The organism is Enterococcus sp. C65 (assembly GCF_040887165.1).
GTDB lineage: Bacteria > Bacillota > Bacilli > Lactobacillales > Enterococcaceae > Enterococcus_B > Enterococcus_B hirae.
On sequence record NZ_JBFOFG010000002.1, the window covers coordinates 1 to 57,671 of the forward strand.

A 57,671-nucleotide genomic window follows, 5' to 3' on the forward strand; every position below is an offset into this window, starting at 1 on the left:
TTAAAAGTTTTTTTGACTTCGTTTTTCAGAAGTGTTTCAGCAACTCATTTATCATAACTCGTCGTTTGTTATTTGTCAACAACTTTTTTTGAAGTTTTTTTCGATAGAAGCAAGCTTCGTAAGCTGTCGTTTTTTTACGACTCAGTTATCTTATCATGGTGTGATCCCTCTGTCAACAGTTTATTTTAACTATTTTCACTAGCGATCTTTGCTCTTTCGAACAAATAATAATATACCAACAGCAAAAATAAAAGTCAATAAGAAAAAAGCTGTTTTATCAACATTTTTAGCGTAATCGATCGTTCTAATCCTATAAGTGAGAAACGTTCGCTTTTAACATGTTTTTCATTAATGATAGCCTTCTCAGCATTGCGATTGTTCAGTTTTCTATTAATGAGCCACTTCACTTAGCTCTTACCTTCTAAAATTTTCCTTAACAAAGTGTTGCTTTTATCTATTTAGACATTTTTTTGCTAGAATGAATAGTAAATAGTATCATTCTAACTCTGGAGGAACAATCTATGAAAATATTAATTGCTGATGATGATAAAGAAATTGTTGAATTACTAAGTATTTATGTTCACAATGAAGGATACGAAGCTGTTAAGGCTTATGATGGGAAAGAAGCATTATCAAAGATTCGAACGATACCTGATATTGAGTTATTGATTTTGGATATTATGATGCCTGAAATGGATGGCATGCAGGTCGTTAAAGAATTACGAAAGGAATCGCAAATCCCGATTATCATGTTGACAGCAAAAACAACCGATATGGATAAAATTAAAGGGCTTGTTGCTGGTGCTGATGATTATGTTACAAAACCATTTAATCCTTTAGAAGTTATGGCACGCGTAAAATCTTTGCTTCGTCGAACAAAAATGCAAATCACACCGGATCAACCGGATATATTAGAAGTAAACTCTTTGATTATTAACAAAGATTCCCATGAAGTAAAAACAATTGATGGGAAAGAGATTCAGCTCACAGCATTAGAATTTGGGATTCTATACTTATTAGCAAGTCATCCTAATCGTGTGTTCAGTGCAGATGAAATCTTTGAGCGTGTATGGAAACAAGAAAGTATTGTTTCCGCAAAAACTGTTATGGTCCATGTTAGTCATTTGAGAGATAAGATCGAAGAAGCAACTGGTGGAGAAAAAGTCATTCAAACCGTTTGGGGAGTGGGCTATAAAATTGATGCAAGATAAAAAAAGAGGAACAGAAAAACGGCGACGAATCAATCTAACTTCTAAGGAAATCAGTGAGTTATTAGCAGAAGGTATTATCACCGTGATTCTCCTTCTACTATTAAATGTTGCGATTTTGGTTGTCCTTACTTCAATAATTAGTAGTTCCCCTTCATTGACTAATGCGATTTGGGATTCAAAAAATATTTTTGCTCAACGATTGAATAGTGATTTATTTTGGAACGGCCGAAATTTTCTGATTCCCCTTTTCTTTCTTTTAGATATCGGCGTATTATACTGGCGGTTGATCCGTCGCTACCGACAAATGCAACTACGTCATATTATTAGCGAGCTTCACTATATCGCTAATGGTAATTATGACCATCGGATCCCTTTTGAATTAACAGGTGATCTTAGTCGTGTAGTAACAAGCATTAATGGTTTAGTCGATAGTACAGTAGCTGCGATCGAAGATGAACGGAAAATTGAAAAATCAAAAGATGAATTGATTACTAATGTGAGTCACGATATCCGTACCCCTTTAACCTCTATTATTGGTTACTTAGGATTAATCGAAGATGGCCAGTATCAAACAAAAGAGGATCTTTTGAAGTATACCCATACAGCTTATATCAAAGCAAAACAAATGAAATTACTAGTGGATGATCTTTTTGAGTATACTAAAGTCAGACAACCAGCTGTTCCGGTCAATTTTTCGGCTTTTGATCTGATCCAGCTAATTGAACAACTAGCTGCTGATTTTGAATTAGAAGCATCAAAAAAGCATATCCAAATCCTTGTATCATCACAGGTTCCATCATTAACTATGGATGGGGACACCGAAAAACTAGTTCGTGTCTTTAATAATTTACTGACGAATGCTTTAAAATACGGCAAAGGCGCTACAAAAATTGTCATTGAAGTCGAAAAAGTTGGCTCAGAAGTCGTTGCGACAGTAAAAAACAATGGAGCTATGATTCCTCGAGAATCAATTGATAATCTTTTTGACCGCTTTTACCGAGTAGAAGAGTCTCGTTCACAAGAAACCGGTGGGACAGGTTTAGGTTTAGCCATTGCTCAAAGTATCGTTGCTTTACATGGTGGTTATATTTATGCTAAATCTGATAAACACTGGACTTCATTCATCATGCATCTTCCAATAAAAAGAAATGAAAAATTACCAATCAAAAGTCAGGAACATATTGACGAAAATTAAAATATCCGATATTCTTATTACAATCATTTCTATATATCATATCTATATAGCACAGAACCCAGTACATTTTATTTTTTTCAAGAGAGCTGATGGATGGTGTAAATCAGCAAAAAATAAGTTGGAAGTTCCAGTTCTTTGATGTGTACCTTTCGAAATAAGAAAGGTCGGTAAAACAGCCGTTATCTGTTAACAAGAGCAGCATATTTATATGTTGAACTCGGGTGGTACCGCGAATGTTAGACCGATTCGTCCCAAGATAATTGAGGGATGGATTGGTCTTTTTTTTATTATATTTAAGGAGGAATTGCAATGTTAGATGTAAAAATGATGCGTCAAAATTTTGATTATGTCCAAGAAAAATTAATGACTCGTGGGGTCAAAAAAGAAACCTTAGCTGAATTTATGGAATTAGATGAAAGTCGTCGAAAATTACTTGTTAAAACGGAAGAATTAAAAAAATATCGTAATGATGTTTCAGCAGAAATTGCACAATTAAAACGGAACAAAGAAGATGCAACAGCTAAAATCAATGAAATGAAAGAAGTTGGGGGCAACATTAAAGCCCTTGATGAAGAAGTAGCGCAAGTAGATGAAAAGTTACATCAAATTGCGACTACCTTACCAAATTTACCAGATGATTCTGTACCTGTTGGAAAAGACGAAGAGGACAACGTGGAAGTTCGTCGTTGGAACACGCCTCGTAATTTTTCATTTGAACCGAAACCACATTGGGAAATCGCTGAAAACTTAGGTATCTTAGACTTTGAAAGAGGGGCAAAAGTTTCTGGAAGTCGTTTTGTTTACTATAAAGGATTAGGCGCTCGCTTAGAACGTGCCGTTTATAACTTTATGCTAGATCAACACATCTATGAACATGACTATACAGAAATGATTACTCCTTATATCGTAAATAGTCGGGCTATGTTCGGAACTGGGCAATTTCCTAAGTTTAAAGAAGATGTTTTCCAATTAGAAGATACAGATTTGACATTGATCCCAACAGCGGAAGTTCCATTAACAAACTATTACAACGATGAGATCTTAGATGGGCAAGATTTGCCGATTTATTTCACTGCTCTCAGTCCCGCATTTCGTTCGGAAGCAGGGAGTGCCGGCCGTGATACCCGAGGATTGATTCGTTTACACCAATTTAATAAAGTAGAAATGGTCAAATTCTCTGATGCAGAACATTCTTATGATGAGCTAGAAAAAATGACAGCCGATGCTGAAGATATTCTACAAAAATTACATTTACCTTACCGTGTAGTAGCATTATCTACTGGAGATATGGGCTTCTCTGCTGCCAAAACATATGACTTAGAAGTATGGATCCCTGCACAAGAAACATATCGTGAAATCAGCTCATGTTCAAACTGTGAAGATTTCCAAGCACGACGCGCAATGATCCGTTACCGTGATGAAGACGGAAAAATCCACTATGCTCATACACTGAATGGTTCAGGACTTGCAGTCGGCCGAACTGTCGCAGCGATCCTTGAAAACTACCAAAATGAAGATGGATCAGTGACTGTTCCAGAAGTATTAGTTCCTTACATGGGAAATTTAAAAGTGATAAAGTAGACCACCTTGTCTTATTTATATAAAGAGGTCATGAAATAAGCGGTCAGCTCCTCGCTTATTGTTGAGGAGTTGCTTCTTGAACGCCGTTTATTCGTTTTTAGAGATACTAGAAGAGCCTGAGACAAGTTTTGTCCCAGGCTCACTAATCTTAATATGTTTATTTTCTTTTTAAAAAGGACTATTGCCCCACTCTCTTCTTGTTCAGAAGTTCTGTAATTTACCGGCTTTTTTATAATTTTCTTATAATTATAGAGGTATTATGCCCACCAAAGCCAAAACCATTTGAAAGAATAATATTTGCTTGATGATGAATTTTATTATTGGGAATATAATTCAAATCACAATCTTCATCGGGTTCTGTCAGGTTAATAGTTGGTGGTAAAATATTATACTCCATCGCTTTCAAGCTAATCACTGCTTCAATGCCTCCTGCTGCACCTAATAGATGTCCTGTTGAGGACTTTGTAGAGCTAATCAATAATTGTTCAGCATGCTTTCCAAAAACCTTTTTGATTGCTCGACTTTCACTAATATCTCCAACTTTAGTACCTGTTGCATGCGCATTTATATAATCAATTTCATTCGCACTAATTTTCCCCATTTCAAGTGCTTTTTGGATGGCACGACTGGCTCCTTCTGAATGAGGTGTAGTCATATGATAAGCATCTGAAGTCATCCCGTATCCGATAATTTCACCTAAAATTTTCGCTCCGCGTGATCTTGCATGTTCGAATTCTTCTAAAAAAACGATCCCAGCTCCTTCTGACATGACAAAGCCATCCCTATTTTTGTCAAAAGGTTTCGAAGCTAAATTCGGTTGCTCATTCCTCGTAGATAAAGCTTGCATTTGGTTGTACCCAGCAAAAGCAATAGGTACAATCGAAGCTTCTGCTCCACCTGCAAGTATTGCTTCACTTAGCCCATATTTAATTCTAAGAAATGCTTCTCCTATCGCTTGATTTCCCGAAGCACAAGCTGAAATAGGACACAAAGTCACATCTTTAAATCCAGTCTTAATTGATACGAAACCTCCCGCTATATTGCCTATTGACTTAGGAACTACTAAAGGAGAAACACGATTACTTCCTTTCTTTTCCATAATGTTTTGATTTTCAATTAAAGAGTGAATACCACCTATTCCTGTACCAATCATAACGCCACATTTTTCCAAATCAAAATCCTTATGATCAAAACTCGCTTCAGATAGCGCTTGCATAGAACTGATTACTGAAAAATGAGTGAAACGATCTGTTCTCTTGATCTCTTTTTGATTAAGATACTGGTCAATCGCATAATCAGAAATAACTCCACCAATCCTTGTTTCTAAATTACTAAATTCCTCTGCTTCTATCTTTTTTATCCCCGAAATACCATTACTCACATTTGTCCATAACTCTTCTGCATTTTTTCCAGAAGAAGAGATAGTTCCCCTTCCAGTTATAACTACTCTTTTTATCATCTTATAAACTCCTTACTATCATAAAATAACAAAATATAAATATAACTCAGATATATTCTAACATATTAAAAAATCTTAACTATATAGTAATTTAACTAAAAAAAACAAAAATTTGTTATTAAAACATAATTTTTTTAATAAATTTATCGTAAAAAATGCTTATTAGCTCCTTAACCGCTCAACTTCACAGGGGTTTAAATTTATACAACAGCAGCTTAGTGGTCACTCTTATTTGGATATTGAGCAAAAACAACATAGTCAGACGAAAAAAAGTCATCAATCTTAAAATTTAGAAAAACAAATTTTAAGATTGACGACTTTTTTACTTTAAAAACAATGCTCTAAGTATTCTACTTATTTCGAATATTCACTTGACTCCTAAAGCGGAATATGTTGAGTCTTTTTCCCTTAATTGATTAAGATTCTACTGAATAGTTAGGTGCTTCTTTTGTGATTTGGACATCATGTGGATGGGATTCTTTCAACCCATTGCCACTCATTTGGATGAATTGTGCTTCGTCACGCAATTGTTTCAAGTTGCCTGCCCCAACATAACCCATACCAGATTTTAATCCACCGATCATTTGGAAGATAATATCCGCAACGCTTCCTTTGTAGGCCACACGTCCTTCGATTCCTTCTGGTACTAATTTATTCGCTTCATTGACGCTACCTTGGAAATAACGATCTTTTGAACCTTTTTCCATTGCGCCCAATGAACCCATACCACGATAAGTTTTAAAACGTCGGCCTTGGAAAATCTCAAATTCACCTGGAGATTCATCTGTACCTGCCAACATACTACCTAACATGACGGCATGCCCTCCAGCAGCTAATGCTTTGACGATATCACCTGAATATTTGATTCCGCCATCAGCAATAATTGCTTTGCCATATTGTCGTGCGACAGAAGCAGCATCATAAATTGCTGTTAATTGTGGTACACCTACACCGGCAACCACACGTGTTGTACAAATTGATCCTGGTCCGATACCGACTTTTACGACATCCACACCCGCATCATATAATGCTTTTGTTGCTTCCGCTGTCGCTACGTTACCGGCAATCAAAGTAGCATCTTTAAAGGTAGAACGAATTTCTTGGATTTTACGAATCACTCCAGCGCTATGACCATGTGCTGTATCAATAACGATCGCATCTGCTCCTGCTTCCAACAAGGCACCTGCACGCTCAAATGTATCACTTGTTACACCAACAGCAGCAGCTACAAGTAGACGTCCATGTTCATCTTTGGCAGCGTTGGGAAATTCAATCACTTTTTCAATATCTTTGATTGTGATCAATCCACTTAAACAACCATCGTTGTCAACGATAGGTAATTTTTCAATTTTATGTTTTTGCAATATTTTTTCTGCGTCTTTTAGAGAAGTACCGACTGGGGCTGTTACTAAGTTTTCTTTGGTCATCACATCATTGATTTCCATATGATAATCAGTTACAAAGCGCATGTCACGGTTCGTAATAATACCAACAAGTTTTCTGTTTTCTAAAGTCTCAACGATCGGTACACCGCTAATTCGATATTTGCTCATCAATTCTTCTGCATCTGCTACAAGATGTTGCGGTGTTAAGAAAAATGGATCAATGATCACACCACTTTCAGAACGTTTGACTTTGCGCACTTCGTCTGCTTGTTGACTAATTGTCATATTTTTATGAATAACACCTAATCCACCTTGTCTAGCCATCGCAATAGCCATCTTACTATCAGTTACAGTGTCCATACTTGCACTGATGATCGGGATATTCAACTTAATATTTTTTGCTAATTGTACACTCATATCCACTTCGTTTGGTAACACGTGACTTTCTGCTGGTATCAGTAAGACATCATCGAAAGTAAACCCTTTTTTCGTGAACTTTGTTTCCCAGTTGGACATTTTTAGTACCACTCCTCTAGTTTTTAGTTTATCTATTAAAATAATCGATTTTTTCTATTAAGTCAACCGTCTTCCCATAATCCGGACTGTTTCTAAGAATATCCTTATTATAAGCGCTTCCATTACAAGTCATATATGGTTAATAACGAGAAACTCTTTTAAGAGAAGCTACTGATTAAATTTACCAAGTTTCTCAAATCTTTGTTCTTTCTGTTTTAACCATTTCTCCATAAAAAATGAGAGACCACTATTCAAAACAAACAACTGTTTCAAATAATGATCCCTCATCATTGATATACATCGAATCGTACTTTAACGAATTATCTTCTAGGTACAGATAAACTTCCAACGATTCCATATTTTTTCTTCATGTAATAACGCAAAGCTAGTGCAGCAGCCCCAATAATGATGATAACTACTGGATCTAACAACGGATTCAGTACTGGAGGAAGAAGTGTGGTAGCGGAAAAGGCAACCACCCAGACCAATGTAGTTCCAGTTAAGATCAACAATGTTTTACCCATACCTGGCTTTTTACTACGATCTGCTCCCGGATACTCATATTGATAAATGTATTTATACATCAGGTAAAATACCCAACCACCAACAGCTGATCCAAAGACCAAAGTTGTGATTCCATAAGCTGGCGTTGTTCCACGTGAAAACAATCCGGTAATAGCAATCATGATACTCAACAAACCTAATAACAGGAATGTATTGTCTAGCCACATCAATAGTGGTTTAGAATTTACCTTTGCTTCAACTGGTTTGTTGATAATTGCTTCAGTTCTTTCAGAGACAGTTCCAAATAATTGTCTGGCTGTTTTTCCACCTTTTTGTTCAGACACTAAGGTTGGAAGGATGTCATGAAGTGCTTTTACCTTTTCCTCTTCGGATAGATTAGCTGCTTCTAAAGATTTTTTTAAGTCAAAAATATATTGTTGGTTTCTTTTAGTTAATTTTTCTTCTAATTGATTGTTTTCTTTTACAATTTCACGTAATTGTTCTGATTCCATGATCTAAATAGTCCTCCTTAGCCGCTACTTTAACGGTTGTCACAAAAGACATTCTAACATACTATACGTATCGTTTGATAGCCCTTTTATACATTAAAACGGAATAACATAACGTCGCCATCTTGGACTACATAGTCTTTACCTTCTAGACGAACACGGCCAGCTTCTTTGGCAGCATGCATATTTCCATAATGATCTAGATCTTCAAAAGAAACAGTTTCCGCACGGATAAATCCACGCTCAAAGTCTGAATGGATAATCCCAGCTGCTTGAGGTGCTTTGATGCCTTTTTTAAATGTCCAAGCCCGAACTTCTTGTTCTCCTGCTGTAAAGTACGTAGCTAATCCTAGCAAATCATAAGCTGCACGAATTAATTGATCTAATCCAGACTCTTCAATTCCTAAAGCTTCTAAGAATTCTGCTTTATCTTCTTCGTCTAGTTCAGCAATTTCTTCCTCTGCACGTGCGCTGACTACGATAACTTCTGCATTTTCTTCGGCAGCAAAATTACGTACAGCTTGAACGTAGTGATTCGTATCGCTATCTGCTACTTCATCTTCTGCAACGTTTGCTACATATAAGATTGGTTTGGTAGTCAATAAAAACAATGATTTAACGATTTTTTGTTCTTCGTCTGTAAATTCGATAGAGCGAGCTGAACGTCCTTCTTCCAGGACTGGCTTGATTTTATCTAAAACAGCCAATTCAGCAACTGCATCTTTGTCTTTCGTTTTTGCGATTTTTGCTACTCGAGTATAGCGTTTAGTGATCGATTCCAGATCTGCCAATACTAATTCTAGATTGATCGTATCAATATCCGCTAATGGGTCAACTCGTCCTTCAACATGTGTGATGTTGTCATCATCGAAACAACGGACCACATGACAAATCGCATCAACTTGGCGGATATGACTTAGAAATTGATTTCCCAAGCCTTCCCCTTTACTTGCACCTTTAACGATTCCTGCAATATCCGTAAATTCAAATGTTGTTGGCACGGTTTTTTTAGGATGAACAAGTTCAGTTAAGCGTTGTAAACGCCAATCGGGAACTTCTACCATTCCTACATTCGGATCAATGGTTGCAAAAGGATAGTTTGCTGCTTCTGCTCCAGCTTTGGTGATTGCGTTAAATAAAGTTGATTTACCAACATTGGGTAATCCAACAATTCCAGCAGTTAATGCCATAGATTTATTCACTCTTTCTCTGCATTTTTTTCAAGTACTTTTTTTAATTTTTTCTCAAATTCTCGACGAGTCATCATAACGATGTGCCCGCAATTGACGCATTTGATTTTGATGTCCGCTCCCATGCGGATGATTTCCCAACGGTTAGTCTGACAAGCATGAGGTTTTTTCATTTCAACAATATCATGTAAGTCGTACATAAAAGTCCCCTCCTTTAGTCATTTCTCTTAAGAACGGTTCCCACGTCTTTTTTGATATTCATATAGTGATCGTAAAAATTAAGGTTGATTGGTCTGAATTGAACGCTTCTTTCCTATTACTTATTCTTCATCGAATTGAATATTAAGGATATCAAGGATTCTTGTCAAATCATTTTGCGAAAGGTACTCAATTTCAATCTTTCCTTTACCGTCTTTTTCTTGGATAGCAACACTTGTACCAAACTTATCCATCAAGCGGTCTTCACTTTCACGTATATAATAAGGCTTTTCTTTTGCTAATCGAGGGATTTTCTTTTTTTCTTTCCCATCGTTTTGATTTAATTGCGAAACAATTTGTTCCAACTGACGAACCGTTAGATTCTCCATAACTGCTCGATTCGCTAATTTTAGAATCAAACTTTTGTTTTTTAGACCTAATAAGGTACGAGCTTGTCCCATCGATAATCGTTGATCTTGGACCATTTCCTTCACTAAATCAGGTAACGTTAACAGACGGAGATAGTTTGCGATATATGGACGACTTTTACCTAAACGTTTCGCCACTTCTGCTTGCGTAAGTTTAAGATTTTTCATCAGCATATCATAGGCTTCAGCTTCTTCTAATGGATTCAAGTCTTCACGTTGCAAGTTTTCCAAAACAGCGACTTGCATCATTGCTTCTTCATCAAAGTCACGAACAATTGCAGGGATGGTCGCTTTTTCTGCTAACTTAGAAGCTCGGAAACGACGTTCACCAGCAATGATTTCATATCCTTTTACTGCCGAACGACGGACGATAATCGGTTGAAACACGCCTGATTGCTCAATGGAGTTTGCCAATTCTTGAAGCGAGACTTCTTCAAATGTTTTACGTGGTTGATAAGGGTTAGGGCGTAATTCGTTTAGTGGTAATTGTACAACTGTTTCATCTTCAACATCCACAGTTTCTAAATTCTCTAAATCTTGAAATAACGCATCGATCCCTCGTCCTAATCCTTTACTTTTCTTCACGGTTAACCACTTCCTTTGCCAATGCTTGGTAAACTTCAGCTCCTCTAGAACGTGGATCATAATCAATGATCGGCATTCCATGACTTGGTGCTTCTGAAAGACGAATATTTCTTGGAATAATCGTTTCATAGACCTTCTCACGGAAATACTTTCGGACTTCTTCCACGACTTCATTTCCTAAGTTCGTACGTGCATCATACATTGTAAGTAAGACGCCTTCAATCTCCAATTCTGGATTGAAATGCTTTTGAACTAAACGAACTGTATTGAGTAATTGACTCAATCCTTCTAATGCATAATATTCACATTGCACTGGGATCAGAATAGAATCGCTAGCTGTAAATGAATTAATAGTCAAATGACCTAATGAAGGTGGGCAATCAATCAGAATATAATCATATTGATCGTTCACTTCGGCTAAAGAACCTTTCAAGCGAGACTCTCTGGCCATCATTGAAGTTAATTCGATTTCTGCTCCTGCTAATTGAAGAGTGGCAGGCACAATACTCAAATTTTCATGTTCGGTAACAAGAGTTGCTTCGGCAATCGGTAGCTCATTGACTAAGACATCATAAATATCTTGAGTAACATCTGGTTTTCGAATACCGACACCACTTGTGGCATTGCCTTGTGCATCCATATCCACTAACAAGACTCTTTTACCAAGACTAGCTAAGCAAGCACCTAAGTTAACAGTGGTCGTCGTTTTACCTACGCCACCTTTTTGGTTTGCAACAGATATTATTTGTGCCATCTCTTCTCCTCCTACTTGATTGGTTGCTTATTTGGCATACCAGGTTTTCTTGGGTATTTTTTCGGGGTGACTTTCTTCTTTTGGATTACCAAAATATGTCGCTTGTCAGATATTTTCGGTAATTCTATCGCATCTTCTTTGATAAACTTTCCCCCTAAGATTGCGATCGCATGCTTGGCTTCTATTAGTTCTTCTTCGCTTTTTGCAGCTTTCAGTGCATAAAAGTATCCTTCTTGTTTCACTAGAGGCAAACATAGTTCTGCTAAAACATTCAATCTTGCTACAGCGCGAGCAGTCACTAAGTCAAATGAAGCTCGGAATTGAGGATTTTGACCAAATGTCTCGGCACGATCGTGATGAAGTGCCGCTGTGATACCAAGTTCTTTTGTTAATTCCGTTAAGAAATTGATTCGTTTATTCAGTGAATCAACGATCGTGATCTGTAAGTTAGGAAACGCAATTTTCAGTGGGATACTCGGAAAACCTGCGCCTGAACCTACGTCGCAAAGTGAAAGAGGCTGAGAAAAGTCCACCTCAAAAGCTAACGTTAATGAATCATAGAAATGCTTCAAATAAACGTCATTTTTTTCCGTGATGGCTGTTAAATTCATTTTTTCGTTCCACTCAACTAACCACTGATAGTAACGTTCAAATTGACTCATTTGTTGATCAGATAAATGGATGTCTTTATCTGCCAATGCTTGACGAAATTCTTCTGGTGTCATAATTAATCCTTTCATTGTGAAACAGCAATTGTTTCACGAAATCTCTTTTTACTTTAACGCAAAATGAACCGAGTTGCAATCTTTCTACCGGTAAATTTATAGGAGGTTTTAAAAAATTAAAAAGGAAGCACTAGGAAGTACACATCCTTCTATATGTAAGTAATTAAAAAAAATAAATGCCTTAACTAGGTTATCTCTAATTTTTAACGCTAGTTGATTTTTTATTCAAATTTAAACAAAAAATGAACACATATCAAATGTATGGGTTAAAAAAATCAGCTCGTCTTTGATTCTTACTTCAAAAACGAACTGGTTTTTTTATTGTATATACTTATATTTATTATTTTGTCTCTAATTTTCTTCGCACAACATTGAGATAGTGCTGTAACCCAACGGTCATGACCCATGCAGCACCTAAACCAATAAAACTTCCGATCACGATTCCCAAAAAGCGATATTCGATCAAGGATATCAAGTAGGCCCCACGAATTAGTGTCGATAACATCAGTGCCATCGGATTAAGAAAAATGTTGGCAACCGCATAATTTCTAGCAACCAAAAATTGTGAGATACCGTAAAGAAAAGTGATCAGAAAAATCGTTTGTAACTGAGTAAATGGTACAAAGGATAAAACAGCCGACACACATAAGCCCCCCATGGAACCAATCAAATATTGTACTTGCCGATGTTTCATTGCATCCAAATTCTCAGCTAAAAGAATAGAAGCACAAGAAAGAGTTAACCAGTAAGGATTGTGCAACTGCAATCCGTGACTAATATAGACGGAAAGAAATAAAGCAACACTGTAGAAAACAGAATCAATAATCACTAACGGTTCTTCTTGGAATCTCTCTTTTAAAGAGATTTGTTCAATGGCTTGTTCTGGACGTGAATCAAGTAACTTGGTGATAACTGCAGCGATCAATGAAAACATGACCCCCATGAAAAAATAAAGAGAAACCATTGGCAAATGATCAATCGGTAACTGCATACTTGTTCCCATCGCCGAAAGCATCGCAAAAAATAAGCCACCTGGTTTTGAAATATGGAACAACCGCAAAATAAACCGGCTGGCAAAAGCCACTACAGCTACAGCAAAAGGTTCCAACCATAAAACATAGGTTGATAACATTCCTAATACAAAAGCAAATAAAAGTCCACAGCCAATGAAAAACATGCGCTTAATTAAATGTTTCATGGGTATATTTTGATAATAGAAAAAAGTAAAAATCCCTAATGAAGAAAAACTTGAAATCAAGAAATTCTGGTTTATGTATCCTAACCATAGTACGATAAAAATCAATAGCATAAGGTTCATGATACGAAATGGGTTATCTTGAATCTTATTAAAACGAAAATAAGTTTTGAACAACCAATCGCTCCTTTCTTCTATCTTTATTTAGATGTTGAGGCTCCAATGTTTCGCTCTCGTTTCTATCAACATCATTTAGTATAACAACAATTTCTTTATTTTTCATAAAAAATAAGTGGGGGTTGAGACAAAAGTGTTTAGCATCAAGAAAGAAGAAAGAATTTCCAGAAATTGACAGAAAACACAAACACTAGTTTCTGCTGTTGATTGTTACCTACTTGATGCTTCTCAAATTTTTGGCTCAATCTATAAATAGGAGGGACTCGAGAATTACGAGGTAATTTCCCATCAATTCTAGCTCAACCTACCCAATTGAATTGTGTCCTGAAAAAAGGAGATTTACGCCATCAAAAAATGGACAAAAAGCAAAATACTTCCTGTCCATTGATGGTGCTAAGATTTCTCTTTACTGGTATCGTTGCTAAAAAGACGAAAAAACTATCTTCTAGAGATTCCAACAGGAGTATCTAGCTCTAAGAAATAAGCCGGAGAATCCAAAAATAGTTCCTCCTATTTTTTGAAATCTTCGGCTAATTTCTTAGAGCTACTTATGGAAAACCGTAAATCAGAGGTTTTCCACTTTCGCAATCTTCCCTTGTTCGATGTAGACCATCAAAATACTTAGATCAGCAGGGTTTACACCACTGATACGGCTAGCTTGAGCAATGGTTTCTGGTTGGATTTTTTGTAGTTTTTGTTTTGCTTCTGTAGCCAATCCATTAATTGCTGCGTAGTCGATATTTTCTGGTATTTTTTTGGCTTCCATTCGTTTTAATTTTTCTACTTTTTCAAGTGCTTTTTTAATGTATCCTTCGTACTTGATCTGAATTTCAACTTGTTCAATTTCTTTCGCTGTCAATGCTTCATTTTCCGGAATAAACAACATTAAATCGCTGTAGCTAATTTCAGGTCGCTTCAAAAAGTCACTCGCTAAAACCCCGTCTTTTAATGGCGCAGCATTGATAGTTGCCAAAAATGCTTGGACTTCTTCTGTCGGTTTGATCCGGACAGTCATCAAACGTTTAATTTCTGCTTCAACAGCAGCTTTCTTTTTCAGATAAGCTTGGTATTGGTCTTCTTTGACTAAACCTACTTGGTGTCCCATCTCCGTCAAACGTAGATCTGCATTGTCATGACGCAATAATAAACGATATTCAGCACGTGAAGTGAGCAAGCGATAAGGTTCATTGGTTCCTTTAGTCACTAGGTCATCAATCATAACACCAATATAACCGTCACTGCGTTTGATGATCAAAGGCTCTTTTCCTTGGACTTTGAGCGCTGCATTGATTCCAGCAATCAGCCCTTGGCCCGCTGCTTCTTCATAACCACTAGTCCCATTCGTTTGACCTGCAGTATAAAGGTTTTCGATGACTTTCGTTTCGAGCGTTGGACGTAATTGATGGGGTTCGACAACGTCATATTCGATCGCATATCCCGTACGCATCATTTCAACTTTTTCCAGTCCTGCGATAGAGTGTAGCATATCCACTTGGACATCTTCTGGTAATGAAGTCGATAATCCTTGAACGTATACTTCTTCCGTATGCAAGCCTTCTGGTTCTAAAAACAATTGATGTCTTGGTTTATCTGCAAAACGTACGATCTTATCTTCAATCGATGGACAATAGCGAGCGCCCACACCTTCAACGATTCCAGTAAACATCGGTGCACGATGCAAGTTATCACGTATGATTTTATGAGTCGTTTCACCGGTATAAGTCAACCAGCAAGATTCTTGTTCTAAGTTGTACGCACTATCTGGCGTGCTAAAACTAAAATGATTTGGTTCTTTATCGCCAGGTTGCTCTTCAGTCACTGAATAATCAATCGTACTTGATTTAACCCGAGGAGGTGTTCCTGTTTTGAAACGATCAATCGCAAAACCTAATTCTTTTAGATTATTAGCTAATCCAACAGAAGGTTGTGAATTGTTGGGTCCAGATGAATACTTCAATTCTCCGATGATGATTTCACCTCGTAAAGCTGTGCCAGCAGTAATGACGACAGCTTTCGCTTGGTAGCAAGCGCCAGTTGATGTCACCACACCTCGACAAACACCCTCTTCGACGATTAATTCTTCGACGATTCCTTGACGCAACGTCAAATTAGGTTCTTTTTCTATCGTATGCTTCATTTCTGCGGAATAAGCATGCTTGTCTGCTTGCGCTCTTAAAGCACGCACAGCAGGACCTTTTCCTGTGTTTAACATTCTCATTTGAATGTACGTTTTATCGATATTTTTACCCATTTCGCCACCAAGAGCATCGATTTCTCTCACTACGACACCTTTTGCTGGTCCTCCGACTGAAGGGTTACATGGCATGAACGCTACCATGTCTAGATTGATAGTTAGTAATAACGTTTTTGAGCCCATTCTGGCTGCAGCCAACGCTGCTTCTGAACCAGCATGTCCTGCCCCTACAACGATGACGTCATAAGTATCTGCTTGATAATGATTCAAGTACATTTCCTCCTTTTATTTTCCTAAACAGAATTGACTGAATAATTGAGTGATTAATTCATCTTGTACACTGTCTCCAACGACTTCCCCTAAGTAGTCCCAACAGCGTGTCATATCGATTTGAACAAGATCTACAGGCATACCTGCTTCAATCCCAGCAACTACTTCTGCTAATGAAATTGATGCTTTTTCAAGTAGAGCAATATGTCTGGTATTTGATACATACGTAGCATCTCTTTCACCGGTTTGCCCACCAAAGAATAAATCAGCGATAGCTGTTTCTAATTGATCTAAACCATCATTTTTAGCCACAGAAACGGCAAACACCGGTTCATCTTCTAACCATTGATCAAGTTCTTCTTTTTCTAACTTTTGCGGCAAATCTGTTTTATTTAAAAGTACAATCCGTTTCAAACCCTTAGTAGCTTCTAAAAGCTGCTCGTCTTCTCTGGTCAGTGGCTCACTTTGATTCAAAACCAATAAAATCAAATCCGATTCAGATAATGCTTTTCGACTTCTTTCTACCCCGATCTGTTCAACGAGATCTTCTGTTTCGCGGATTCCAGCTGTATCAATTAATTTCAATGGTACACCACGAACGTTCACGTATTCTTCGATGACATCTCGTGTCGTTCCCGCAATATCTGTTACAATTGCTTTTTCTTCTCGCAATAAGTGATTCAACAAGCTTGATTTTCCGACATTTGGACGACCGATGATAGCTGTACTTAATCCTTCACGCAAGACTTTTCCTTGTTTCGATGTAGCAAGTAAAGCTTGGATCCTTTGTTGGATCATCGTCGCTTTTTCAAGCAATAATCGTGTAGTCAATTCTTCCACATCATCGTATTCAGGATAATCGATATTGACTTCTACTTGTGCTAATGTTTCTAAGATCTCTTGTCTTAATGAACGAATCAACGAAGAAAGATTGCCATCTAATTGATTTAAAGCTAAGCCCATTGCTTTGTCCGTTTTCGCCCGAATTAAATCCATCACGGCTTCTGCTTGAGAAAGATCTACACGACCATTTAAGAAAGCTCTTTTTGTAAATTCTCCAGGTTCAGCTAGTCTTGCTCCTTCTCGTAATAGCAGTTGTAAAATTTGATTTACGACTACGATCCCACCATGACAATTGATTTCAACGACATCTTCACGAGTAAATGTTTTAGGTGCTAACATAACAGAAACCATAACTTCATCAATGATCTGTTCATTCTTCGGATCAGTAATATGCCCATAATGAATCGTATGACTAGGTACTTCCAATAAGCTTTTCTTGCCACAACGATAGACTTTATCTGCTAACGCTACCGCTTGGTCTCCACTAAGTCGAACAATACTGATCGCTCCTTCTCCTGGTGGGGTAGAAATTGCAGCAATCGTATCAAATTCTAAAGTAATTTCAGCCATTTTTTCACTCCCTTTTTAATTTTACGCACAAAAAAAGTGCCCACTTCACCCTTTACAATAAATGGTGAACTTCGCACTTTGACTGCTTGTCCATGATTAAATTCTGAACATAGGTTATCATATTTAGTTACAAGACACAAGTATTGAAAATAGAGAACTCTGACAACTTCTTCTTTTTTACAATATCGTAAAAATTTTTTTCATTTATACATTCATTCTGATTTGAGGATATTGTACATTCTTTTTATTTCATCCTTTGTATCGTCGCGTTCCTTTTCACGACTATTCAACATAAAAAATAGCCATTCAAAACAAATCGCTATCTCATCTCAGTTCTACAAAAAAACACACGAAGGCTAACCTCCATGTGCTTTTTCTATCAAAGTAAGACTACTTAAGCATCGTATACTCCGATAAGAATGATTTCTAATAAAATATACTTTGTTTAAAAAAGTTTGTCAATGTGATTCCTAAAAACAACCACGCATATCAACCTTTAAATTTTGCTTTTTCCTCAATATAACCGATCTTCTATGAATGATTAAATGAATTTTCAACTATAGGATAAAACGACATTTATTTTATCCCTATTCAGGAGGGTTTACCTCTATCTTTCTAATCCAGAACTTGATATTTCCAATCCAGAGTTTGGTCTTTCTGTTTTTTTCTTTTTTGAAACTTTTTTATTTATAGTATTAATTCTTTTCTTAGCTTCAGGACTAGATTTTGATTCATTTTTATTTACAGCAGCAACTTTTCTCAGGTATTCTTCACCCGTTTTTCTATTATGTAACTCGTTTTTAACATCTTTCTGATTTATAAGAAACTGGTTTGTAAGCACGTCTCCAACTTTTTCTCCAGCTTCATTTACAACATCTATTAACAATTCTTTTTTTACTATTTTCATGCTTGGCGTCTCTTGCGCCAATTCTTTTTTATTTTTAAGAAAAAACGCGTAATTCTGATCAAGTAAATCACTATAACTCTGGTTCTTGACCTCATCTTTAGCAACTTTTAGCAGCATTTCATCCATACCCTCAATTTGTTTACATTGATCATACTCTTTGTCTTTAATAATTGCCTTAGTTTTATAACCTAGTGTATATTTGAATGCTAATCCTATATTTTTTACGATACATGCCCCTGTCATTTGTGACCTTGCAACATAATTTTCAAACTTACATTCTGATGCATGATGATGAAGCTCTTTTAACGGAAATTCTGTTGTCTTATGAAAAAACAAATTATATTTATCTTGAAAAAAGCTTCCAAAGCTCACACCTTCTTTTCGGGACAAACTTAAAAAATCTCGCCATGTAGGAGCATATCTTCCTATACGAACAGCTTTTGAAATGGCTTCTATGTTTTCTTTTGATTCTTCAAACTCATATACATAGATTGATTTTAATTGTTTGGTATCCAGATCTACCCACAATTTTTCTACTGCTGCGAAACTCTCTACAAATTCTGCTTTATCCTCCTTACTAACGCCTTTCCAAAGGTCTAATTTCTCTTTATCGGAAAAATCATTCCAGTTTTCCCATTGATAAAACGACGCTATTTTATTTAAATGCTCAAGAGAAATTTTTCCATCAACATTTGGCGCTTCATTAGGTACAAGTTGACCTCCTTTATTACAAACGCGCACTTTAATTTTATTGTCTTCTTTTTGAATAAGCAGGCTGACACTATGAACATCGCCTGCTCTTCGGTTATACATGATTGGTATAACTAAAAAACTATCCGGATCATTATTTACCAAGTCTTTCATGCATGGCTTAAAATATTTGTTATCGTAACTACATCCTATACTACCGTTTAAAGAGTTTATTAAGTTCTTTCGTTCTCTACCATTTTCTGTAAACTGTTCAGGATTTTTTTCAACTACCTTTTTATACAAATACATATACTCTATAAGGTTATCATATTTTACTCCAGCCTCATTATCCAGCATATTGGAAGTCCAATTCCATTTTTGATTAAAGACATGCGACATTTCTGCAAGATACTTTTGTTCATTTTTTACATATTTTTCACGAGCTTTTTCGATATCTTTTATCATTTTTTTTCTTTTTTTCTCTTCCATTTTTCCCTTCCTTTTCCCCCAGTCGTATTCACAGTAACATAGATTATTTTGGAGAAAGAAACTTTTTTTTAGAAAACAGAGAAAAAAAGATTTCTTGCAAAACACAACAAAAATAAAGTAGCGAAAAAGTAATCAGTTTACTTTTTCGCTACTTCATTGATTTAAACTTCTCTTATTTATCAAGCATTATTTCATTAACAAGCATTTGTTAATGAAGCAAACTCTTTTAGTGTTTATAATCGTTTTTTTACAGGTTCTACTACTAGATAACGATAAGGCTCGTCTCCTTCAGAATGAGTTTTCACATATTCATTCTTGCTTAATGCCGCATGGATTTGTTTTCTCTCAAATGCCGGCATTGGTTCTAAGAAGACTGGTTGACCGGATTTAATTGCTTTTTCGGCAGTACGATCTGCTAAGCGTTGAATGATTTCTTGTCTTTTTTCACGATAATTACCAACGTTTACTACTACAGATAGTTTATTTTTAGCAACACGGTGAATGAAAACTTGTGCTAAATACTGTAAAGCATTTAATGTTTTGCCGTGTTTGCCAATTAAAATCCCTTGTTTTTGTGTATCTAATTGAAAAACGACGGTATTTGCTTCGCGGGTCATTTTTACTAAAGCTGGCGCATCTAATTGCTTGGTAATATCCGTGAGATAGACTGCTAATTCCGTTAAAGCTGCTTCATCGCCTAATTCACTGGTTTCTACTTCTTCTGGTTGGTCTTCTGTGAAGACTTCAATGGTTTCAGTTTCTTCTATCGTTTTTTCTAAAGGTTCTTCTAAAACTTCTTCTACCGTTTCTTCAATTGCTTCTGAAACAGTTTCACTAATTGAAGGTTCAATCTTAAGACGAGCATTCTTACGCCCGATCCCAAGAAATCCTTTCTTACCTTCATCTAGTATCTCAATTTCAACTTGCTCTTTATCCAATCCTAAATCGTTTAAACCAAGTTGGATTGCTTCATCAATTGTCGCAGCTTCATAAATCGGCATTAGCATTCCCTCCCTTATTTTTTACGTTTTTTCTTCGGACTCATGGCTTTTTTCAACGCACGTTCTTTTTCACGAATACGTTGAGCTTCTTCTTCTCGCTCTTTTCTAATCTTAAATGGATTATTGATTAGTAATGTTTGAACGACTTGGAAAGCATTAGATATTACCCAATATAATGAAAGACCACTTGCTAAGTTGACCCCCATAACTAAGATCATCACAGGCATCACAAAATTCATGATCTTCATTGATGCATTTGATTCAATTTGACTCATGCTACTTAGATACGTACTTGCAAAAGTAAATACCGCAGCAAGGATCGGTAAAATAAAGGTTGGATCTGCTGTTCCTAGATTTAACCATAAAAAGTTTCCTTGTTTTAATTCAGGCACACGTGAAATCGATTGCCATAACGCCATCAAAATCGGCATCTGTACTAACAACGGTAAACAACCAGCATATGGGTTCACATTATTTTCCGCATATAAACGTTGTTGCGCTTCACGTAACTTACTTTGTGTCTCAGGATCTTTTGAACTATATTCTTGTTGTAGTGCTTTTAATTTTGGTTGAAGTTCTTGGGTTTTTCGCATACTCTTGGTTTGAAAATGCATCAACGGCATCAAGATCACACGAATGATCAAAGTGAATAAAATAATCCCAATCCCTGCATTTCCAAATGACAATGCCTTGATCGCTTCTGCAAAATAATAAACGATGTAGCGATCCCAAATTCCTGTGCTTTGTGCACTTACTTCTCCAGTTCCACAACCGGATAAGACAACGACTAGACTGATAATGCCTGCCATCAAAAGTAAACGTTTGTATTTCTTCACTTACTCTTTTCCTCTCTATCGATTATTTTTGCAAGTTTTAAGACATGGACTAGATTGGAACGAATCTCATCGTAAGTTAGTCCCTTGACACTTGGTCTTGCAATCACGATAAAATCCAATTCCGGATCGATCTGTTCTTTTACAGAATAGACCGCCGCACGAATCTTACGTTTTACCTCATTGCGACATACTGCATTGCCCACTTTTTTACCTACTGAAAGCCCGACACGAAAATGTGGCTGGTCTTTTTTTTCTAAGCGGTAAACGACAAATTTACGATTAGCAAATGACGTTCCTGTATGGAATACGTTTTGAAACTCTCGTTCTTTTTTGACTCGATACGCTTTTCTCATTCGTTTTCTTTCCTTTTCTATCTTTCACTTACGTCCATAATCATAACATATTTCTCTTTATTCTTTCAGCTTTTCCCTAAAAAAGGGCATAAAAAAAACCACTGAAACCCCAGTGGCTTAAGCTGAAAGAACTTTTCTTCCTTTACGGCGACGGCTTGCTAAAACACGACGGCCATTTTTAGTACTCATACGTTTACGGAATCCGTGAACTTTTTGACGTTTACGTTTATTTGGTTGGTATGTTCTTTTCATGTATTCCACCTCCAAAATTTCTTATCTACTGTTAAAACACAGACATACTTTGATAGTATAACGACAATCAAGGTAATTTGTCAATATAAAATGAAAGGAAACTTCTGGATTTATGCATTCTATTTTTCCACAGTTTAGTTTTTTTTCGTGTGATTCGTTTGTGGAAAAAGTTATACACAAGATTTATCCACAATTATTTTTTAGGGTTTTTTACACAGAATAAACACCTGTAAAAAAAGTAATCCACAAACAGTCATTTATCTGTGAATTGAATGCTTAACTCCTTGATAAACAAAGATTTTTTATCCACAACCTACCTGGGATTTCTGTCTTTAAAACACACTTATCCACCTGTTGATTAGTGATGTGGATAAGTATTTTTCCTCGTTGTGATTTTTTTTGTTTTTTTCTCTCTTAATTTTGTGGATAATCTCAAATAAAAAATTTTTTCTGCTCTTTCTGTGGAAAACTATATGAAAAAATGATAAATTAGTACTAGTTATTCACTTTTTAATGAAGGAGGAAGCCTTATATGGTATCCCTCGATGCTTTATGGAACGAATTAAAAACAACTTATCAAAAGGATCTCTCACCTGCGAGCTATAATACTTGGATCGAAACCGCTCATCCACGTTCATTGGATCAGAGTCAATTAGTCGTCGAAGTACCAAGTAAAATTCATAAAGAATATTGGGAAAAGAATCTAACAACCAAAATTGTTGAAGTTGGTTACATGCTAACTGGAAAAGAGATCATTCCAAGGTTTGTAACTGGTGAAGAGGTGGAGCAAGAAGTCGTCGAAGAAATCAAAAGTCCTAAAATACCTGTTGCAAATCCAATAAAGAAGGCGATGTTGAACCCAAAATATACATTTGATACCTTCGTTATCGGTAAAGGAAACCAAATGGCTCATGCGGCAGCTTTAGTCGTTGCAGAAGACCCTGGTTCCATTTATAATCCTTTGTTCTTTTATGGTGGTGTCGGCCTTGGTAAAACCCATTTGATGCATGCTATCGGACATCAAATGTTGTTAAGCGAGCCTGATGCAAAGGTCAAATACGTTAGTAGTGAAACATTTGCCAATGACTTTATTAACTCGATCCAAAATAAAACTGCAGAGGAATTTCGCCAAGAATACCGAAACGTCGATCTTTTGCTGGTCGATGATATTCAATTCTTTGCTGAAAAAGAAGCAACACAGGAAGAATTTTTCCATACTTTCAATGCACTCTACAATGAAGGAAAACAAATTGTATTGACGAGTGATCGTTTACCAAATGAGATTCCAAAATTACAAGAACGTTTGGTTTCACGTTTTGCGTGGGGATTGTCAGTTGATATCACACCACCCGATTTAGAAACGAGAACTGCGATTTTACGTAAAAAAGCAGCAGCCGAACGTTTGGAAATACCCGATGATACCTTGAGTTACATTGCCGGACAAATTGATTCAAACATCCGTGAATTAGAAGGAGCACTCGTTCGCGTTCAAGCATTTGCTGCGATGAATAGTGAAGATATCTCAACTAGTTTAGCTGCAGATGCACTGAAAACACTAAAATCTGGTAAAGGTCATCCACAATTATCTATCTTACAGATCCAAGAAGAAGTCGCGAAATATTATCATATTCAGTTAAAAGACCTAAAAGGAAAAAAACGTGTCAAATCAATCGTTGTACCGAGACAAATCGCTATGTACTTAGCAAGAGAGCTAACGGATAGCTCTTTACCAAAAATTGGTGCTGAATTTGGTGGGAAAGACCATACAACAGTGATTCATGCTCACGAAAAAATCCAGCAATTAATGGAATCAAGTGTCAGCATGCAAAATGAAGTATCCGAAATCAAAAATTTCTTATTAAATTAACTTTGAAAAACGAAAAAACGCTTTGTGGATAAAATCAAAAAAAGCCTAAAAGTTATACACAGATTTTCCACAGCTGTTTTTTCTTTTATTTCTTGCATTTTTTTAGTTTTCCACAGAATCAACAGTACCTAATACTTTTATTATTTATATATTAACTAATAATAAATAAACGCTTAAAGGAGACACAACATGAAAGTAACTTTAAATCGAGCAAGTTTTATGCAAGAATTGCAAACTGTTCAACGTGCTATTTCAAGTAAAACCACTATTCCAATCTTGACTGGAGTCAAAATTACTTTGACTCAAGAAGGATTAACGCTAACTGGGAGTAATGCAGATATTTCTATTGAAACTTTTTTATCTGTTGAAAATGAAAAAGCCCAAATGCAAATTGAATCAACTGGAGCAATTGTGTTACAAGCTCGTTTCTTTAGTGAAATTATCCGTCGCTTACCAGAAGACACCTTTACTCTTGAAGTCTTAGAGAATAAACAAGTAGCCATTACTTCAGGAAAAGCCAACTTCTTAGTCAATGGGTTAGATGCAGACAATTACCCTCATTTACCTGTCGTTGAAAGCCATAATCAAATGAAATTACCGGTACATGTCTTAACGAAATTGATCAATGAAACAGTATTCGCTGTCTCACAACATGAAAGTCGTCCAATTCTAACAGGGGTCCATTTTATTTTAGAAGGAAATTCTCTTTTGGCTGTCGCAACTGATTCCCACCGTCTAAGCCAACGAGTGATTCCAGTTGAACAAGCAGCTGATCATTTTGATATCGTGATTCCTGGTAAAAGTCTGACTGAATTATCTCGTTCATTGACAAATGAAGAAGAAATCGTTGAGATCAGTATCATGGAAAACCAAGTACTCTTTAAAACAGAAAACATGTATTTTTATTCCCGTCTGTTGGAAGGAAACTACCCCGATACGAATCGGTTGATTCCTTCAAGCTTCAACACAGAAGTAGAATTTTCTGTTCCAAGTTTCCTTGCAGCGATTGAACGTGCCTCATTACTTTCTCATGAAGGACGTAATAATATCGTTCGTTTATCCATCCAATCAGATGCGGTGATTCTATATGGAAACTCACCTGAAATCGGAAAAGTAGAAGAAAGTCTGAATTATGTGGCAAGTAGTGGGGATCCTTTGGATATTTCCTTTAACCCTGATTACATGAAAGCTGCGTTACGTGCGTTTGGTGATATGAGTATCAAAGTGAAATTTATTTCTTCTATTCGTCCGTTTACATTAGAACCAACAGAAGATGGTGTTCAATTTATCCAGTTAATCACACCAGTACGTACGAACTAATCTGTATATCATTTTGAAAAAGTAATGAAAAAAACAAAAAATAAACAAAAAGCCATAAAATCACTTTTAAGGCTTTTTGTTTATTTTTGTTTAAAACACCTTTTTTCGCTTAAATCGTCTTATATGGAAAAATATATGGATAAATTTGTTTTATTGCCTAAAAAAAGGTATAATAGAGTATACATTTATTAATGAAAATGAGGGATGAACATTGAAACAACAAGTCATTCTAAAAACAGAATTTATGACGTTGGGTCAAATGCTAAAAGAAGTCACAGTAATTAGCAGTGGTGGACAAGCAAAATGGTATTTAGCTGAAAACACTGTCTTGGTAGACGGCGAACCAGAGAATCGTCGTGGACGAAAACTTTATCCCGGCATGATGGTTGAAGTTCCAGAAGTGGGAACTTTTTTTATGGTAAAAAAAGGAATAAACGATAATGAGGCTGAATAAGCTGTATCTAAAAAATTATCGAAACTATCAGGAATTAAAGATTACGTTTACTAAAAACCTTGTCATTTTTTTAGGAGAAAATGCCCAAGGTAAGACGAATCTTTTGGAAAGTATTTATGTTTTGGCTATGACGAGAAGTCACCGTACCAGCAGTGAGCAAGAATTGATCGGATGGCAAGGCGAGCAAGCACTGATCCAGGGCGAAGTGACAAAAGGAACCTCTAAGATTCCTTTGGAGATCCTTCTTTCAAAAAAGGGACGCAAAACAAAGATCAATCATATCGAACAAAAAAAATTAAGTAGCTATGTTGGTCAATTAAATGTCATTTTATTTGCACCTGAAGACCTTTCATTAGTAAAGGGTAGTCCGCAGATCAGGCGAAAATTTCTTGATATGGAGTTAGGACAGATCAATCCGATCTATCTTTACGATTTGGTTCAATATCAAGGTATCCTAAAACAAAGAAATCAATATTTGAAACAACTGAATGAAAAAAAACAAACAGATTTACTTTATTTAGATATTTTATCTGAACAGTTAGCTGAATTTGGAAGTAAAGTATTGAAAGCACGTGCACAGTTTGTTCGACGACTGGAATTTTGGGCAAATACATTGCACCAACAAATCACCCATCAAAAAGAGCAATTAGAGATTGAATATGTCACCTCGTTTTCTTCTTTAAGTACACAAACACAAGAAGAGATCCAAACACAATTTTTAGAATTGTTGAATCAAAACAAAAAGAAAGATATGTTTCGCGGAACAACGACAATTGGACCACATCGTGATGATCTTTCTTTTTTCGTCAATCAAAAAAACGTGCAAACGTATGGTTCTCAAGGACAGCAGCGGACCACTGCTTTAAGTGTTAAGTTGGCTGAAATTGATTTGATCAAAGAAGAAACTGGGGAGTATCCAATTCTTTTACTTGATGATGTAATGAGTGAGCTAGATGATAATCGCCAACTACATTTACTAGAAACGATTGAAGGAAAGGTACAGACTTTCTTAACAACAACGACACTTGATCATGTAAAAAACAAAATGACTGTTGAACCAGAGATTTTTTATGTTCAGCAAGGGGAAATAAAAGGAGAAGAAGGCTAAATGACAGATGAAAAAAGTTTAGTAGAACGTGCAAAAGAATATGATGCCAGTCAGATCCAAGTTCTTGAAGGACTTGAAGCCGTTCGAAAACGTCCTGGTATGTATATCGGCTCCACAAGTTCGGAAGGATTACATCACTTAGTATGGGAAATCGTTGATAACTCTATCGATGAAGTCCTAGCAGGATTTGCGACGAAAATCCAAGTAATAATTGAAAAAGATAACAGTATTACTGTCATCGATGATGGCCGAGGTATCCCCGTTGATATCCAAGCCAAAACTGGTCGTCCAGCGGTAGAAACGGTGTTTACGGTACTCCATGCTGGTGGGAAATTCGGCGGAGGCGGTTATAAAGTATCTGGTGGTCTTCACGGGGTAGGTTCTTCGGTTGTAAATGCGCTCTCCACTCAGCTTGATGTAAAAGTCTACAAAGATGGAAATGTGTACTATCAGGAATATCGTCGTGGTGCTGTTGTCGATGATCTGAAGATTATTGAACAAACCGATCGAAACGGGACAACTGTTCATTTTATACCAGATCCAGAAATCTTTACGGAAACAACAGTTTTTGATTTTAATAAGCTAGCGACCCGTATCCGCGAATTAGCATTCTTGAACCGGGGAATGAAGATCTCGATTGAAGATAAGAGAGAAGAATCTCCAGTAGTAAAAGAGTACCATTATGACGGTGGGATCAAGAGCTATGTGGAATATTTGAATGCAAATAAAACGGTCATTTTTCCAGAGCCAGTTTATTTAGAAGGAGAACAACAAGACATCACGGTAGAAGTTTCCATGCAATATACCGATGGTTACCACTCCAACATCATGAGTTTTGCAAATAATATCCATACTTATGAAGGTGGTACGCATGAATCTGGCTTCAAGACAGCGTTGACACGTGTGATCAATGACTATGCACGTAAACAAAAATTGATGAAAGAAAATGATGATAACTTAACTGGTGAAGATGTGCGGGAAGGACTGACCGCAGTAATTTCGATCAAACACCCAGATCCACAATTTGAAGGGCAAACCAAAACAAAATTAGGTAATTCTGAAGTTCGGACAGTAACAGATCGTCTGTTTAGCGAGCATTTCATGAAATTCTTGTTAGAAAATCCAAGTATTGGACGACAAATCATTGAAAAAGGATTGTTGGCTTCTAAAGCACGTCTAGCAGCGAAACGTGCCCGTGAAGTAACCAGAAGAAAAGGCGCATTAGAAATCAGTAATTTGCCTGGTAAACTGGCGGATTGCTCAAGTAATGATCCAGAAAAATGCGAATTGTTCATCGTCGAAGGAGATTCTGCCGGCGGTTCAGCAAAACAAGGGCGAAATCGTGAATTTCAAGCAATTTTACCGATTCGTGGGAAAATCTTAAATGTTGAAAAAGCAAGTATGGATAAAATTCTAGCCAATGAAGAAATCCGCTCTTTATTTACCGCTATGGGAACAGGATTCGGTGAAGACTTCGATGTTTCCAAAGCTCGTTACCACAAATTAGTGATTATGACGGATGCCGATGTCGATGGTGCCCATATTCGAACATTGCTCTTAACCTTGTTTTATCGTTATATGCGCCCAATTGTTGAAGCGGGATATGTTTATATTGCACAACCGCCGCTATACGGGGTAAAACAAGGGAAAAAAATCACGTATGTACAACCCGGTAAAAACGCTGAAGAAGATTTGAAACAAGTAGTTGCTTCTCTACCAGCTACACCAAAACCAAGTGTTCAACGATACAAAGGGTTAGGTGAAATGGATGACCATCAACTATGGGAAACAACGATGGACCCTAGCAATCGTATGATGGCTCGTGTTAGTGTGGATGATGCTATCGCAGCTGATCAAATTTTTGAAATGTTAATGGGTGATCGAGTGGAACCTCGTCGTGCATTCATTGAAGAAAATGCCCATTATGTGAAAAACTTAGATATTTAGTCATGAAGGAGGAAAAAAGATGAGTGAAGAAATCAGAGAGAACATCCATGATGTCAATCTAACTAGCGAAATGAAAGACTCCTTCATCGATTATGCGATGAGTGTTATTGTTGCTCGTGCACTACCGGATGTTCGAGATGGGTTAAAACCTGTTCATCGCCGTATTTTATACGGGATGAACGAATTGGGTGTGACCCCAGATAAAGCCCATAAAAAATCTGCCAGAATCGTTGGGGATGTTATGGGTAAGTATCACCCCCATGGAGACAGTGCTATTTATGAATCCATGGTACGGATGGCACAACCATTTAGTTATCGGTACATGCTAGTGGATGGACATGGTAACTTTGGTTCTGTCGATGGTGATGGAGCAGCTGCGATGCGGTACACCGAAGCACGTATGAGTAAAATTGCCACGGAGATGCTACGGGATATCAATAAAAATACTGTAGATTTCCAAAGTAACTATGACGATACAGAAAGGGAACCAGTCGTACTTCCAGCACGCTTTCCTAATCTGCTAGTTAACGGAACAACAGGGATCGCAGTTGGTATGGCGACGAATATCCCCCCTCATAATTTATCTGAGGTAGTAGCAGCGATCGATCTATTGATGGAAAATCCAGAAGTAACAACCAATGAATTGATGGAAGTTTTACCTGGTCCCGATTTTCCAACCGGTGGTCTCGTGATGGGTAAATCAGGTATTCGCCGTGCTTACGAAACGGGGAAAGGCTCAATAACTGTTCGAGCAAAAGTAGAAATCACGGAGATGCCTAATGGCAAAGAACGAATTATCGTAACGGAACTTCCTTATATGGTCAATAAAGCAAAATTGATCGAACGAATCTCTGAATTACACCGCGATAAACGGATTGAAGGAATTACGGATTTGCGTGATGAGTCTTCCCGTGAAGGAATGCGGATCGTTATCGATATCCGCCGTGATGCAAGTGCTTCGGTTATTTTAAATAACCTGTATAAGTTGACTTCATTACAAAATTCATTTGGTTTCAATATGCTGGCCATTGAAAAAGGCGTTCCTAAAGTACTGAGTCTTAAACAAATACTTGAAAACTATGTAGAGCATCAGCGTGAAGTGATCACTCGCCGAACGATTTTTGAAAAAGAAAAGGCAGAAGCACGAGCTCACATTTTAGAAGGTTTACGGATCGCATTGGACCATATTGATGAAATCATTGCAATTATCCGTGGGTCTAAATCTGACGATGAAGCAAAAACAACGATGATTGATCGTTTTGAATTATCTGATCGACAAGCACAAGCGATCTTAGATATGCGTTTACGTCGTCTAACTGGTTTAGAACGTGAGAAAATCGAAAATGAATACCAAGAATTATTACGATTGATCGAAGATTTAACGGATATTCTTGCTCGTCCAGAACGTGTGACCGAAATCATCAAAACAGAGTTAGCAGAATTAAACCAACGTTTTGGTGACAAACGTCGTACAGAATTACTAGTGGGTGAAGTTTTAAGTCTTGAAGATGAAGACTTGATCGAAGAAGAAGAAATCGTTATTACACTCACGAACAATGGGTATATCAAACGTTTAGCGAACAATGAATTTAGAGCACAACGTCGTGGTGGACGTGGTGTACAAGGAATGGGCGTGCATAACGATGACTTCGTCAAAAACCTTGTCTCTTGTTCGACACATGACACCTTGCTGTTCTTTACCAATAACGGGAAAGTCTATCGTGCCAAAGGATATGAAATTCCAGAATATGGTCGAACTGCGAAAGGAATCCCGATCATTAACTTGTTAGGGATCGATTCAAGTGAAAAAATTCAAGCAATTATTGCAGTCACCGGTGAAGCTCAAGAAGGACATTACCTCTTCTTCACTACTCGTCAAGGAACGGTGAAACGGACCACCGTAACTGCTTTTGCGAATATCCGCAGTAATGGATTGATTGCGATTGGCTTAAAAGAAGACGATGAATTAGTCAACGTGTTGTTAACAGATGGTCAATCAAACATTATCATTGGTACACATGATGGTTATTCGGTAACGTTTGCGGAAGGAGCTGTTCGGGACATGGGACGGACAGCGTCAGGAGTTCGAGGTATTCGTTTAAGAGAAGACGATTATGTGATTGGTGCTGCCTTGATGAATGAAAATCATGAAGTCTTGATCATTACTGAAAAAGGCTATGGTAAACGAACGAAAGTGAAAGAGTATCCAGTGAAAGGTCGCGGCGGTAAAGGGATCAAAACAGCCAATATCACTGAAAAAAATGGTCCATTAGCTGGACTAGCCACGATTGTTGGAACAGAAGATATCATGCTGATCACAGATAAAGGCGTTATTATTCGTTTCAATGTCTCAACTGTTTCTCAAACTGGACGTGCTACACTTGGCGTACGTTTGATCAAAATGGAAGCTGATACGAAGGTTGTGACAATGGCGGCCGTCGAGCCAGAAAGCACAGAAGAAACTGAGACACCAACAGAGACCGTGGAAGATACCACAATAGATAAAACAGAAGAATAGTCAAAAAACAGGGCTTGTCTCAGCGATGGGAAGCTTGTAAAAATAAGCCACAACCTCCGATACACAATGATTATCGGAGGTTGTGGCTTATTATTGTTTTATGTTTATGGATTCTTTTGCAACATAAAAAAGAATCCACCTACGAATAGCTCTTGTAGTTTTTATACTTTGTTATTGTAGGAGATCGTGTTTTTCAAGAGATTCAAAAAGAGAACTTTCGGCAGTCATTTAGTAAAGCATTTTATTAAAAACTTCTTTCTACACTATTTTCCCTTCAGCTTATTGCTTTTTTCACTCTATACGTGTATAATTAAAGATTGTGAGTAGTCTAATTTATTAGAAAACTCTCCTTGCTCTTGGGAATCTAAGAGCCGAAAGTCCATAGGGAGGTGAAAATCAATGGAAAATACGAAATATGAAATCATGTACATTATTCGTCCAAACATTGATGAAGAAGCAAAAACTGCTTTAATCGAACGTTTCGATGCAATCTTGAAAGATAACGGAGCTGAAGTTATCGAATCTAAAGATTGGGAAAAACGCCGTTTAGCGTATGAAATGAACGGTTACCGTGAAGGTATCTATCACATCGTTAAAGTGTCTTCTCCATCATCTGCAACTGCTGTCAATGAATTTGACCGTCTTGCTAAAATCAACGACGATATCATTCGTCACATGATCGTGAAAGAAGAAGCATAATTTATTGTTTCATGTGGAACAATAGAACAACGATGAGAGGAGATGAATCTTTTGATTAATAATGTTGTACTAGTTGGACGTCTAACTAAAGATCCGGATTTACGATATACATCAAGTGGCACTGCAGTAGCAACGTTTACTTTAGCTGTTAATCGTAATTTTACTAGCCAAAACGGCAATCGTGAGGCTGACTTTATTAATTGTGTGATTTGGCGTAAATCAGCAGAGACATTAGCAAACTATGCTCGTAAGGGGACTCTTTTAGGAGTTACTGGACGTATCCAAACTCGTTCTTATGATAATCAGCAAGGACAACGTGTATACGTAACAGAAGTAGTTGCTGAAAACTTCCAATTATTGGAAAGTCGTGCTGCATCTGAAAATCGTCAACAAACTGGTGGTTACCAAAGCTCTGGTCAATCGACAAATGATTTTGGCGGAAGTAATAACTATAATCAAACATCTCAATCATCCAACGGTATGCCTGATTTTGATCGTGACAATTCTGATCCATTTGGTTCAAGTTCAACGATCGACATTTCAGACGATGATTTACCATTCTAAACGAATTTGATAGGAGGGAAATAGAATGGCACAACAAAGAAGAGGCGGACGTAAACGTCGTAAAGTAGACTATATTGCTGCTAACCATATTGAATATATCGATTATAAAGATATTGAATTACTAAAAAGATTTATCTCAGAACGTGGAAAAATCTTGCCACGTCGTGTAACAGGTACAGGCGCTAAAAACCAACGTAAAATTACTGTTGCTATCAAACGCGCACGTATCATGGGCTTACTACCTTTCGTAAGTGAAGATTAATTGAAATAATGAAACGAGGAAATGGTTTTACTACCGTTCCCTCGTTTTTTACTTTTTGAGAATGAATGTTTAGATGTTTTATTATCAAAAAAAAGAGTGTCATCTATACTTAGAAGAATCATAGAGAAAAGCATCCACGATTTTCGTTTAGGATTGGGGATAAAGAATACTATCTTTAAAAATTCCATCTCCCCAAATCTGACTTTCCGACAAGCTGCTCTCAATCAACTCGATCGGTTGCTGATTGACTAAGATCATTGCACAACGGTAGCCAGCGAAAGGTTGATAAAGAGGCATGATGATTTCTTGTCCTTTCAATGCTAGTTCAATGTTATCGACTGTAAAAGCAACATGTGCTTCTTTTTGAATGATTGGATCAAGACGACAATCGGGACCAAAGGCATGGAGTTCGATTGGCATAGATAAAGAATTTTTCACATCCAGTGAGTACATATCGAATAAAGGACTATACTTTGTTCCTGGGTGATCTTTGATTTCTTCCAGATCGATTGGTTTACCGATATGATGGAAGCTTAATTTGTTCATTTTATTCATATAATGCTCCTTTGCCTTTTCTGAATTGCTCATTTGAACATTCAAAGTAGTAATAATTTGCTTTATTTCGGTTTGAGGTTAGATGATAACTGTCATTTCAAGGTTGAAAACAAGTTATTCTACCATTTTTTTTAATACAGTGAAAAGTATTTTCAGTTAAATAATCAAGCATTTGTTTAGTCGCTTGAATACGGGAAGTTATGGTAAAATTAAACTAATCAACTATGGGAGGAAGAAGATGGAAAAAGAAAAAGAAAACTTAACCCCTAGACCTCTCTTCATTTTTTTATTTCTATTGCTTGAAGTACTGGTTGTATTATTTATGCCATTTCGTTTTGTTAGCGCTTTGGTTGTGCTTTTGATGAACCTTTTTGGCTTACGTTATTGGTTGAAATTAAAACGATGGCTAATGATAAAAAATCGTGAAAAAATCCAACAAGCCTCAACGGTGGCTGAGAACAATCTTGCTTATGTCTCCGAAGTGATGCCAGTAGGAGTGATTGCGTACCAACCAACAAGCCAAAAAATTGAATGGTTGAACCCACTCGCCTTAAAAATCAAAGATCAAAGTAGCTTAACAGAAGAAGAACTATTAGATGCTTTCTTTACGGCAAAAGAGAAAAAGAAAAAACAAGTATATTTAGCAGATCGAACCTTTCAATTTGAAATGGATACAGTAAAAGGGGTCGTTTATTTCAACGATATCACTCAAAATCAATTGTTGAAGCTCCATCAAACCAACAGCCAACCAGTGATTGGTATCTTATCAATTGATAATTATGCAGATGCTATCGATAAGTTAGATGACAAAGAAATTTCTTATCTCAATTCGTTTGTGACTACAATGGTGTCTGATTGGATGAATGAATACCATGTCTTTTTTAAGCGGATCACTGCAGAACGCTTTTTCTTTGTAGCACAAATGATTGATTTGAAAAAAATGATGGACAAAAAATTTGATCTGTTGGATCGTTTACGTGCAGAAGCAGAGCGACAAAATTTGCCAATTACTCTAAGTATGGGGATTGCTTACGGGCAAGATTCGTTAGATGAAATTGGGGGAGAAGCCCAAAATAATTTGGACATTGCTCTAGTTCGAGGTGGCGACCAAGTTGTCGTGAAAGAACTACGTGAGGGAGCAAAACCTGTTTACTATGGAGGAAAATCAGCTAAGTCAGTCAAACGAACCCGTGTGCGGTCACGAGCAATGAGTACTGCGCTTCGTAAGATTTTTACTGAAACTGGTGATGTATTTATCATGGGGCATAAATTCCCCGATATGGATGCCATTGGTTCAGCATTTGGGGTAAGTTGCTTAGCTCGTTTCAATCAAAAAAAAGCGTATATCGTACTTGATGAAAACGAGATTATTCCAGACGTAGAACGATGTTTAGAGGAAATTCATAAACACCCTGAACTAGAAGCACAGCTGATTTCGCCCAAAAAAGCGATGGAGCTTAAAAAAGAAGAAGACCTGCTAGTTATGGTGGATTACCACAAACCCTCGCTATCGATCTCTCAGAGCCTATATGAGCAATTTGATAAGATCGTTATTATTGATCATCATCGACGTGGGGAGGAGTTCCCAAGTAAGCCGCTGTTGACGTATATCGAATCTTCTGCTTCTTCTGCTTCAGAGTTAGTGACAGAACTAATTCAGTATCAAAGCAATCGCACGAATCGCTTAGATCGTTTTGAAGCGACGTTGTTATTGGCAGGCATGACTGTTGATACGAACAGTTTTAATGTACGCACAACGGCACGAACTTTTGATGTAGCAAGTTATTTAAGGTCTTGTAGTGCGGATGCTTCCCTAGTACAATATTTATTGAGTTCAGATTTAGCAACCTATTTGGAAATCAGCCATTTGATTGCACAGAGCGAATATGTAACTTCAGATATTGTCGTAGCAGCTGGGACAGATGAAAAGGAATATAATAGTGTGATCGCTGCGAAAACGGCAGACACCCTCTTATCAATGATCAATATCAATGGGGCTTTTGTCATCACGAAACGAACGGACGGGCTAGTCGGGATCAGTGCTCGTAGTTCGGGCACGATCAATGTTCAAGTGATCATGGAGTCTCTTGGCGGCGGCGGTCATTTCACCAATGCAGCGACCCAATTGGAAGGTGTCACAGTAGAAGAAACCAAACAGCGTTTACTTGCTGCAATCAAAGAAAATAGGAATCAATTATATGATAAGGAGTAATGGATATGAAAGTCATTTTCTTACAAGATGTAAAAGGTAAAGGAAAAAAAGGTGATGTTAAAGAAGTACCGAATGGTTACGCACAAAATTTCCTATTAAAAAATAATCTGGCAAAAGAAGCAAATAAAAGTAGTATTAGCCAATTAGCTGGACAAAAAAAGGCACAAGAAAAACAAGAAGCTGAAATTTTAGAAGAAGCAAAAGAACTAAAAGGATTTTTAGAAAAAGAAGAAACGGTTGTCGAACTGAAAGCCAAAGCGGGTGAAGATGGACGTTTATTCGGTTCAATCCCTTCAAAACAAATCGCTGAAGGATTGAACAAGCAATACAAAGTAAAACTAGATAAACGAAAAATCGAATTGAATAATCCAATCCGTACGTTAGGTTACACGAACGTACCAGTCAAATTGCATCATGAAGTGACTGCAACGATCAAAGTGCATGTGGTAGCAGAATAGCTACCTCACCAATCATTTCTGTTAGCAGTCTCTTCAGGTTCTGTAATAGGACTTGTTGAGAAATGATCGCAGAGATTGAGAGTTCTTTTCAAAAAGAAAATCAGCCGGATTTTGATGAATCATGTCAAAATCCGGCTGATTTTCTTCATTTAATGGTAAAGATATTTGATAGGATGGTATAGAAAGCATACTTTCTTTTCGATTGATTTTAGCTACTTTATTCTTACAAGATTATGTGCTTTTTAATACCCTAGATCAAAAAAGTGGGACATTAACCAGATTTTTTTGTTCATGCCCTAGACTCTTTAAGCTTAGATTATTTTTTCTTGCGATATTTCAAAAATAGTAATATCATCACAAGGATTGTTGAATAAATTAATAAAGTTCCCAGTCTCATATACTACACTGCGTTTGTGACGTTAAACTGCAAATCGGAAATTCTGCTGTTAAAGTCATCCGCACTCCTCCATTTGATCTATTTTTACTAATCATTGTTTTTACATCACTTTGACCTTGATCGCAACGTTTGGCTAATACTGCAGCACCAATAATTGTCCCAACTACAGCTCCAATCACACCACCAATTACAGCACCATAACCCGCACCATTTACTGCTAAACCAACAGAACAAAAACCTAAATAGTCTCTTAAATTAGCTAATCCTGTCTTACTAGTGGCATAATCGTTGATACCACCATTAACAAATTTTTCTGACCACCCGGTAGTATCGTAAAGTCCTCGTGCGAACGTATTGTCACCATAAGCATAGTGGACTTCAGCGCCATCATATTTTAAGATAAGAGACTGGATCAAAGCTTTTGTTTCTGCTGAGTCTGGCTGATTCATTAACTGTTGTTTGATCTCTGGACGATTCACTTCTTGCACAAAATTTTTGTATAATTCATTGGATTCGACAATCGTGACTTTATCTAGTTGAAAATGGTTTTCAGCTGGTACACTAGCGGTTTTCTCAGCTGCATCAACGATTTGTGTTACTCCTGGTACTACAGATCCAAATAAAGACAGACAAGACAATAAAATAGCAACGAGTTTCATTTTTTTTATGACAAACTTCCTCCTAAAATTTTTTGTGCGGACTAGAAAACGTTTTCTGTAATGAATTCTAGCACAATCAATAGTATATAGTATTAAATAATCATAAGTGATCTATTTTTTGTCAAAAATGAAAAAATAGGAAAAAATAAAAAAAGTTTCCTTTTTTTCGATTATGACAACACCTATTGAACATATAGCTAGTTTGGTACTAGCGTAAAGGATCACTTGACTGATATACTTTTTATAGTTGTTTCATTTTATCAAGGGATCTTCGTTCTCAAAGTTTTTGCTAGTTTAAGATTTTGCTGGATTTACGTGTGTATTTTCTGTACTTATTCTTGACATTGACTGTCTCTTTTATTGATTTCGAAAGATAAGCAACCATTACACTCACTTTTTTAAAGTGACTTTTTTACGATTTTCTTGTAAAATAAAGCAATTGAAGACAAGGAGCGATATGTATGAATGAAGTGTGGCAGGATCGAATTCCACCGCAAAATATTGAAGCTGAACAAGCGGTTTTAGGATCGGTTTTTTTAGATGCTGAAACGATCATTGATGCCATGGAGTACATAGAACCGAAAGACTTTTATCGTCGGGGACATCAAATCATTTTTGAAACAATGATCGAATTAAATGACCGTAATGAAGCAATAGATGTAGTGACTGTAAAAGATCGGTTGGAGCAAGCGAACTTATTAGAAGATGCTGGTGGGTTAAGCTACCTTTCAGATTTAGCGTTAGCTGTGCCTACTGCAGCAAATATCGTCTACTATGCGAAAATCGTTGAAGAAAAATCATTACTTCGCACACTGATCCAAACAGCTACTGGGATCGTGACAAAAGGGTTTGAACAAGGGGAAGAAGTCCAGTCGATTCTGGATGATGCCGAGCGCAGTATTTTAGAAGTATCAGAAAAAAGAAACCGCAGTGGCTTTCTATCTATTGCAGAAGTCTTGAACTCAACCATTGAAAATATTGACCAGCTGGCCCAAAATAATGAAGAAATCACAGGATTACCGACTGGATACCAAGGACTTGATAAAATGACAGCAGGTTTTCAACCTGAGGAATTGATCATCCTAGCAGCTCGGCCTGCGGTAGGGAAAACAGCTTTCGCATTAAATATAGCTCAAAATGTCGGGACAAAAACCGATCGTTCAGTTGCTATTTTTAGTTTGGAAATGGGGGCTGAATCGCTTGTCAATCGGATGCTTTGTGCGGAAGGATCGATCGAAGCAAGCCATTTGCGTACCGGTCAACTTTCTGAAGAAGAGTGGTCTAATTTGATCGTTGCAATGGGGAGTTTGTCACGGGCAAATATCTTTATTGATGATACTCCAGGAATAAAAATTTCTGAGATTCGTGCCAAATGCCGAAAATTAGCGCAGGAAAAAGGAAATCTTGGATTGATCTTGATTGACTACTTGCAATTGATTGAAGGAAACGGGAGAGAAAATCGTCAACAAGAAGTATCTGATATTTCACGTCAATTAAAAAAGCTAGCCAAAGAATTAAAAGTACCAGTTATTGCGTTGTCCCAGCTTTCCCGTGGAGTAGAACAACGTCAAGATAAACGTCCTGTATTAAGTGATATCCGTGAATCGGGTTCCATTGAGCAAGATGCTGATATCGTAGCCTTCTTATATCGAGATGATTACTATGAAAGAGAAGGTGGCGAAGACAATGAGGATAACGAACCAAAAAACGACAATGTCATTGAAGTCATCATCGAAAAAAACCGTAGTGGTGCCCGTGGTACAGTAGAATTACTGTTTATCAAAGAATACAACAAATTTTCGTCGTTATCCCCGAGAGAAGAATATTGATTATAATATTGACTATAAAAAGCACCTCCAAATTATCTCGTTAATTTGGAGGTGCTTTTTTAGCTATCGATCATTCCAACTGTTCTTTATCAAAAGAAAACGCAGCAGAATCACATTTGGGAAATAATAGTATAGTAAATTAGAAAGCAATCTACCCTAGTAATCATTATTTCTAATAAGCAAAGATGTTTAGATTACGATTCTGTCAGTGGCAACGAGTAATAAACCCTAAAAAACTATCTTATTTGCTTTGTACTAAAGGAACTTTCTTCTCTGAATAGTTTTGTTTACACTAGTTTCTATTTAAAATTTATCATCGTTCGTTTTTCAAGCGTTTTTATAAAATAAATAAAAGAATCATTCGATTTTAGTTGAATAAGTAATGAGTTATTGTTACAATAATTCAGGATTAAATAAAATAAAACGAGGTGTTCAAATGTCATCTGTAGTAGTGGTAGGTACACAATGGGGCGACGAAGGGAAAGGAAAAATTACTGACTTTCTTAGTGAAAATGCTGAAGTGATCGCACGATACCAAGGTGGCGATAATGCAGGACACACGATCAAATTCAACGGTGTTACTTATAAACTGCATTTGATTCCTTCGGGGATTTTTTATAAAGATAAAATCAGTGTGATTGGGAATGGTGTGGTAGTCAATCCTAAATCATTAGTCAAAGAGTTAGCTTATTTACATGAAAAAGGTGTAACTACTGATAACTTACGTATTTCTGACCGAGCACATGTTATTTTGCCTTATCACATCAAGTTGGATCAATTACAAGAAGATGCAAAAGGTGAAAATAAAATCGGTACAACAATCAAAGGGATCGGACCAGCATACATGGACAAAGCAGCTCGTGTAGGGATCCGCATCGCTGACTTACTAGACAAAGAAATTTTTGAAGAACGCTTACGTTTAAACTTAGAAGATAAAAACCGTCAATTTGTAAAAATGTTTGATTCTGAGCCAATTGATTTTGACTCGATATTTGAAGAATATTATGAATATGGTCAACAAATCAAACAGTATGTTACCGATACATCTGTCATTTTAAATGATGCCCTAGATGCAGGAAAACGAGTATTATTTGAAGGCGCACAAGGGGTTATGCTGGATATCGACCAAGGAACCTATCCATTTGTTACTTCTTCAAACCCAGTCGCAGGTGGCGTAACGATCGGTAGTGGCGTAGGTCCATCTAAAATCAATAAAGTTGTTGGTGTATGTAAAGCTTATACTTCTCGTGTAGGAGATGGTCCATTCCCAACTGAATTGTTTGATGAAACGGGACAACAAATTCGTGAAGTTGGTCGCGAATACGGAACGACTACAGGTCGTCCACGACGTGTGGGATGGTTTGATTCAGTAGTGATGCGTCACTCAAAACGTGTTTCAGGAATTACTAATCTATCCCTTAATTCAATTGATGTCTTAAGTGGACTTGATACAGTAAAAATTTGTACAGCTTACGAGCTCGATGGAGAATTGATTTATCATTATCCAGCAAGTTTGAAAGAATTGAAACGTTGTAAACCTGTTTATGAAGAACTTCCAGGTTGGTCTGAAGATATTACAGCATGCAAAACACTTGCTGAATTACCAGAAAATGCACGTAACTATGTCAGACGTATTTCTGAACTCGTAGGTGTGCGTATTTCAACATTTTCTGTTGGACCTGATAGAACACAAACAAATATCTTAGAAAGCGTCTGGGCACAAATTTAAGCCATTCAGCTAAGTTCGTTGAGACAGGACATTCTTGTTCCTTAAGAATGAACGAAATAGCAGAAGTATAGGTAAGAATGCTCATGCGGTAAAGAAAGAAAACGTCGAAACTGCGAAATTTGTTTTTAACATTTTTGTAGATTTTGGCGTTTTTTTTCAATAAGTAATCAAAGTTGGTTTAGAGGTGAGCGTTGTTCTTCTTTTTAATCATCCATTAAAATTTTACGAAGACAATGGTTTTCCTTTTTACAAACATAGTTAACGTTATTTTCCATGCAAGAGATTTGCTATAATAGGAGTTAAGGGTAAAATGAAAAGTTGAAGGAGTTGAAGTGTGTGTATCAAATCGTAACCGATTCATGTTGTGATCTGCCTTATCAAGTGCTACAAGCAGCCAAGGTTGATTATTTATCAATGAAGATCCAGTTAGATGAAGAAGAATTAGTAGATGATCTGGGAAAAACGTTTAATTATGATCATTATATGGAACAATTAAGAAATGGGGCTACCCCAACGACCTCACAAATCAATGTGGGTCAATACTTAGAATTTTTCCGTCCTTATGTTGAACAAAATATTCCTATCCTTTATGTTGCTTTTTCCAGTGCTTTAAGTGGATCCTATAGTAGTGCGTTACAAGCAGTAGAATTATTAAAAGAAGAATATCCAGATCCACAAGTAAAGGTCTTTGATACAAAAGCCGCAAGCGTTGGGGAAGGGTTATTAGTATTGGAAGCTGTTCGATTGAAAAACGAGGGGAAAACATTAGAAGAGAACTTAGAATGGTTAGAAAACAATTACTTAAAAGTACATTCTTGGGTAACCGTTGATGATCTCAAACACCTTGAACGTGGGGGGCGTATCTCTAAAACTAGTGCTACACTAGGTAGTATTCTAAACGTGAAGCCAATTATCACAGTCGATCAGGAAGGACGTTTGACGAATATCAGCAAAGTACGAGGACGAAATAAATCGATACAAAAAATTGTTGAGGAAACTGTTAAAACCATTGTCGCTCCATTAGAACAAACTGTTTATATTGCTTATGCTGGCGATTTAGAAAGTGCTGAAAAAACAAAACAATTACTTGAAGAGAATATTAAGATGAAAGAAGTTAAGTTATATCCACTTGGCCCTACCATCGCAAGCCATACAGGATATGGATGTATTGCCATATTCTCAATGGGAATCACTCGATAGAAAATGAGTAGTCGTTGTAGAAGAAACGCACCAAAAAAAGAACCATTCAGAAGAAAAAGAATATTCTTCGAGTGGTTCTTTTTTAGAATATAAAATAACTGATTTATATTAAGTTAAATCTTTTGTCGATAGTAAGTACTTCTTAAGTTTGCTACAATAAAACCAGTAATTCGTGGAGTGTAAAAGATGGTAGCTAATCTCTTGAACAAGGGGTGATGCTTATGGTTAAAAGCTTTGTCCCTGGAAAGGAATAAAGTTGTCAGTGTATGAAGCAATACAACTCATGCTCGCGTTTGCGACATTTGTGTTGTTGTTAATTGACAAAAAAGACCAAAAAAGATAACCATCTAAACCACTTTTAGCCGAGTTTTTAGATGGTATATATACCCAAAAAATAAAGCTACCGTCTTTTTAACGGCACGAATTACTGATGAAGGGGTTGTTAGAGCAATCCCTTTTTCATTTTCCATTATAGCTTATCAATTGGAAAAAAGTAAAGCGGTTGATTAAAAAATAGTTTTAAAAAAATGAAGGCACACGAATCAAATATATGTCAGGTAAAAAATAACGTTATTATTTAAAATTAAAGTTAATGAGGATAGTAAGTTTGTACTAAATTTGCTACAATAAAACCAGTAAATCGTGGAGTGTAAAAGATGGTAGCTAATCTCTTAGATAAGGGGTGATGCTTATGGTTAAAAGCTTTGTCCCTGGAAAGGAATAAAGTTGTCAGTATATGAAGCAATACAACTCATGCTCGCATTTGCGACATTTGTGCTGTTGTTAATTGACAAAAAAGACCAAAAAAAATAACCATCTAAATCACTTTTAGCAGAGTTTTTAGATGGTTAATTACTTAAACAAAGCTACCGTCTTTTTAACGGCACGAATTACTGATGAAGGGGTTGTTTGCGCAATCCCTTTTTCACTGTTCATTATAGCTTATCGATTGGAAAAAAGTAAAGCGGTTGATTGAAAAAAAGTTTTTAAAACCATTAAGAAAATAGATTAAATAGTTTAAAAAAAAAATGAGGCATACGATGCACAAATCAACTAACTATCAGCTGAAAAATAACTATTTTATTTTAAGTTAAAGCTAATATTGATAGTAAGTTTTCGCTAAGTTTGCTACAATAAAACCAGTAATTCGTGGAGTGTAAAAGATGGTAGCTAATCTCTTAGATAAGGGGTGATGCTTATGGTTAAGAGTTTTATCCCTGGAAAGGAATAAAGTTGTCAGTATATGAAGCACTGCAACTCATGCTCGCATTTGCGACATTTGTGTTGTTGTTAATTGACAAAAAAGACCAAAAAAAATAACCATCTAAATCACTTTTAGCAGAAGTTTTAGATGGTCACCATTCTAAAAAGGCTACCGTCTTTTTAACGGCACGAGTTACTGATGAAGGGATTGTTTGCGCAATCCCTTTTTCATTTTCTATTATAGCTTACACATCAGAAAAAATAAAGCGGTTGATTAAGCGAAATAAGAGAAAATGATGAATATAGAAAGTAAATGGATCGAAGGTGTCTTGGTAGTTGTGAAAGACAGTGTTTATCGTAGAAGAAAAGGACATCTCACCGACTGATGAGATGCCCCGATAGGCTATTTTCTTAACTCTACAATGATTGTTGTCTTATTTCCAAAGCTCATCCAATTGTTTTTGGATATCTTTATTTTCTAAAAATTCATCATAGGTTGTATCTGCTCGATCGATAACGCCTTTATCAGAAACGGCAATGATACGATTAGCCAACGTTTGGATAAATTGATGGTCATGTGAAGCGAAAAGGATAGAGCCAGTAAAGGCCATCAAGCCATCGTTTAGTGCTGTAATCGACTCTAGATCTAAATGATTCGTAGGATCGTCTAAAACTAAGACATTTGCTTTAGAAAGCATCATTTTAGAAAGCATGCAACGCACTTTTTCACCACCAGAAAGGACATTGACAGGTTTTAATACTTCTTCCCCAGAAAATAGCATGCGTCCTAAAAAGCTTCGTAAAAACGTATTATCGTCTTCTTCTTTACTTGCATACTGACGTAACCAATCTAAGATCGTCAATTCATTATCAAATTCTTTCGTTGTATCTTTTGGTAGATAAGAATTGCTCGTTGTTACGCCCCATCTTACAGTTCCAGTATCAGGAGTGATCTCACCCATGATTACTTTAAACAAAGTTGTAGTTGTAATATCATTTTCAGCAACAAACGCAACTTTATCTTCTTTGCTTAAATTAAATGATATATCATTTAATATTTTCTTACCGTCGATCGTTACACTCACATTTTCGACCTGTAAAAGATCATTACCGATTTCACGTTCTGGTTTAAATCCAACGAATGGATAACGACGTGAAGAAGGTTGAATATCGTCAAGAGTAATTTTTTCTAACATTTTCTTACGAGAAGTTGCCTGTTTAGATTTTGAAGCATTCGCACTAAAACGAGCAATAAATTCTTGTAGTTCTTTGATTTGTTCCTCTTTTTTGGCATTGGCATTTGCTTGTAATTTTGCAGCAAGTTGACTTGATTCTAACCAAAAATCATAGTTACCAACGTATAATTTGATTTTTCCAAAATCTAAATCTGCCATATGGGTACATACTTTATTTAAGAAATGACGGTCATGAGAAACAACGATAACCGTATTTTCAAATTCAATTAAAAATTCTTCTAACCAGTTGATGGATTGGATATCTAATCCATTCGTAGGCTCATCAAGGAGTAACACATCCGGTTTACCAAACAATGTTTGAGCTAAAAGTACTTTGACTTTTTGACCACCAGTAAGTTCACTCATCAATTGATGGTGCAATTCTTCTGGAATATTCAGTCCTTGTAGTAAAACAGCAGCTTCAGGTTCAGCTTCCCAACCATTTAATTCAGCAAACTCGCCTTCTAATTCAGCTGCTCGGATACCATCTTCATCAGTGAAATCTTCTTTCATATAGATAGCGTCTTTTTCTTTCATAACTTCGTATAAACGCTTATGTCCCATAATAACTGTTTCTAAAACTGTATATTCTTCATAGTCATAATGGTTTTGTTTCAATACAGCCATTCGCTCATCTGGTCCCATGGAAACAGTCCCTGTAGAAGGTTGTAAGTCTCCTGATAATACTTTAAGGAACGTTGATTTACCTGCACCATTTGCACCTATTAAGCCATAGCAATTTCCTGGAGTAAATTTAATATTAACATCATCAAATAGTTTGCGGTCTGAAAAGTGCAAACTTACATCATTTACAGTAATCAATTTTTTTCCTCACTTTATCTTTATAATATTTAACGAGCCTCCTAGAATTATATAGGGGAAAAGAGAAAGTTTCAAGGTAATCAATTATTCTTTGTGTTTCACGTGGAACATGGGAATAAAAAATACTAAAAAATTATGAAAGAGTGAAAAAATTTGTACTTATGAAGCAATAATGAGGTTCGAAGATATCTAAGATAGAAAGGCAAAATGCTCGTTTATTTAGTAGAAGAATAAGTTGGTAGTGAATATACGCAAATTATAAGAAGTAGTAGCTTTTACTAAAAATGATAGTAGCAAAAGCTGATCAGAAGAGAAATTACTTTTGCTTTTCATCACCAGCATATGTTTTGACGTTATTTAAAGAGAGCGTTAGTATAATAATAGATTAAAATGAAAGTTGGAATGAAAATGAATGAAAGAAAAACACTAGACTGGGGATCATTAATTTTAGGGATTTTATTTGTCCTTGTTTCATTAATCTCTTTTCAAGATCCTGTTGGTAATTTAGTGGCGATTGTCGTTGTTTTTGCTATTTTTGCCTTTTTAAAAGGAATTTTTGAATTATTTGTACGAAATCGCATGAAAGAATTGACAGGATATAAAGGGAAAATGCCGTTGGTTATTGGTATCATTGATATTTTAGTCGGGATTTTCTTCTTGTTCAATATTGGTGCAGGAGTAGTTGCTTTACCGTTTGTTTTTGCCATTTGGTTTATTGCCGACTCTATCTTAGCTTTATTTACAGCTGATTTAGCGAAAGGTTATAGCACAGGCTACTATTGGTTTACAGTAATCATCAATATTTTGGGTGTGGTATTAGGATGTATACTATTGTTTAATCCTATTTCCTCCGCTTTGACTTTAAGTTTTCTTGTCGGTTTTTATTTTATGCTCTTTGGGATCAACCATATCGTATATGCTTTCAGATAAACAAAGTAAAGTATATAAAGAAGCAATCAGGCTGAATTTTCCTGGTTGCTTCTTTTTTATAGTTGATATGTCTGAATCTCTCAAAGAGTAGAGGTTCAATTATTTCCTTTTTTCATATAATTCATTCAATACAGGTAAATCATGCACTTCGTATTTTTCTTTGAATTGTTTGATTTCTTCTTCTGTATATTTTCTTGGATCAAGATGAAGATCTTCAACCGGTAAAGGACGTTTGTTATTGATTTTTACATCAATTACTACTGGTCGTTGGGATTTTTTAGCGGCATCAAATGCAGGTCTTAATTGATGATACTCAGTAATCGTGAAACCGTCAGCTCCCAGTGCTTCGCTCGCTTTTCCGAAGTCAGCCTCTTCTAAAAACACACCAAATTTTTTCTGTTCAGTATCTTCTTGTTCTGCTTCAATAAACCCAAACGATGTATTCGATAAAACCACATTAATAATCGGTAGTTGGTATTTCACTTGTGTAATGATATCTTGCATCACCATTGCAAAACCACCATCACCGCTTAAAGTAAAGACTTGTCGATCAGGATAACTTAATTGTGCGGCAATGCCACCTGGAACACCATTCCCCATTGTAGCGAACCAACCAGAGGTCGTGTGTTTTTGTTTGCCGTTCATGTCTAATAATCGAATGGAATGGATCGTCGTATTCCCAACATCTGTTACAAAAATCGCATCTTCTTCAGCAATCCGATTGATTTCTTTATAAACAGCTTCAGGACGAATCGGTTGGTCTTCAAGGTCAGCGAATGAGTTTAACCAGTTTACCCAATTCGCTTTGTTTTCTTGGTTGGCTAGATACCAGCGATCTTCAGGACGTGGTTCGCCCAGCTGTGTTAATCTAGCTAATGTGGTATTGGCATCCCCTAAAATGGTATGAGAGGTAGCATGTCTTCGACCAAACTTTGAAGCATCGATGTCCACTTGGATAAATTCAGCCTCTGGGTTAAAGAACGCACGACCAAAAGGAAAGTCACTACCCATAAATAAAATCAAGTCGGCCTCTGCTAATGCTTCATTTGCAGGTTTTGTGGCCACACGTCCAGCAAAGCCTAGAAAGTTTTTATAGTTATCTGGAATGATGCCTTTCGCTAAAACAGAAGCAACAACTGGCATGGAAAAGTGTTCTGTAAAATCTTTGATTTGTGAAAAGCCATTACGAGTGCCTTGTCCAATGTAAAGTACAGGCTTTTTAGCTTTTTCAATAAAAGGAAGAGCAGCAATTACATCTTTTTCATCAGGAAGGATAGTACCTGTTTTATGAGTAGCTGCGTTAGATATTTTCTCTTCTTCAATGTCTGCAAAACCTAAATCAACAGGAATGGTTACAATAGCTACTCCTTTATTTTCATAGGCTGCTTTAATTGCTTCGTCCACGACATGAGGTAAACTTTCAGGTGTCATAACTGTCCGGTTATAGACACTAACATCTGCAAAAATTGGATTTTCATTTAATTCTTGGAAAGAGTTATAGTTCATAGCAGTAGTTGCAACTTGTCCAAGCAACGCAACAACTGGAACATGATCCATTTGTGCATCATACAAACCATTGATCAAATGCGTGGCACCTGGTCCAGCAGAACCAAAAACAGCCCCAACTTTTCCTGTTAGTTTCGCATCGGCTGCTGCGGCTAGCGCTCCTACTTCTTCGTGACGTACTTGGATATATTTTATTTGATCTTTTTCATGATAAAGAGCATCCATGATTGAATTAAACGAACCACCAGGAATCCCATAAATGTGCTCGATTCCCCAACTTTCCATTACTTTGACCATTGCGATACCAGCATTGATTGTTGCCATATTCTCCCACTCCTTTATCAAATGAATGATAAAATTTTGTAACTTTATTAATTAAAGTATAGTGCTTTAAGAATAAAAGCCCAACTGATTCGCTTTTTTACACAAACAGTAGTCATGATTTTTTGAATATGCTAGAGTAATAAGTAAAGGCACGAAAGGAGAATAAAATGACAGAATGGCTACTAAGCTTAGCCCCGTGGCAACAAGCATTAGCGGGGACAGCATTTACGTATTTTATGACAGCTCTGGGGGCTGGGTTGGTATTTTTCTTTAAAGAAATCAAAAAAGAAGTATTGAATCTCATGCTTGGTTTTGCTTCGGGGGTCATGATTGCTGCTAGTTTTTGGTCATTGCTTGATCCTGCGATTACAAAAGCTGAAGAAAATGGCGATATCGCTTGGCTGGTCGTTAGTATTGGTTTTGGATTAGGTGGCGTCTTTCTGTACATTGCTGATAAAACGCTTCCTCATATGCATTTTGGCCCACAGCACGAAAAAGAAGGCCTACCTACGCATTTAAAACGAACAATCTTATTAGTTTTTTCGATCACCTTGCACAATATCCCTGAAGGTTTGGCTGTAGGGGTGGCATTTGGGGCTGCCAGTACAGCCGATAATCCAACAGCGGCCGTTTTGGCAGCCATTTCGGTTGCATTGGGTATTGGAATTCAGAATTTTCCGGAAGGTGCAGCTGTTTCGATTCCTTTAAGACAGGAAGGCTTGAGTCGAACAAAGGCATTTATATATGGACAAGCTTCAGGTATTGTTGAACCGATCGCAGGTGTGATTGGCGCAGTGCTAGTGACACGAGTAACCATCCTTTTACCTTATGCACTGGCATTTGCAGCAGGTGCGATGATCTATGTGGTTGTTGAGGAATTAATTCCCGAAGCCCAACAAACATTATCAAGTAAACGGCATTTTGCCGTTTTTGGGGTGATGTTAGGTTTTATCATTATGATGGTACTAGATGTAGCTTTAGGGTAATGCCATCAAATGATATATCATTTTGAACAACTGATAAAAATATAACGAAAAAAGCAGCACAAGACTGGGGAATCTGTCGTGTGCTGCTTTTTTCAATATTAGTAATATTTTCGATGATGTCGACGATTTGTTCCAGAAATTACACGAATTAGCCAAATAATGATTGCAATAGGAATGAGTAATTTAATTGCAAACCATAAAATACTAGTAAAAAGGCTAATTACAAAACTACCTATAATCAATACCATTATTAGCATGAAAATAGTTGAAAAAGTATTTCTTTGTCCCATACAAACCCCTCATTTCTTGCTAGTTCCCAAAATAAGTTAAATTTAATAAAAATGTACTTAGAACTTAGCTTATTTATTAGAGAACTACGATAGTTAAATCCTCTTGTTTCATTGAGTATAGCAGTATAAAGTGAGCATTACCTCCAACTATAGACTGATTTAGTTGCTTTTTTCTAGCTATCTTTACTACAATAAGTCAGAAAAGGAGGCAAAAATATGCCAAAAAATCGTTTAGAAGCTTTTACCGATGCAGTTATCGCGATCATTATGACTATCTTGGTCTTAGAGCTTCACCAGCCGAACACTGACACCTGGCAAGCGCTAAGTGCCTTAGGATATCGTTTTATGATCTATATTGTCAGCTTTTTTACATTGGTCATCTATTGGAATAATCATCATCATATGTTTCAAGTCGTTCATAAAGTAAATTGGCGAGTTTTATGGGCGAATAGCTTTTTTATCTTTGCTTTATCATTTTTTCCCTTTGTCACGTCTTGGATCAGCGAGTATAGTCATAGTTTAGCGCCAGAAATCACATACGGTGTAGTAACTTTAGGAGCTAATATTGCTTACTATATTTTAGCAAGAGAGTTGGTTCAGTCTGATCCTAAAAATAAAAAGAATATCAAAGAATTACTAGATAACTATCGAAAATCCTACTGGTCAATTGGGTTAAATATTTTAGGAATTATTTTAGGCTATGTCATTACACCAATAGCTGTTTTAGTAACGAATGCTGTGATTTTACTTGGTTGGCTGATTCCTAGCCGTAAAATCGAATCTCAATATAGTAATTAAAGATGTTCAAAAAAATTAAGAGAAATATAACAAAAAGATAAAAAAATGGTCGAACTTCTAGAGGAAAATCTTCCTTGAAGAGGGATGCTTATGATCAATCAAAAAAAATTGAATATCGGTCTAACTACGAGCATGATAACGATCCTTATCTATATAGATCATCGGCAATGTAGTTTATTGGTTATTTTGTTATCTATGATGATTCCATTTGTTGTAGCATTAAAGAAGTAAGTAGCGTTTATTTTTGATCCCGGATCTTTCAGTCTAAAGAATTGAAAGATCCGGGATTCGTTGTATCTAATTATACACAGATACGTATCAGAGAGGTAATCTGTTCCGAAAGTTTTCCACAGGGGATAACGAAAACGAAAAGTTCCAACCTATTGATAAAAGCAGGTATACAATATTTTTGTATAAATATTAAATGAATAGGCAGACAACAATTTATATAGATTAATCCATCTGATTAAATAACTTTTAGTTTTTGCGTATAGTGTTATTTTATCTTTTTAAAATAACGGATTTAATAATTGGTTTATTTTTTTCACAAGAAGAATCAAATAAATTAGGAAAAATGACAAAAAACAAAGGAAACAAGCCGTCTCGAATTAAATAGTTAGTATAAAAGATCAATGGTCGAGTGGGAGAAGAAAAAAATAAACAGAAAAGTTATTCGAGGTTCTTTCCATTGAAAAAGATAAAAGCCAATTAAATATACCTTGTAGGGGTATATTTAATTGGTCAGTCTGTTGTATGAGTGGCACTTGCGACAGGATAATTTTTTTTATAAGCAAAGTAGCGTGCTTCTTTTTTTGCTAAGCCAAAAGAATCAGAGAGCTGTAAATTTTGAGGTGAGAATTGTATGCCGGGGATTGAAAATGTCTGTTTTTGTTTGTCTATAATTGAAATAGAAAAGTTGATTTCTTCTTGTTCGGCATTTGCTAACGTCACATAAGAATGTCTGTCGAGATGGATACCAACTACTGTATAAATGCCCAGTAATTGAAGTTGATCTCCTTCAATTTTTACTAGTTCATCTTTTGTTGGCACATATTCCATCTTGGCTCCAGTAGTCATTTTCATTTCAGCTTTTGAAGTAACATCTTTTACAGGAGAAGCAAAGTATTCAATCATAAAAAATAAAGCAATTAAACCTAAAAAACTACTAACTATAATAATTGTTTTCTTCACCTTGGACACTCCCATCTAACAGTTATGACGTAAAAAAGTACATTTATGATAAAAATAGTTTTTTAATCATTAAAAATGGTATAATATATGCCTTTTTTTATTAATTTTTGTTATTAATTAATTGCTTTAAAAACAGTATAAATTTAAATATAAAAAAAATAAAGCATAAAATACTTAATTTTAGCAGTTTATTTTACTGAAGAAATGTTTCAATCAAATAATTTATTTCGCTAAAAAAATTTATTTAGTTATTTTTTAAAATGAGGAGGCGAATGATACTATTGTCTGTTGGCAAGATCAGCATTCTGTTTATTTGCAAGGTCTAAGGGCAAAAAAAGGCCATAGATGATCTATTTATAAAATTGGTAGATAGGATTGCTTATTTTTCATATTTTTTATACCCATTTTTACTATTTTTTTGAAAAAAAAATTCTAATTCGTTAAAAATTTTCTTTAAAATATAAATAGGAACATTCAAATAGAAAAAAGTGAATGCTTTTTTCTATTTGGTAAAAAGAGGGGAGGAAGTAAATGTTAAATATTTTATCGAAAAAAATGAAACGACAGTTACTTCTACTGGAATTGCTTTTTGAAGGAGAAACCTATCGCTTTCAAGATTTAGAATCTCAATTAAAGTGTTCTTCAAAAACATTGAGAAATGACTTGATGGATATCGATTCTTATGCAAAAGAAATTAATATACATACTGATCGTGAGAATGGGATATTTGCAGAAATTGCTCCTCATGTCACAGAAGAATATATTTACCGAATTATTATGAATGAATCGATTGAGTATCAATTTTTAGAAGCAATCGTGTTAAATAAATATACGAACTACTTGGAAGTAACGGAACAACTATTTATTTCAGAGAGCACTTTAAGACGAATGGTGAAGCGCATCAACCTTTCCTTAGAGCAATATCACTTAAGAATTCGAGGATTGATTCGATTAACGGGAAATACACAGTTAATTGAAAAGTTGACGATCCAGTTACTTTTAGAAAAATATGTGTGTTTAGAAGAGGCCTTCAATGAAGAAATTTGTCAAAAAAGTCGTCAATTATACTTAAAATACATAACGAATAATCAACTTCAAGATATAATTCGTAAACTGGAACACCGAAAACATAATCAGCTTTTATTTTATATTGCTATGAAAATTTACCAAGTAAAAAACGAAAAACAATTTATTGAAAAAGAGCAGAATAATCTTTTATGCCTAGAATCAAATGAGAAGCAAAATACTTCTTTATGGTTATCTCTTGAAGAGGATCAGGATCTGATAAAATACATCTTTGAACAGCCGTTTGTTTGTTCGCTACTGGATATACAGAACAGCAGCGATGACTACCAACAAAAACCTTATTTAACAAAGATGGTTGGGATATTGCTTGATTATTTGGAAATAAAATATCAGATCAAATGTGAAGAACGACAAGAAATCTGCTATAAAATAATTAATGATGGCGACTATATGGAAAATCTTTCTTTTATTTTATATGATAAACATCATCAGTTTTTAAAACAGATACTTCCAGAAATCGAAAGTATTCAAGTAGGACTAAAGAATTATTTAATTAACAAGGATCAAAAAGAGTTATTAAAGTATATGAAAAATGACGAATTTACCAGAAAATTAGTCGCTTTGTTACTTGTCTACTGGCATGATCTACTAAAAAAGATTGAAACGAGTAAACAAATTAGGGCTTTGATTGTAACCAATTCTGAACAATATGCTAGCTACATTATTGCAAAGCTTGAGCTTTATCTAGGAGGACGATATCGTTTTGTAGCCAGCAAAACCCCAGTAGTTACAGATCAGATGCTACATAAGGAAAACTATGATTGTATTGTTTCCAATACGATGCTAAACAGGCAGTTCAATATCCCTATATTTGGTATTTCTATATATCCCAAATCAAGAGAAATTCAAAACTTGATTTTCTTTTATCAACAAACAAGAACAGAAATTACATAGCGTGTTTGATATTTATTAACTTTGAGACATTGTTAGTTTGAACATAGGTGGTCAATAAAGGGAAACGCTGATCAATGGTGAAGGAATATTCCTCAGATAAAAGAGACAAAAAGAAGAGATAGGTTAAAAGTTAACCTAATTTTAAGGGCTCTTTGTTAAATGATAGGATATTGGTAAAGAGAAATCTTAGAATCATTTGGACAGAAAGAAGAAAAACTTCTTTCTGTTCTTTTAGAGAAGAGAAATATATCCTCATTGTTTTGGTAGTAATTCAAGTAAGTTTGCAGTAAAAATTACTCATTTAATATTAATGAAAAGTTTAATGTACTTTGCTATTATGGACTGATTAATTAGGATACAGATGGAGGTTCTCAATGGAAGTACTGAGATTAGTTAGTCAATTTTATGCAATTATAGCGATACCCGTCTTTATTTTTTGTGGTTTTAGATTACGTAATCAAAGACGGGCTATGGAAAAGAAGAAAAAAAATAAAGTGAGTGAAATGTTCCCCGAACTTAGTAAAGAGGACTTAAAGCTGAGAAAAACAGCAATTATAAATTATCAAAATATGTATTTGAATACCACTTTTAAAAGAGGTATTCAAATGTTATTGACTGTTGCATTACTTGCAAGTATTATAGGCGCTTTGGTCACTAGTATGCTTTATCAAGATTTTTCGACTAGTTTCCTATTTATCATTGGCTTAACCTTTTGTATTTTACTTCTTAGTATAATCGCTCCGTCAAGTCAGAAACAAGCACAGTTTTGGGAGAATTATCTAAATCAACATCCCGATAATCCATTGAAAATCGTTCTGTTGGACAGGGAAGATGTCGAAAAGATAACTGCAATAAGAAAAAAACAAGTTATTAACTTTATGGTCATCGAGTTAGCTTTTCTGATTTTTTACGTTCTTTATTTTTAGCAAGTTCCCCGTTTTTATACGAATAATCAATTGATTGTCAAAAATAAGAGGGGGAAGAAATTAAACGATTGACTGGAATGGAAATAGAAAGAATTTTATCAAAAGGCTAAAAAATAAGTGTGATAATGAAAAACAGCCAACAAACATTGATTTAACAACGTTTGTTGGCTGTTTTTCATTATTCCCACTCCACAGTTGCAGGTGGTTTAGAAGTGATGTCGTACACGATACGGTTGACGTGAGCGACTTCGTTTACGATGCGGACAGAGATTTTTTGTAAAACATCCCATGGGATACGGGCAAAGTCTGCTGTCATCCCATCAATAGAAGTGACTGCACGGATACCTACTGTATAGTCGTAAGTACGGCCATCGCCCATTACGCCGACAGAGCGGATTCCTGGTAGAACAGTGAAATATTGCCAAATGTCACGATCTAAGCCAGCTGCTGCGATTTCTTCACGTAAGATCGCATCTGATTCACGGACGATTTCTAGTTTTTCTTCACTGATTTCACCCAAGACACGGATACCTAGACCAGGACCTGGGAAAGGTTGACGCCAAACGATTGAATCTGGCATTCCTAGTTGTGTTCCTAATTCACGGACTTCATCTTTGAATAATGTGTTCAAAGGTTCAATCAATTGGAATTGCATGTCTTCTGGTAGTCCACCCACGTTATGGTGAGATTTGATCGTTTGAGCAGTTTCCGTTCCACTTTCGATCACATCAGTATAAAGTGTTCCTTGGGCTAAGAAAGCAATTCCTTCTTCTCCCGCTAATTTTGTTGCTTCATCATCAAAAACATACACAAATTCATTACCAATGATTTTACGTTTTTGCTCAGGATCAGAAACGCCGGCTAACTTGTCTAAGAAACGTTTTCTTGCATCCACTTTGATAATATTTAGACCAAATTTCCCGCCTAAACTTTCCATTACTTGGTCTGCTTCACCTTTACGCAATAAACCATGGTCAACAAAGATGGAAGTTAGCTGATCACCGATTGCTTTTTGTAGAAGAACACCAACGACACTAGAATCCACGCCGCCAGAAAGTCCAAGCAATACTTTTTTATCGCCAACTTGTTCACGAATTTTTTCGATTTGCATATCGATGAAGTTATTCATTGTCCAGTTTCCTTCACAATGACAAACATCAAAAGCAAAATGACGGAGTAATTCGATTCCGTATTCAGAATGACGAACTTCTGCATGGAATTGGATACCATAGAAATTACGTTTTGTATCTTGGATGGATGCGATCGGGCAGTCTTTACTTGTACCAACGATTTCAAATCCTTCAGGAACTTGGGTTACTAAGTCCCCGTGGCTCATCCAAACGGTTTGTTGTTTAGGTGTGTCATTGAACAATACTGCATCGTCACTGGTTACTTCTAACTGAGCTTTTCCGTATTCACGGTTTTTAGCTGGTTCAACTTTCCCACCTAGCTTATACGTAATCAATTGCATACCGTAGCAAATACCCAATACAGGAATCCCTAAGTTAAAGATTTCTGGATCGATTCCAAAAGCATTTTCATCATACACACTGTTAGGACCACCGGAAAGAATGATTCCTTTTGGATTCATTGCTTTTACTTCTTCAGCAGAAACCCGATGGCTCAATAATTCAGAAAAAACTCCTAAATCACGGATGCGTCGTGTAATCAATTGGTTATACTGGCTACCGTAGTCTAATACGATAATCTTTTCAACGTTTGTCATGTCGGCAACGTTTGTCACATTTATTACCCCTATCCCTTTAAATTTTATCTCAAAATAGAATAAACTATTTTAAAATGCTAATATTTTCGCATGAAAATCGAATCAATAATATGATTTTCAGTTTTATGGAGAATTATATCTGCTCTGCCACGAGTAGGCAAGATATATTCGTTTAAATTTTTCAAATTCACATTTTTCCATACTTCTTGCGCCATTTTAAATGCATCGTCACGATCGCCAATAGCAAATTGATAGTAATAATTTTGTGGATTTTGAAAAGCGGTGTCGAGTAAGGCACCGAATCGATCTAAATACCATTTTTCAATTAATGATGAATCAGCATCAACATAAACAGAAAAATCAAAAAAATCACTGACATAGATTTGTTGATTAGCAGGCAGTTGCAGCGTGTTGATTCCTTCAACAATCAGAATATCAGGTTGTTGGATCAATTCATATTCGCCAGGAATGATATTGTAAATGTCATGTGAATAAACAGGTACTTTTATTTCTTCCTGACCGGATTTTACTCGATTAAGAAAATCGATCAACATCTCCATATCATAACTTTCTGGGAACCCTTTACGATTCATGATCCCTCGTTCTTTTAACGTTTCATTAGGATATAAAAAACCATCAGTTGTAATCAACTGAACATTCCTGCGTTTAAATGTACGTGATAAGATCGTTTGTAACAGGCGAGCTGTTGTGCTTTTTCCAACGGCAACACTCCCAGCAATTCCAATAATAAATGGCGGTACTTCGACATATTTATGAAGAAATAGACCTTTACTTAACGAAAGAGATTCAAATTCTTTCATATATAGATAAATCAAATGAGCAAGAGGAACATAGATATCTCGAACATCTTGCATTGAAATACGGTCATTTAAACTTTTGATGTTATCTAGCTCGTCTTGGGTCAAAGGTGCTTGTCCATTACGATAAAATTCACGCCATTCTTCTCTTGCCACACGGTAGTAGTTCATTGGATCATTCATAATAGCCTCCTGCATTCTCCCATCAATGGAATCATTTTAACATAAAACACGGCTAAACCCCACCACTAAACGAGAATGGTTATAAGTCTCTTATTTTTAAGTGAATAACTGTTAACTGAATAAATAAAAAGGATGACATATCAAAATTCATTCTGTTCGTGTTTCTGATCAACTATTTATTTAAACTAGGAAAAATAGACATTGCATGCCAATTGATAAAAGGATAGACTAAGAAACAAGAAACAAGAAACAAGAAACAAGAAACAATATAAAAAGGATGAACGATATGACGAATCATTATTATTCGCAAGAGCCAACGACAGAACATGACTTTGAACAATGGTCATTTGAATTAAAAGGAAAAAACTTCCAATTTGTAACAGATTCAGGAGTATTTTCACGTGAAACAGTCGACTTTGGTTCACGAGTGTTAATTGATACCTTTAATTGGGAAGAGCTGCCAGCTGATGGCAAAATTTTGGATGTTGGTTGTGGCTATGGTCCGATTGGATTGGCGATCGCTTTTGCTAGTCAGCGATTTGTTGAGATGGTCGATATTAACTCTCGGGCAGTAGAATTAGCTCAAGGAAATGCGAACCGCAATGGGATCAAACAGGTGGATATTCATCAATCGAATATCTATGAAGCAGTTCATGAAGAAACTTATGCAGCAATCGTCAGCAATCCGCCAATTCGTGCCGGTAAAAAAGTGGTACACGAAATTTTAACCGAAGCATATCCAAGGTTAAAATCGGGTGGAACACTAACCATTGTCATTCAAAAAAAACAAGGGGCTCCTAGTGCAAAAAGCAAAATGGCAGAGACCTTTGGGAATGCTGAAATCGTCCATAAAGAGAAAGGGTACTATATCATCAAAAGTATCAAAGAATAACTGTTTGATTGTGGGTGTTTGAGACTAAATAAAAAGCTATGACAAAATAACACACTCTAAAAGCAA

General features: G+C 36.2%; 52 protein-coding genes and 1 other annotated feature. Of the genes, 28 read left to right on the top strand and 24 right to left on the bottom strand.

All coding sequences use genetic code 11. The features are described 5' to 3' along the window. Nucleotides 1-521: 521 nt before the first annotated feature. The 3 genes from AB3I12_RS02090 to serS all read left to right on the top strand — a co-directional run bounded on the left by AB3I12_RS02090 (nucleotide 522) and on the right by serS (nucleotide 3,987). Nucleotides 522-1,211 (top strand): response regulator transcription factor, encoded by a 690-nt coding sequence (locus AB3I12_RS02090; RefSeq protein WP_010736768.1) that lies wholly within the window; start codon nucleotides 522-524, stop codon nucleotides 1,209-1,211. Further along, a complete protein-coding gene (locus tag AB3I12_RS02095) occupies nucleotides 1,198-2,406 on the top strand; it encodes a cell wall metabolism sensor histidine kinase WalK (protein ID WP_025480278.1) in 1,209 nt (402 codons plus the stop codon). The genes AB3I12_RS02090 and AB3I12_RS02095 overlap by 14 nt, the downstream gene beginning before the upstream one ends. A gap of 38 nt (nucleotides 2,407-2,444) precedes the next feature. Further along, nucleotides 2,445-2,663, top strand: a binding site (T-box leader). A gap of 52 nt (nucleotides 2,664-2,715) precedes the next feature. Then, a complete protein-coding gene (serS, locus tag AB3I12_RS02100) occupies nucleotides 2,716-3,987 on the top strand; it encodes a serine--tRNA ligase (protein WP_053766574.1) in 1,272 nt (423 codons plus the stop codon). A 229-nt stretch (nucleotides 3,988-4,216) separates the two neighbouring features. Here the strand turns inward: serS and fabF are convergent, their stop codons facing one another. From fabF to rpmH, 16 genes are all read right to left on the bottom strand, one after another. Next, nucleotides 4,217-5,446, bottom strand: coding sequence for a beta-ketoacyl-ACP synthase II (fabF, locus tag AB3I12_RS02105; protein WP_094940640.1), 1,230 nt, complete (start codon nucleotides 5,444-5,446; stop codon nucleotides 4,217-4,219). A gap of 416 nt (nucleotides 5,447-5,862) precedes the next feature. Continuing rightward, nucleotides 5,863-7,347 (bottom strand): IMP dehydrogenase, encoded by a 1,485-nt coding sequence (gene guaB, locus AB3I12_RS02110; RefSeq protein WP_010720519.1) that lies wholly within the window; start codon nucleotides 7,345-7,347, stop codon nucleotides 5,863-5,865. A gap of 320 nt (nucleotides 7,348-7,667) precedes the next feature. Then, nucleotides 7,668-8,363: a DUF1129 domain-containing protein gene (locus tag AB3I12_RS02115; RefSeq protein ID WP_010720518.1), complete on the bottom strand. Its 696-nt coding sequence runs from the start codon at nucleotides 8,361-8,363 to the stop codon at nucleotides 7,668-7,670. 86 nt (nucleotides 8,364-8,449) lie between these two features. Next, on the bottom strand, nucleotides 8,450-9,550 hold the full coding sequence (ychF, locus tag AB3I12_RS02120) for a redox-regulated ATPase YchF (protein WP_010720517.1): 1,101 nt from the start codon (nucleotides 9,548-9,550) through the stop codon (nucleotides 8,450-8,452). 8 nt (nucleotides 9,551-9,558) lie between these two features. Further along, the gene (locus tag AB3I12_RS02125) at nucleotides 9,559-9,750 is read right to left on the bottom strand and encodes a DUF951 domain-containing protein (protein WP_010720516.1); all 192 of its coding nucleotides are present in this window, start codon (nucleotides 9,748-9,750) and stop codon (nucleotides 9,559-9,561) included. 120 nt (nucleotides 9,751-9,870) lie between these two features. Continuing rightward, nucleotides 9,871-10,761 carry a ParB/RepB/Spo0J family partition protein gene (locus AB3I12_RS02130; RefSeq protein ID WP_010720515.1) on the bottom strand — a complete coding sequence of 297 codons (891 nt, stop codon included), beginning with the start codon at nucleotides 10,759-10,761 and terminating at the stop codon, nucleotides 9,871-9,873. Beyond that, nucleotides 10,748-11,515 (bottom strand): ParA family protein, encoded by a 768-nt coding sequence (locus AB3I12_RS02135; RefSeq protein WP_010736770.1) that lies wholly within the window; start codon nucleotides 11,513-11,515, stop codon nucleotides 10,748-10,750. Before AB3I12_RS02135 ends, AB3I12_RS02130 begins: the two co-directional genes overlap by 14 nt. Nucleotides 11,516-11,526: 11 nt before the next feature. Next, nucleotides 11,527-12,240, bottom strand: coding sequence for a 16S rRNA (guanine(527)-N(7))-methyltransferase RsmG (gene rsmG / locus AB3I12_RS02140; protein WP_010720513.1), 714 nt, complete (start codon nucleotides 12,238-12,240; stop codon nucleotides 11,527-11,529). A gap of 340 nt (nucleotides 12,241-12,580) precedes the next feature. Next, nucleotides 12,581-13,612 carry an FUSC family protein gene (locus AB3I12_RS02145; RefSeq protein ID WP_010736771.1) on the bottom strand — a complete coding sequence of 344 codons (1,032 nt, stop codon included), beginning with the start codon at nucleotides 13,610-13,612 and terminating at the stop codon, nucleotides 12,581-12,583. Nucleotides 13,613-14,177: 565 nt separating this feature from the next. Beyond that, nucleotides 14,178-16,076, bottom strand: a complete 1,899-nt coding sequence (gene mnmG / locus AB3I12_RS02150) for a tRNA uridine-5-carboxymethylaminomethyl(34) synthesis enzyme MnmG (RefSeq protein ID WP_010720510.1) — start codon at nucleotides 16,074-16,076, stop codon at nucleotides 14,178-14,180. A 15-nt stretch (nucleotides 16,077-16,091) separates the two neighbouring features. Next, entirely contained in the window at nucleotides 16,092-17,489 is a 1,398-nt protein-coding gene (gene mnmE / locus AB3I12_RS02155) for a tRNA uridine-5-carboxymethylaminomethyl(34) synthesis GTPase MnmE (protein WP_063627679.1), read from the bottom strand. Between the two features lie 607 nt (nucleotides 17,490-18,096). Next, nucleotides 18,097-19,575: a hypothetical protein gene (locus AB3I12_RS02160; RefSeq protein WP_081248848.1), complete on the bottom strand. Its 1,479-nt coding sequence runs from the start codon at nucleotides 19,573-19,575 to the stop codon at nucleotides 18,097-18,099. A gap of 233 nt (nucleotides 19,576-19,808) precedes the next feature. After that, a complete protein-coding gene (gene jag, locus AB3I12_RS02165) occupies nucleotides 19,809-20,576 on the bottom strand; it encodes an RNA-binding cell elongation regulator Jag/EloR (RefSeq protein WP_063627680.1) in 768 nt (255 codons plus the stop codon). Nucleotides 20,577-20,590: 14 nt separating this feature from the next. Then, nucleotides 20,591-21,412: a YidC/Oxa1 family membrane protein insertase gene (locus tag AB3I12_RS02170; RefSeq protein ID WP_010720506.1), complete on the bottom strand. Its 822-nt coding sequence runs from the start codon at nucleotides 21,410-21,412 to the stop codon at nucleotides 20,591-20,593. Beyond that, nucleotides 21,409-21,765 carry a ribonuclease P protein component gene (gene rnpA / locus AB3I12_RS02175; protein WP_010720505.1) on the bottom strand — a complete coding sequence of 119 codons (357 nt, stop codon included), beginning with the start codon at nucleotides 21,763-21,765 and terminating at the stop codon, nucleotides 21,409-21,411. The genes AB3I12_RS02170 and rnpA overlap by 4 nt, the downstream gene beginning before the upstream one ends. Nucleotides 21,766-21,882: 117 nt before the next feature. Then, a complete protein-coding gene (rpmH, locus tag AB3I12_RS02180) occupies nucleotides 21,883-22,017 on the bottom strand; it encodes a 50S ribosomal protein L34 (protein WP_002293121.1) in 135 nt (44 codons plus the stop codon). Nucleotides 22,018-22,549: 532 nt separating this feature from the next. On the opposite strand from rpmH, the gene dnaA reads away from it, so the two are divergent. The 9 genes from dnaA to rpsR all read left to right on the top strand — a co-directional run bounded on the left by dnaA (nucleotide 22,550) and on the right by rpsR (nucleotide 32,756). Further along, complete coding sequence (gene dnaA / locus AB3I12_RS02185; RefSeq protein WP_010720504.1) at nucleotides 22,550-23,884, top strand: chromosomal replication initiator protein DnaA; 1,335 nt, start codon at nucleotides 22,550-22,552, stop codon at nucleotides 23,882-23,884. Between the two features lie 189 nt (nucleotides 23,885-24,073). Further along, complete coding sequence (gene dnaN / locus AB3I12_RS02190) at nucleotides 24,074-25,204, top strand: DNA polymerase III subunit beta (RefSeq protein ID WP_010720503.1); 1,131 nt, start codon at nucleotides 24,074-24,076, stop codon at nucleotides 25,202-25,204. A gap of 211 nt (nucleotides 25,205-25,415) precedes the next feature. Beyond that, nucleotides 25,416-25,658: a S4 domain-containing protein YaaA gene (yaaA, locus tag AB3I12_RS02195; RefSeq protein ID WP_010720502.1), complete on the top strand. Its 243-nt coding sequence runs from the start codon at nucleotides 25,416-25,418 to the stop codon at nucleotides 25,656-25,658. Further along, nucleotides 25,645-26,766 carry a DNA replication/repair protein RecF gene (gene recF, locus AB3I12_RS02200; protein ID WP_034697664.1) on the top strand — a complete coding sequence of 374 codons (1,122 nt, stop codon included), beginning with the start codon at nucleotides 25,645-25,647 and terminating at the stop codon, nucleotides 26,764-26,766. Before yaaA ends, recF begins: the two co-directional genes overlap by 14 nt. Beyond that, nucleotides 26,767-28,713 carry a DNA topoisomerase (ATP-hydrolyzing) subunit B gene (gene gyrB, locus AB3I12_RS02205; RefSeq protein WP_063626387.1) on the top strand — a complete coding sequence of 649 codons (1,947 nt, stop codon included), beginning with the start codon at nucleotides 26,767-26,769 and terminating at the stop codon, nucleotides 28,711-28,713. A gap of 19 nt (nucleotides 28,714-28,732) precedes the next feature. Then, nucleotides 28,733-31,231, top strand: a complete 2,499-nt coding sequence (gene gyrA, locus AB3I12_RS02210; RefSeq protein ID WP_010720499.1) for a DNA gyrase subunit A — start codon at nucleotides 28,733-28,735, stop codon at nucleotides 31,229-31,231. Nucleotides 31,232-31,630: 399 nt separating this feature from the next. Continuing rightward, the gene (gene rpsF / locus AB3I12_RS02215; RefSeq protein WP_010720498.1) at nucleotides 31,631-31,930 is read left to right on the top strand and encodes a 30S ribosomal protein S6; all 300 of its coding nucleotides are present in this window, start codon (nucleotides 31,631-31,633) and stop codon (nucleotides 31,928-31,930) included. Nucleotides 31,931-31,981: 51 nt separating this feature from the next. Further along, nucleotides 31,982-32,494, top strand: coding sequence for a single-stranded DNA-binding protein (gene ssb / locus AB3I12_RS02220; protein WP_010720497.1), 513 nt, complete (start codon nucleotides 31,982-31,984; stop codon nucleotides 32,492-32,494). Between the two features lie 25 nt (nucleotides 32,495-32,519). After that, the gene (gene rpsR / locus AB3I12_RS02225; RefSeq protein ID WP_002288370.1) at nucleotides 32,520-32,756 is read left to right on the top strand and encodes a 30S ribosomal protein S18; all 237 of its coding nucleotides are present in this window, start codon (nucleotides 32,520-32,522) and stop codon (nucleotides 32,754-32,756) included. A gap of 147 nt (nucleotides 32,757-32,903) precedes the next feature. Here the strand turns inward: rpsR and AB3I12_RS02230 are convergent, their stop codons facing one another. After that, nucleotides 32,904-33,311, bottom strand: a complete 408-nt coding sequence (locus AB3I12_RS02230) for a hypothetical protein (RefSeq protein ID WP_063626388.1) — start codon at nucleotides 33,309-33,311, stop codon at nucleotides 32,904-32,906. A gap of 238 nt (nucleotides 33,312-33,549) precedes the next feature. On the opposite strand from AB3I12_RS02230, the gene AB3I12_RS02235 reads away from it, so the two are divergent. Together AB3I12_RS02235 and rplI are read left to right on the top strand one after the other, a co-directional pair. Further along, nucleotides 33,550-35,523 (top strand): DHH family phosphoesterase, encoded by a 1,974-nt coding sequence (locus tag AB3I12_RS02235; RefSeq protein WP_063626389.1) that lies wholly within the window; start codon nucleotides 33,550-33,552, stop codon nucleotides 35,521-35,523. A gap of 5 nt (nucleotides 35,524-35,528) precedes the next feature. Next, nucleotides 35,529-35,981, top strand: a complete 453-nt coding sequence (gene rplI, locus AB3I12_RS02240; RefSeq protein ID WP_010720494.1) for a 50S ribosomal protein L9 — start codon at nucleotides 35,529-35,531, stop codon at nucleotides 35,979-35,981. A 393-nt stretch (nucleotides 35,982-36,374) separates the two neighbouring features. Here the strand turns inward: rplI and AB3I12_RS02245 are convergent, their stop codons facing one another. Beyond that, nucleotides 36,375-37,037 carry a glycine zipper family protein gene (locus AB3I12_RS02245; protein WP_226062565.1) on the bottom strand — a complete coding sequence of 221 codons (663 nt, stop codon included), beginning with the start codon at nucleotides 37,035-37,037 and terminating at the stop codon, nucleotides 36,375-36,377. Between the two features lie 461 nt (nucleotides 37,038-37,498). On the opposite strand from AB3I12_RS02245, the gene dnaB reads away from it, so the two are divergent. The 7 genes from dnaB (at nucleotide 37,499) to AB3I12_RS02280 (ending at nucleotide 43,115) form a co-directional block, all read left to right on the top strand. Beyond that, nucleotides 37,499-38,866, top strand: coding sequence for a replicative DNA helicase (dnaB, locus tag AB3I12_RS02250; protein WP_010720492.1), 1,368 nt, complete (start codon nucleotides 37,499-37,501; stop codon nucleotides 38,864-38,866). Between the two features lie 436 nt (nucleotides 38,867-39,302). Further along, complete coding sequence (locus AB3I12_RS02255; protein WP_010720491.1) at nucleotides 39,303-40,595, top strand: adenylosuccinate synthase; 1,293 nt, start codon at nucleotides 39,303-39,305, stop codon at nucleotides 40,593-40,595. Nucleotides 40,596-40,931: 336 nt separating this feature from the next. Continuing rightward, nucleotides 40,932-41,795 (top strand): DegV family protein, encoded by an 864-nt coding sequence (locus AB3I12_RS02260; protein ID WP_010736781.1) that lies wholly within the window; start codon nucleotides 40,932-40,934, stop codon nucleotides 41,793-41,795. A gap of 262 nt (nucleotides 41,796-42,057) precedes the next feature. After that, nucleotides 42,058-42,138: a putative holin-like toxin gene (locus AB3I12_RS02265; RefSeq protein ID WP_368015523.1), complete on the top strand. Its 81-nt coding sequence runs from the start codon at nucleotides 42,058-42,060 to the stop codon at nucleotides 42,136-42,138. Nucleotides 42,139-42,521: 383 nt separating this feature from the next. Then, a complete protein-coding gene (locus AB3I12_RS02270) occupies nucleotides 42,522-42,608 on the top strand; it encodes a putative holin-like toxin (protein WP_223603319.1) in 87 nt (28 codons plus the stop codon). A 31-nt stretch (nucleotides 42,609-42,639) separates the two neighbouring features. Next, on the top strand, nucleotides 42,640-42,771 hold the full coding sequence (locus AB3I12_RS02275) for a hypothetical protein (protein ID WP_368015487.1): 132 nt from the start codon (nucleotides 42,640-42,642) through the stop codon (nucleotides 42,769-42,771). Between the two features lie 257 nt (nucleotides 42,772-43,028). Continuing rightward, nucleotides 43,029-43,115 carry a putative holin-like toxin gene (locus AB3I12_RS02280; RefSeq protein ID WP_367011286.1) on the top strand — a complete coding sequence of 29 codons (87 nt, stop codon included), beginning with the start codon at nucleotides 43,029-43,031 and terminating at the stop codon, nucleotides 43,113-43,115. 317 nt (nucleotides 43,116-43,432) lie between these two features. Here the strand turns inward: AB3I12_RS02280 and AB3I12_RS02285 are convergent, their stop codons facing one another. Further along, nucleotides 43,433-45,055 carry an ABC-F family ATP-binding cassette domain-containing protein gene (locus AB3I12_RS02285; RefSeq protein ID WP_010720489.1) on the bottom strand — a complete coding sequence of 541 codons (1,623 nt, stop codon included), beginning with the start codon at nucleotides 45,053-45,055 and terminating at the stop codon, nucleotides 43,433-43,435. A 408-nt stretch (nucleotides 45,056-45,463) separates the two neighbouring features. On the opposite strand from AB3I12_RS02285, the gene AB3I12_RS02290 reads away from it, so the two are divergent. Then, nucleotides 45,464-45,985: an HdeD family acid-resistance protein gene (locus AB3I12_RS02290; protein ID WP_010720488.1), complete on the top strand. Its 522-nt coding sequence runs from the start codon at nucleotides 45,464-45,466 to the stop codon at nucleotides 45,983-45,985. 99 nt (nucleotides 45,986-46,084) lie between these two features. Here AB3I12_RS02290 and spxB read toward each other — a convergent pair whose 3' ends face one another. Then, complete coding sequence (gene spxB / locus AB3I12_RS02295; protein ID WP_063626390.1) at nucleotides 46,085-47,815, bottom strand: pyruvate oxidase; 1,731 nt, start codon at nucleotides 47,813-47,815, stop codon at nucleotides 46,085-46,087. Between the two features lie 167 nt (nucleotides 47,816-47,982). On the opposite strand from spxB, the gene AB3I12_RS02300 reads away from it, so the two are divergent. Next, nucleotides 47,983-48,801 carry a ZIP family metal transporter gene (locus AB3I12_RS02300; protein WP_010720486.1) on the top strand — a complete coding sequence of 273 codons (819 nt, stop codon included), beginning with the start codon at nucleotides 47,983-47,985 and terminating at the stop codon, nucleotides 48,799-48,801. A 98-nt stretch (nucleotides 48,802-48,899) separates the two neighbouring features. Here AB3I12_RS02300 and AB3I12_RS02305 read toward each other — a convergent pair whose 3' ends face one another. Continuing rightward, nucleotides 48,900-49,091 (bottom strand): hypothetical protein, encoded by a 192-nt coding sequence (locus AB3I12_RS02305; protein ID WP_063626391.1) that lies wholly within the window; start codon nucleotides 49,089-49,091, stop codon nucleotides 48,900-48,902. A 216-nt stretch (nucleotides 49,092-49,307) separates the two neighbouring features. Between AB3I12_RS02305 and AB3I12_RS02310 the strand changes: the two genes are divergently transcribed. Both AB3I12_RS02310 and AB3I12_RS02315 read left to right on the top strand, forming a co-directional pair. After that, on the top strand, nucleotides 49,308-49,889 hold the full coding sequence (locus tag AB3I12_RS02310; protein WP_010720484.1) for a TMEM175 family protein: 582 nt from the start codon (nucleotides 49,308-49,310) through the stop codon (nucleotides 49,887-49,889). Between the two features lie 90 nt (nucleotides 49,890-49,979). Next, the gene (locus AB3I12_RS02315; protein ID WP_014834373.1) at nucleotides 49,980-50,120 is read left to right on the top strand and encodes a hypothetical protein; all 141 of its coding nucleotides are present in this window, start codon (nucleotides 49,980-49,982) and stop codon (nucleotides 50,118-50,120) included. A 510-nt stretch (nucleotides 50,121-50,630) separates the two neighbouring features. Here the strand turns inward: AB3I12_RS02315 and AB3I12_RS02320 are convergent. Next, the gene (locus tag AB3I12_RS02320) at nucleotides 50,631-51,080 is read right to left on the bottom strand and encodes a hypothetical protein (protein WP_063626392.1); all 450 of its coding nucleotides are present in this window, start codon (nucleotides 51,078-51,080) and stop codon (nucleotides 50,631-50,633) included. A gap of 531 nt (nucleotides 51,081-51,611) precedes the next feature. Here AB3I12_RS02320 and AB3I12_RS02325 point away from each other — a divergent pair. Both AB3I12_RS02325 and AB3I12_RS02330 read left to right on the top strand, forming a co-directional pair. Continuing rightward, on the top strand, nucleotides 51,612-53,060 hold the full coding sequence (locus tag AB3I12_RS02325; protein ID WP_034697678.1) for a helix-turn-helix domain-containing protein: 1,449 nt from the start codon (nucleotides 51,612-51,614) through the stop codon (nucleotides 53,058-53,060). 374 nt (nucleotides 53,061-53,434) lie between these two features. Continuing rightward, a complete protein-coding gene (locus AB3I12_RS02330) occupies nucleotides 53,435-53,986 on the top strand; it encodes a hypothetical protein (RefSeq protein WP_010720481.1) in 552 nt (183 codons plus the stop codon). A 178-nt stretch (nucleotides 53,987-54,164) separates the two neighbouring features. Here AB3I12_RS02330 and guaA read toward each other — a convergent pair whose 3' ends face one another. Continuing rightward, on the bottom strand, nucleotides 54,165-55,730 hold the full coding sequence (gene guaA / locus AB3I12_RS02335) for a glutamine-hydrolyzing GMP synthase (RefSeq protein WP_010720480.1): 1,566 nt from the start codon (nucleotides 55,728-55,730) through the stop codon (nucleotides 54,165-54,167). Between the two features lie 59 nt (nucleotides 55,731-55,789). Then, entirely contained in the window at nucleotides 55,790-56,713 is a 924-nt protein-coding gene (gene coaA / locus AB3I12_RS02340; protein ID WP_010720479.1) for a type I pantothenate kinase, read from the bottom strand. Nucleotides 56,714-56,999: 286 nt separating this feature from the next. Between coaA and AB3I12_RS02345 the strand changes: the two genes are divergently transcribed. After that, the gene (locus AB3I12_RS02345) at nucleotides 57,000-57,605 is read left to right on the top strand and encodes a class I SAM-dependent methyltransferase (RefSeq protein ID WP_010736788.1); all 606 of its coding nucleotides are present in this window, start codon (nucleotides 57,000-57,002) and stop codon (nucleotides 57,603-57,605) included. Nucleotides 57,606-57,671 lie beyond the last annotated feature (66 nt).

Excerpts from the sequence above, each read along its gene's own strand:
- AB3I12_RS02090 (WP_010736768.1), top strand. The coding sequence starts at position 522 with ATGAAAATATTAATTGCTGATGATGATAAAGAAATTGTTGAATTACTA.
- serS (WP_053766574.1), top strand. The coding sequence starts at position 2,716 with ATGTTAGATGTAAAAATGATGCGTCAAAATTTTGATTATGTCCAAGAA.
- fabF (WP_094940640.1), bottom strand. The coding sequence starts at position 5,446 with ATGATAAAAAGAGTAGTTATAACTGGAAGGGGAACTATCTCTTCTTCT.
- guaB (WP_010720519.1), bottom strand. The coding sequence starts at position 7,347 with ATGTCCAACTGGGAAACAAAGTTCACGAAAAAAGGGTTTACTTTCGAT.
- AB3I12_RS02115 (WP_010720518.1), bottom strand. The coding sequence starts at position 8,363 with ATGGAATCAGAACAATTACGTGAAATTGTAAAAGAAAACAATCAATTA.
- ychF (WP_010720517.1), bottom strand. The coding sequence starts at position 9,550 with ATGGCATTAACTGCTGGAATTGTTGGATTACCCAATGTTGGTAAATCA.
- AB3I12_RS02125 (WP_010720516.1), bottom strand. The coding sequence starts at position 9,750 with ATGTACGACTTACATGATATTGTTGAAATGAAAAAACCTCATGCTTGT.
- AB3I12_RS02135 (WP_010736770.1), bottom strand. The coding sequence starts at position 11,515 with ATGGCACAAATAATATCTGTTGCAAACCAAAAAGGTGGCGTAGGTAAA.
- rsmG (WP_010720513.1), bottom strand. The coding sequence starts at position 12,240 with ATGACACCAGAAGAATTTCGTCAAGCATTGGCAGATAAAGACATCCAT.
- mnmE (WP_063627679.1), bottom strand. The coding sequence starts at position 17,489 with ATGGCTGAAATTACTTTAGAATTTGATACGATTGCTGCAATTTCTACC.
- AB3I12_RS02160 (WP_081248848.1), bottom strand. The coding sequence starts at position 19,575 with ATGGAAGAGAAAAAAAGAAAAAAAATGATAAAAGATATCGAAAAAGCT.
- jag (WP_063627680.1), bottom strand. The coding sequence starts at position 20,576 with ATGCCGATTTATGAAGCTGCGACAATTGATGAAGCAATCCAACTTGGT.
- rnpA (WP_010720505.1), bottom strand. The coding sequence starts at position 21,765 with ATGAGAAAAGCGTATCGAGTCAAAAAAGAACGAGAGTTTCAAAACGTA.
- rpmH (WP_002293121.1), bottom strand. The coding sequence starts at position 22,017 with ATGAAAAGAACATACCAACCAAATAAACGTAAACGTCAAAAAGTTCAC.
- dnaA (WP_010720504.1), top strand. The coding sequence starts at position 22,550 with ATGGTATCCCTCGATGCTTTATGGAACGAATTAAAAACAACTTATCAA.
- dnaN (WP_010720503.1), top strand. The coding sequence starts at position 24,074 with ATGAAAGTAACTTTAAATCGAGCAAGTTTTATGCAAGAATTGCAAACT.
- recF (WP_034697664.1), top strand. The coding sequence starts at position 25,645 with ATGAGGCTGAATAAGCTGTATCTAAAAAATTATCGAAACTATCAGGAA.
- gyrB (WP_063626387.1), top strand. The coding sequence starts at position 26,767 with ATGACAGATGAAAAAAGTTTAGTAGAACGTGCAAAAGAATATGATGCC.
- gyrA (WP_010720499.1), top strand. The coding sequence starts at position 28,733 with ATGAGTGAAGAAATCAGAGAGAACATCCATGATGTCAATCTAACTAGC.
- rpsF (WP_010720498.1), top strand. The coding sequence starts at position 31,631 with ATGGAAAATACGAAATATGAAATCATGTACATTATTCGTCCAAACATT.
- rpsR (WP_002288370.1), top strand. The coding sequence starts at position 32,520 with ATGGCACAACAAAGAAGAGGCGGACGTAAACGTCGTAAAGTAGACTAT.
- AB3I12_RS02230 (WP_063626388.1), bottom strand. The coding sequence starts at position 33,311 with ATGAATAAAATGAACAAATTAAGCTTCCATCATATCGGTAAACCAATC.
- AB3I12_RS02235 (WP_063626389.1), top strand. The coding sequence starts at position 33,550 with ATGGAAAAAGAAAAAGAAAACTTAACCCCTAGACCTCTCTTCATTTTT.
- rplI (WP_010720494.1), top strand. The coding sequence starts at position 35,529 with ATGAAAGTCATTTTCTTACAAGATGTAAAAGGTAAAGGAAAAAAAGGT.
- AB3I12_RS02245 (WP_226062565.1), bottom strand. The coding sequence starts at position 37,037 with ATGAAACTCGTTGCTATTTTATTGTCTTGTCTGTCTTTATTTGGATCT.
- dnaB (WP_010720492.1), top strand. The coding sequence starts at position 37,499 with ATGAATGAAGTGTGGCAGGATCGAATTCCACCGCAAAATATTGAAGCT.
- AB3I12_RS02255 (WP_010720491.1), top strand. The coding sequence starts at position 39,303 with ATGTCATCTGTAGTAGTGGTAGGTACACAATGGGGCGACGAAGGGAAA.
- AB3I12_RS02275 (WP_368015487.1), top strand. The coding sequence starts at position 42,640 with ATGGTTAATTACTTAAACAAAGCTACCGTCTTTTTAACGGCACGAATT.
- AB3I12_RS02290 (WP_010720488.1), top strand. The coding sequence starts at position 45,464 with ATGAATGAAAGAAAAACACTAGACTGGGGATCATTAATTTTAGGGATT.
- spxB (WP_063626390.1), bottom strand. The coding sequence starts at position 47,815 with ATGGCAACAATCAATGCTGGTATCGCAATGGTCAAAGTAATGGAAAGT.
- AB3I12_RS02300 (WP_010720486.1), top strand. The coding sequence starts at position 47,983 with ATGACAGAATGGCTACTAAGCTTAGCCCCGTGGCAACAAGCATTAGCG.
- AB3I12_RS02305 (WP_063626391.1), bottom strand. The coding sequence starts at position 49,091 with ATGGGACAAAGAAATACTTTTTCAACTATTTTCATGCTAATAATGGTA.
- AB3I12_RS02310 (WP_010720484.1), top strand. The coding sequence starts at position 49,308 with ATGCCAAAAAATCGTTTAGAAGCTTTTACCGATGCAGTTATCGCGATC.
- AB3I12_RS02315 (WP_014834373.1), top strand. The coding sequence starts at position 49,980 with ATGATCAATCAAAAAAAATTGAATATCGGTCTAACTACGAGCATGATA.
- AB3I12_RS02325 (WP_034697678.1), top strand. The coding sequence starts at position 51,612 with ATGTTAAATATTTTATCGAAAAAAATGAAACGACAGTTACTTCTACTG.
- AB3I12_RS02330 (WP_010720481.1), top strand. The coding sequence starts at position 53,435 with ATGGAAGTACTGAGATTAGTTAGTCAATTTTATGCAATTATAGCGATA.
- coaA (WP_010720479.1), bottom strand. The coding sequence starts at position 56,713 with ATGAATGATCCAATGAACTACTACCGTGTGGCAAGAGAAGAATGGCGT.
- AB3I12_RS02345 (WP_010736788.1), top strand. The coding sequence starts at position 57,000 with ATGACGAATCATTATTATTCGCAAGAGCCAACGACAGAACATGACTTT.